Raw genomic sequence first — 54762 nt, 5'->3', positions numbered from 1 at the left:
CTTAACAATGTCATACACTTGTGCTTGAAAAATTGGGTAGTGCGGCCTAGTCACGTTGCGACCTGGATGAGTAATGTTCCTTGGAGGCGAGAGGGCTAATGCCTAAAGTAATTGTAACAGGCGGCGTTGGCTTTATCGGCTCAGCAGTTGTCCGGCATCTGGTTGCCGATCTCGGTGCAGATGTCGTCGTGATAGACAAGATGACGTATGCCGCCACACGCGAGAGCATCGCTCCGGTGGAAGGGACGGGCCGAGTCAAACTGATTGTCGAGGATATCTGCAATCAATCAATGATGGCGGAAATCATCGCTCGCGAAAAGCCCCAGCAGATCCTGCACCTTGCGGCTGAAAGCCATGTGGATCGTTCCATTTCAGGGCCTCAGGCCTTTGTTGAGACCAACGTGGTCGGTACCTACAGCATGCTTGAAGCGGCGCGGGCTTATTGGAATGGCCTTTCCGGCGCAGACAAGGACAGCTTCCGCTTCCTGCATGTGTCTACAGACGAGGTGTACGGTTCCCTTGGCGAGGACGGTCTTTTCACCGAAGAGACCCCTTACGACCCGTCCTCTCCCTATTCCGCTTCAAAAGCCGCGTCTGATCATTTGGCCAAAGCCTGGCAGCGCACCTATGGTCTGCCGGTTGTTGTGTCCAACTGTTCCAATAATTACGGGCCCTACCACTTTCCCGAGAAGCTGATTCCGCTGGTCACGCTCAATGCCCTCGAAGGCAAGCCGCTACCGGTTTACGGGAAGGGTGACAACATTCGTGACTGGCTGTTTGTCGAAGACCATGCGCGCGCGCTTGCCCTGATCGCATCAAAGGGACGCCCGGGCGAAACCTATAATGTCGGCGGACGGAACGAGCGGACTAACCTGCAGGTTGTCGAGGCGATTTGCGACGAACTTGACCGCGTGCGCCCTGTTGCTCAGCCTCGCCGCAATTTGATCACTTTTGTTACAGATCGTCCCGGTCATGATCACCGGTATGCCATTGATGCAACGAAGCTGGAGGGCGAACTTGGCTGGCGCGCCCAGGAGAATTTCGATTCCGGGCTTCGCAAGACGATCGCCTGGTATCTGGAAAATGAAGCCTGGTGGGGGCCCCTCCGGAATAATGTCTATTCAGGGCAGCGTCTGGGCCTTGCAGAAAAAGCAAATGCCTGAGCAGGCAACCTATTCTGTTTAAAGAGTTCAAGATGTCCAGATTAAACGTTCTCGTGGCAGGCAGAGGCGGGCAGGTTGCCCGTGCGCTTGCCGCTTCCGCGCCCGTTGATCGTGTCCAGGCCGTCTGCCTTGGCCGTCCGGAACTCGACATAAGAGACGCCGATCAAATCGCGCGTGTAGTAGACGATGTCGCGCCGGATCTGGTGATCAACGCGGCTGCGTACACGGCCGTTGATCAGGCGGAAAGCGAGCCGGACGAAGCCAGGCTCGTCAACGCGGCGGCGGCCGGCGCGCTGGCGCAGGCAGCAGCCGCCCGGGGCGCGCCCATCCTTCATCTCTCCACGGATTACGTGTTCAACGGCGAAAAGCCGGATCCGTATCTTGAAACGGACGCGGTCAATCCGCTTGGAGTGTATGGCCAATCCAAACTTGAAGGCGAACAGCGCGTTGCGGAAAGCAATCCGCAGGCGGTGATCCTGCGGACTGCCTGGGTCTACAGCCCGTGGGGCAAGAATTTTGCCAAGACCATGCTGCGCGTTGCAGATGGCCGTGATGAACTGGCCGTTGTGCATGATCAGCGCGGAAACCCGACGAGTGCGAACGATATTGCCGCCGCCTTGTGGGCCATCGCGCTTCAGTATGCCACAAATCCCAAGGCGATTGTTCCCGGCGTCTTTCATATGACGGGGGCCGGCGAAGCCAGCTGGGCGGAGTTTGCCGAAGAAATATTTGCCGTCAGTTCGGCCGCAGGCGGCCCTTCGGCCCATGTCAAACGGATCACGACTGCCGAGTATCCAACACCAACGCGGCGGCCCTCCAACTCTCGGCTGGATTGCAGCCGTCTGGCGGCGGTCTATGGGGTTGGGCTTTCGGATTGGCGGTCAAGCACCCGCAGCGTGGTCGAAGAACTCGTAAAAACGAAAGGTTGGAGCGCATGAAGGGAATTATTCTCGCCGGTGGTAAGGGCACACGTCTGTACCCAATTACGCGGGGCGTTTCGAAACAGCTTCTGCCTGTGTATGACAAGCCGATGATTTTCCATCCGGTCACCACGTTGATGATGGCTGGAATACGGGACATGCTGATCATTTCCATGCCGGAGGCTCTGCCGGCCTATCAGCGCCTTTTAGGATCAGGTGAAGATTGGGGCATGAATTTCAGCTATGCCGAACAGGCAGAGGCGCGCGGCCTTGCCGAGGCATTTCTGATCGGCGCTGACTTTGTGCGCGGCGGCTCAAGCGCCTTGGCGCTGGGCGACAATATGTTCTACGGAGCGGGCCTGCGCGGAGACCTTCAGGAAGCTGGCCAACTGCAATCGGGCGCTGAAGTTTTTGCGTTTCAGGTGACCAACCCCAGCGAGTTCGGCGTGGTTGAGATCGACCGTCAAGGGAAGGCTCTCTCGATCGAAGAGAAGCCCACAAAACCAAAGAGTAACTGGGCGGTCACCGGCCTCTATTTTTATGATAATCAGGTCGTTGATATCGCGCGTGAGGTGAAACCATCCGCTCGCGGAGAACTTGAAATCACCACAATCAATGAATTTTATCTGCAGAAGGGGCAGCTTGATGTAAAGCGCCTTCCGCGTGGCACGGCCTGGCTTGATGCAGGCACGTTTGATGGGCTGATCCAGGCCTCGCAATTCGTCCAGACACTGGAGAAACGCCAGGGACTGAAGGTTGCGTGTCCCGAAGAGGTTGCCTGGCGCTGCGGCTTCATTGACGACGCGCAGGTGGAAAAGCTCGCGGCCGGGTACAAGAACGAATATGGCGACTATCTGCGTCACCTGCTCTTGAGCGATCACTGATCGGCAGGCTTGCTCGTCAGATCACGGACATGCGCCTTGCGTGTGCTCATGAGCCAGGGGTTCCAGGTCATTCTTGAAAGAAGCCGGCGCGTTTTCAGCGCGCGCCGGGGCAACTTCCAGACGGATGGCCTGTAAATGGCCGGCAGCCCCGCAACGCCATCAGCAAGGCCCCGCAACATGGGCTTGAAGCGCGGCGTGAAAGCGTTTCTGGCAATGATGTAGAGTGTCAATGCGATATGGCCGGGCAGGGTTGCCAGAAGGATCCCCGGCGGCATGTTCTTGAAGTAGGTCCAGATCCTGTTGCGCGTTCCGTGATAGGTGGAGAAAACGCTCGCCCGTCCGGTAATTCCGCTTCCGGCGTGATGAACAACTGCCGTGTTGACGAACAGGCAATCATGCCCGGCCAGCTGCAGGCGAAATCCCAGATCGACATCTTCGCAATAGCAGAAGAAGCGCTCATCGAAGCCGCCGATTTCGCGGAACAGGGCCAGATCATACATGGCTGCGGCGCCGCACGCGCTGAAACACCATCCCATGCCTGGAAGCTCGCTTGCCGGCCTCCCGAACCCGCCCCGCCAGGGAATACCAAAGACAAGATAGGCGTCTCCCGCGCCATCGAGTGTATCGGCCGAGTTCAGATCAAATTGAGCTGAGGCGAAGTTGCGGCAATCAGGATGCGCATCGGCAGCCGCGAGCAGCTTTTCCAGCCAGTCGGGCTCCGCAACAGTGTCAGGATTGAGCAGGGCCAGCCATTTGCCGGTGGCAAGGTCTGCGGCACGGTTGTTCCCGCCGGCAAATCCGATGTTCTCCGGGCTGCGCACCAATCGCCCGGCGGGAACGCCTGAAAGGTCAAGCGTTTCGGCAGATCCGTCCGTTGACGCATTATCAAAGACGATCAGCTCGAAATCCCGGAAGGTCTGCCGGCTGAGGGAATTGACTGCCTGCTGCAGGAATGCGCCGCCATTATAGTTGATGATGATGACGGAAACTGTGGGCGGATTCATCACAGGCAACAGCCTACTCGCCATTCAACGCCTGATGAATGCGTTTCAAGGTCGCGAGAAGCTCGCTGGCGGCGGATAGGGGCAGGCAGCTTGGGCCATCACAAAGCGCCTTGTCCGGATCGGTGTGGAACTCCAGGAACACCCCGTCAGCGCCTGCGGCCACGGCCGATTTGGCGATGATGGAAACGCCGTCCCGGCGGCCACCGGTGGAGGCGCCGGCCGTGCGGGGGTCGGCTCCGGGAAGCTGGACGGCATGGGTCGCGTCGATCGTCACCGGGCAGCCGAGCTTCTTCATCTCCGGAATGGAGAGCATGTCGACGACCAGATTGTTATATCCGAAGCTGACGCCGCGCTCGCACAGGATCACACCGGTTTCCGGTGAGACTTCAGCAATTTTCGTCAGGATGTTCTTTGCGTCCCACGGCGCCATGAACTGAGCCTTCTTGGCCTGGATCAGGGCCTTCTCCTTGGCGGCAGCTTTGGCCACGGCAATCACCAGATCAGTCTGGCGCACAAGGAAGGCGGGCAGCTGGATGATGTCGGCAACTTCTGCCACCGGCTCTGCCTGGAAGGGCTCATGCAGATCGGTCACCACCGGCACGCCCAGCTTAGCCTTGATGCTGGCGAGGATCTTGAGGCCCGCGTCCAGCCCCGGTCCGCGATAGGATTTTATGGAGGAGCGGTTTGCCTTGTCGAAGCTTGCCTTGAACACATAGGGCAGCCCCAGCGCCGCGCAGATGCGCTTCAATTCTGCGCCGACTTCGAGGGCCAGGCCTTCATCTTCAAGGACGTTGAGCCCGGCCATGACGGCCAAAGGGCCATTTCCGCCGATCGTCCAGCCAGAGGGTGTGTGGGTCAAAGCTGTCATGGTCGGGGTACTCCGGAATCCTTGGAACGCGGCTAGTTAGCGCAAATTCACTCTGATCGCGAACCTGTTTCATCATCAGCAGAAACAAAGAAGCCGCCCTGTCGAAGGGCGGCTCCCGTGAGCCCCGTGGGGCCCGTCAGATCGCGGCGCGTTTCAGCGCCGAACCTGTATCTCTAGGCGCGGACTGGAGGCTGCTCCAGCCAGACACCATAGGATACAGACCCAACGGCCTCACCTGGTTTCTCACTCGACATTGGATCACCTCCTTTCAGGCGTGCAACACGCACGTTCTTTTGCCCTGGACCATCCAGCGCAAGGAGAAGCTAATCACGATTTTTGCCAAATGTAAGTTAACATCGCGGTGAATTGCGAAATGCCCGCAAACTGCACAAAATTGGATGCCGAGTTCTTCCCGGATTTCCCGCCGGGCCGTGTCCTGCGCGCGTTCGCCGAAATGATCTTGCCGCCGGACAGGCCCCAGGCGCCTGCCTCAGGTTCTCTCATGTGCTGGATCAGGAGAAGGCGGCCTTGCCCGTCTAGAATGGCGGCGCCGCATCCGGCTTCTGGTTTCTGCATGGCGACATCTTGATGTTAGGGGGTGTGGACCGGCATCCAGTTCAGAGTGGTGTCAGGTGCCTGCTCAACAAATAAGCTTTCGTCCATCGGTCCGGAAACCTTCTGCGTGTGCCCTCCATTATCGAAAAGTTCGAAGGCAATAATGTAGTAGGCGCCATCATCGGTCTTTGCGAAAATCTTGTCTGTGAGCAAGGCGACGTGAGTAAGCTTGTGGCTGTCATTGACGGGAATATCGCGGGCCAATGAGCCGATATCGGGGTTCTTCCAGCCTGTTTGGTAGCGCAGGTTTGTCCCGTGGATCAGCCGTGCTTCGCAGCGTTTGCCTCCTCCAGCGAGAGGGCCTTCCCAAAAATGATTGCAAGACCAGTAGATGCCGTTTTTGATGCCGTCTTTAACGACGAAATGCCGGTCCATCTGTATTCCCAAGTAGATGCCGATGGTCAGGACCGACGGAACGAATATGGCAACTGAAATCATGTCACGCCGATGGGCGTGAAAGTAACTCAGCAGTCTTTTGCGAATTGAGCGCTTGGCTTTGTCTTCCACGGACGGTCCCCGATGGTCCTGAAGTGGCCGGAATTTTCCCGATGTTCGCACGAACAGGAAGCGCTTCGAAACAAAAAAAGCCGCCGCGTGTGTGTCGCGGCGGCTTGGAAGGAAGGCTTGGAGAGGGGAGCCTTATTTCTTGGCGGCGGTGTTGCACTCGGCCAGTTCTTCAGCGGTCAGCTCAGCAGAAGCGTTGCGGAACGCGGTCACGGTGCCAACTTCCTTGGCGATTTTCTTGCAGACGCGCACGGTCGGGGCTTTGCGCTTCAGATCGCCGGTGCAGACGGAGCCATCGCAGGTCCAGACGACGCTTTCAGCGATGACGCGCTTCTGAGAGACAGGTTCAGCGGTTTCAAAGGTGTAGCTGGCGAAAGCCGGAAGGGCGAGACCAGCGAAAGCCAGAGCGGCGATAGCGGAACGGAGCATGGGAGGTTGCCTGTGTTCGGTTGGTTGTTGCTGCGATTTTTTGGGTGGGGCATTGCTGCCTAATTTTCAGGCTAAAGAACGCTGAACATTTCGTCAAGCGTTCAGAGTGCTGAATTCAGGATTTTGGAGAACGGATCGTTCCATTTGCTGCGCTGCAGCACATTCTGCGGGCTTCATTGCCCCGGCGGCACAAATTGTCCAGCGCAGGAGGGGGCGTAAGGTGAGCGCATACTGACGCAGCCCGAGGAAACGCCCATGGATTTCAACATCCCGCAGGACATCGCCGATTATCTGGTGGTGCTCGACAAATTTATCGAAGACGAGATCAAGCCGCTCCAGGCGCAGGACGACAATGAGCGTTTCTTCGACCACCGCCGGGAGTGGGCGCGCACCGATTTCGAGAATGGCGGCCTGCCGCGCCATGAATGGGAGCAGCTGCTGAAGGAAGCCAAGCGCCGCGCCGACAAGGCGGGACACCTGCGCTACGCCCTGCCGAAGGAATTTGGCGGCCAGGACGGCACCAATCTCGGCATGGCCATCATCCGCGAGCATTTCGCCCGCAAGGGCCTGGGCCTGCACAATGACCTGCAGAACGAACATTCCATCGTCGGCAACTTCCCGCAGATCCTGATGCTGCGCGATTTTGCCCGGCCTGATCAGAAACACCTCGCCAATGCCGCGCTGGAAGGCAAGTTCATTGCCTGCTTCGGCCTGACGGAGCCCCATCACGGCTCTGACGCCACCCATATGGAAACCCGCGCTGTCCGCCACAAGAAAGACGGCAAGGATGGCTGGCTGATCAATGGCGAGAAAATGTGGATCACCGGCATGCATGTCGCCACCCACATCATGCTGTTCTGCCGCACCAGCGGAAAGGATGGCGACGCCAAGGGCATCACCTGCCTGCTGATTCCGGCGCGCGATCCCGGCGTGATCATTGAAGAGTATATGTGGACCTTCAACATGCCGACTGACCACCCGCGTCTGACCATCAAGGATGTGTGGGTGCCCGAAGATGCCGTGTTCGGCCCGCCCGAAGGCGGCCTCGCGCTCGCCCAGCATTTCGTGCATGAAAACCGCATCCGCCAGGCGGCCTCCTCCTGCGGCGCGGCGCTCTACTGTATCCAGGAAAGCGTCAAGTATGCGCTGGAGCGCAAGCCCTTCGGCAAGGCGCTGGCGACGAATCAGGCGATCCAGTTCCCGCTGGTGGAGCTTGCCACGCAGGCGGAAATGCTCCGCCTTCTGATCTTCAAGACGGCCTGGGAAATGGACCAGATGTCGAAGCCGGAAGTGGCGATCAAGCTCTCTGACAAGGTGTCGATGTGTAACTATTATGCCAACCGGCTCGTCTGCGAAGCGGCCGACCGGGCGATGCAGGTGCATGGCGGCATCGGCTATTCGCGCCACAAGCCGTTCGAGCATATCTACCGCCACCACCGCCGCTACCGGATCACCGAAGGCTCCGAGGAGATCCAGATCCGCAAGGTGGCCGGCCACATGTTCGGCTTCATGGGCCCCGGCAAGCACGGCCAGCCCAAAGGCGAAACCGACGGCAAAGGCAAGAGCACAGAGCCGACGGATTTCGCAGTGAGATAAACGCGCCCTGCCTTTCAGGCAAAAAAAGCCTTCGCGGGCTTTCCGCGAAGGCTTTTTCTTTGATGCTCAGAGTTCAGTTGAACTCGAAACGCACCGGCAGGCTCTTCAGTCCAGAGACGAAGTTGGCGCGGGTGTTCTTCGGTTCACCGGCGAGTTCAATGGATTTAAGGCGCGGCAGAAGCTCCGCAAACAAAGCCCTGATTTCCATCCGGGCAAGGTGCATGCCGAGACAGAGATGCACGCCGTGCCCGAAGGCCACCTGCTTCTTCACGTCCCGGTCGACCCTAAATTCGAAGGACTGATCAAACACCTCCTCATCCCGGTTTCCCGACCAGTAGAAGAGGGCGAGCCCGTCGCCCTTGCGGAGGGTCTTGCCGCGCAGCTCATAATCCTGCGTGGCCGTGCGCATGAAATGCTTCACCGGGGTCACCCAGCGGATCATCTCTTCCACGGCATTGGGCAGCAATGAGAGATCATTCTTCAGCTTCATCAGCTGATCGGGGTGGCGCATCAGTTGCAGGAGGCCGCCGGATGCGGTCGAACTCGTCGTGTCATGGCCCGCGGTGGCCACGATGATGTAATAGCTCATCGCCTCGCGCTCGCCGATGGGCGCGCCATCAATCTTGCCATTGGCAATGATGCTGGCGAGATCGTCCTTCGGATGGGCGCGGCGGTCGGCTGTAATTGCGCCGAAATAGGCGAAGAGTTCCTGAGCGGTCTGTAGCAGGTCCACGCCCTGATCGCTGGTCATCGAGGCGCCCTCCTCGGAAACATGGCTGCTCTCGGCGGCCACATCGGGGTCGCCGGGGCCGAAGATTTCCTGCGTCATCTTCATGATGAATTTCTCATCCGAGCGCGGAATACCCAGGATCGAATTGATCACCCGCAGCGGGTACCAGAGCGCCACTTCCTTGACGAAATCGCACTCGCTCCCAAGGCTCTGCATGTGATCGACATGCTCCTTGGCAAGGCCCGCAATGCGCTCTTCCAGCTTGCGCAGATTGGGCGGCATGAACCAGCCCTGGGTGAGCGCGCGCAGTTTCATATGGATGGGGTCATCCAGATCGACCAGCGTGCGGAACAGATGCGTGTCGCCGGTCATGGATTTGATCCACTCCTCCCCGGCAATCGGGCTGAGATAGGTCCGCGCGCTGTTGATGAAAATCGGATGCTGGCGCTCGATCTCCAGAATGTCGGCCTGTTTGGTGACAGACCAGAACGGCCGGAAGCCTTCGGGCTGCGTCCAGTGAAGCGGGTCTTCCCGCCTCAGCCGCGTATAGACATCATGGATCTCTTCGCTGGCATAAAGCTCCGGATTGACAATCTCATCATCAATCCGGCCCCGCTTGAATCCTGGAAAGGGCGTCAGTGCGCCATCGTCGGCCATGTCATTTCCTCCCGCCATGTTTACGAACACTGGAAGACTTCCCGCTCAGGCCGTCAAGCCGCAGGAGAGGCAAAAGGTCTGGTTTCTTCCTGTCCCAGCGAACTTCAGTTCGCCAGCGATTCTAGCTTATGCGCTATTATAATCTGTCTTCCTTGGGTAGGGAAATTGCGTTACTTCAAGGCTATGGGATACTTTGTGTCGGTCGTCATTTTCAGAAGCGGTGCCGAGATTGAGGCTCTAAAGGCCGTTTCGGAGTTGCCTCCTTGGCGCCTATTGCTTGATAAGGCTCGCGATATCTTCTTCCTCGATTCTGGTGTCGATCCCTCTTGGGCCGCGACCGAGAGAATTCCAAATTTGACGAACTCGGGCACCGAGTGTTTTGCTCAGCTCAAAGACCGTTCTGCTGAACTTTCTGAAGTCGAGGACTGGATTCACAGAAACGGTGCAGATGAGACATTGTTTTCGGACTACCTTCAATACGCGCCTCAGAACATAGCAGGTTGTTTGAATCTTAGCGAACTAGTCCGTGTGCCGGTATTTTCTGGAGCATCTAATGACGATGATTTGGATATGGCTTGCATCGCTTATCCTGACGGTCGGTTCAAGCTTCGAATGTTGGTTTATGATTCAGACACTGCAGTTGAGAAGGATTTGATTTTTGAGAATAGGCGTGTTCGGGTAAGCAATCTCAAACCGCCTCGATTTCCACCCGGAACGCTGCATCAAATCCTGACAGAAGAGTGCGCAGAATTCCTCGACCAGAAACTTCCTATCTTCGGAGGAGACATTGACGACAATTGGGGTCACTTCGACATTGTGTCGGTTGGCGGAACTCAAAAACCCTCTCGTAGGGAAAAAGCGCCCGCCCCAGTTCACATCCGGACGACAAAAGAAACTCGACGCCCATACGAGATGGAAAAGCCCCGATATCAACCGATAATTCTCATTCCATTTTTTTGGCTTGCGAATTTGATCCGATTGATCATTCAACGCCTGAAATAGCGCTGGTGCTTGGTCGATGATCTGGCTGCAAGCCTAAAGCCGCTCAAACGCCGCCGTGAAATGCCGCATCATCGGTGGCTCTTTTACGATGCGCAGGCCCTTGAGCTTGTCCTTTGCTGAGGCCACTTCTTCCAGAACTTCCACCACATAATCGGCATGGCTCTGTGTATAGACGCGCCGGGGCATGGCGAGGCGGACGAGGTCCATCGCGGCAGGCGCTTCGCTTCCATCGGGCTTGCGGCCGAACATGACGGTGCCGATCTCGCAGGCGCGGATGCCGCCGGTTTCATACATCGCGCAGGTCAGCGCCTGGCCGGGATATTCCAGCGGCGGGATATGCGGCAGGAAGGCGCGCGCGTCGATGAACACGGCATGCCCGCCCGCAGGCTTCACCACCGGCACACCCATCGCGTCCAGCCGCTCGGCGATATAGGCATTCGTCCGTACCCGGTAGCGCAGGTAATCCTCGTCGATGATTTCCGTGAGCCCCTGGGCAATGGCGTCAAGGTCGCGCCCGGCAAGGCCGCCATAGGTGGGGAAGCCCTCGGTCTGGATCAGCAGGGTGCGGGCGCGTTCGGCTAGGCCGTCATCATTGAGGGTCAGCCAGCCGCCGATATTGGCGAAGGCATCCTTCTTGGCGCTCATCGTCATGCCATCGGCCACAGCAAAGCAATCCCGCACGATCTCCTTGATCGAGCGGTCTTTCTGCCCTTCCTCGCGCAGCTTGATGAACCACGCATTCTCCGCAAAGCGGCAGCCATCAATATAGAAGGCCTTGCCATGCGCTTTCGCCAACGCGGCCGCCCCCCGGATATTCTCCAGGCTGACGGGCTGGCCACCCCCGGCATTGTTGGTGATGGTCATCATCACGGCGGGAATGCGGTGGCCTTCCTCAGTGAGCACACGTTCGAGCGCGGCCAGATCCATATTGCCCTTGAACGGATGATCGAGCGACGGCACGCGCCCCTCGGCAATCGGAATATCCAGCGCCTCGGCCCCCATCGCCTCGATATTGCCGCGCGTGGTGTCAAAATGGGTGTTGGAGGGGATAAGGTCGCCTTTCCTGGCGATCAGCGTGAAGAGAAGATGTTCGGCCGCCCGGCCCTGATGGGCGGGAATGATGTGGCGGAAATCCATCAGGTCCTTCACGGCCGCCTCGAACCGGTAGAAGCTCGGCGCCCCGGCATAGCTTTCGTCCCCGGTCATCACCGCGCCCCATTGCGCCGCGCTCATGGCGGAGGTGCCGCTATCGGTCAGAAGGTCGATGATCACATCCTCTGAATGCAGCTTGAAAAGGTTAAAGCCCGCCGCCTTCAGCAGCGTCTCGCGCTCGGCGCGCGTGGTCATGCGGATCGGCTCGACCGATTTGATGCGGAAAGGTTCGATTATGGTCTTCATAGGGCTCACTCCCGGCTGAAACGTTCCTGGGAGTGGGGCCCCTGGTGACAGGTGCCGCGCGCACAGGAACTGGTCGCGCCGCGGTTGCCTCTCCAGTTGCCTGGATGACGGCCGCGCTCAGCGCCTGTTGCGATGGGCGGGATTTATCATGCCGGGCCGCCCCCTGCCAAGCGCAGAAGGTGAAATAAGGTTAACAGCACATTCACCATTTCAAGCCACCAATAGCCTCCTGATTTGCTCTCAGGATGAGACCATGACCCTGCTTGAACGCGTTATCCGTGCGCACCGCTGCCGCTCGACCCACCATTTCATCGCGTTTGATGCGCTCTCCCTGATCGAGGGGCCGGAAGCGGAAGGCTGGAAATCGCTGATGCTGGTGCATCATGAGCAGCTTCTGAAGGGGGCCAAGGCCCCGGACGACACCTTCAGGGACTTCAAGAACCATGTTCTGCATGTCGGCGAGGGCGAATGGGGCGGGGCGCGGGCCAAGGCGGCCGAATGGTATGCGGTGGCCGTTGACCTGCTGCGCCGTAAACGCTGGAGCGACGCGGCCTGGGCGTTCGGCGTACTGAGCCATTACTATGCCGACCCGATCCAGCCCTTCCATACCGGCCAGACCGAGGCAGAAGGCGTCATCCACCGCGCCGTGGAATGGAGCATCGCCAAATCGCGCCCGGAAATCGATGCGCGCATCGCCCAGCAGGGGTATCCTCAAATCAAGGTGCCGGGCGGGCTTGGCTTCGTTTCCGACATGGTGCGCGAAGGCGCCCTGCGCGCGCACGCGCATTATTTCACCTTCATCGACCATTATGACATTGATGCCGGCGTCGCCGATCCGCCCTCCGGCCTCGACGAGACGATGCGCGCCGTCATTGTGGATCTCATCGCCTATGCCACCGCCGGTTTTGCTGCGATCATGACACGGGCGATGGAAGAGGCGGCCGTTTCTCCGCCCAAGGTCAATCTCACCCTGCAGGGATATATCGAAACGCTGGATATCCCGCTGCGCTGGATCACGGCGAAGCTCGAAGACATGGCGGACCGTTCCACGGTCGAGAAGATGTACAAGGAATACCAGAAGACCGGGAAAGTCATCCGTACCCTGCCGGAAGATGACAAGCTGATCCGCGAGCAGCACGCCAAGGAAGTGCGCCGGATTTCGCTGAAGGAACTGAATGCCGAGCCGATCGCCCCGCTGGGCACAAAGCGGGATCCGGAGGTCGTCCAGCCTGAGGAACAGGCTGAAGACCTGCTTGAGGAAACCGCTGAGACCAAAGAAGAAATCCTCGAGGTGATCGAGGAGGAGGCCGAAGAGGCCGATGCGGATGAAGCCTATGTTGACGAGGGCGAAGAGGAAGACCTCCTCGAAGAGGCCGAAGCAGACGCCGAAGAAGACTTTGAGGACGACGCCGAAGACGAAACCGGCCCCGGATACGAGGCAGAGCTGGACGCCTCCGACGATGAGGACGAGGACGTCTATGAGGAAGAGGAAGACCTGGAAGAGGCTTATGAGGCAGACGCCGGTGACGAGATGGAGGAGGAAGACGACCCCGCGCCCCCGGCCATCATTGCCCCGGCTTCTGCCCGCCATCACCGCGCTGCCCTGACCTTCGACTCCCCCGTGGTCGATGCTCCGTCCATTGGCCCCAAAACGGCCGTACACCTTGCCAGAGCCGGGATAGAGACGGTGGGCGACCTGCTGATCTGCGACCCGGATGAGGCGGCCGAGATCATTGGTGTCCGTCACATCACGGTGGACGCTATCGAGACCTGGCAGATGCAGGCGACCCTGATGATCGAAGTGCCGGGCCTCCGGGTGCATGACGCGCAGCTTCTCGTCGGCGCGGGAATTTCCTCACGCGAAGATCTCGCCAATGCGTCTGCCGCCACGATCTTCGAGCTGGCGATGGAATTCCTTCAGACGTCCGCCGGGTCGCGCGTGCTGCGCCCTGGCGAAACACTGGAGGAAGAGGAAGTCGAGGAATGGATCGAGATGGCGCAGGAAACCGCCTGATCACGTCCCGCGCGGCTTCAGGCCGCCCGCTTCATAAATCGCGTCGATCATCGCCATATTGGCAACCGCGTCCGCCCCGCCGGTAAGAGGGGCTGCCCGGCCCGCGATCACATCCAGCACATGGGCAAGCTGGTAGTCATATGTTGTTTCTCCGGCTACGGAGTAACGGGTAACTTCCCTGCCGCGCTGGATCGAGATGGCGTTCCCGCGGCTGGGGTGGATCGGGTTCGTGGCGCGCAGGATGCCTTCGCTGCCTTTTATGGCCAGGAATGCCCTGATCTTCTGATCGGGCTTCATGCTGGTTCTCAGCCGCGCGGGCACATCGCCGGGAAATTCCAGCTCTGCTTCGGTGACAAGGTCGACGCCGGCCGTGCCCTCTTCAATCCGGGCGGACACAAGACGCGGCTCGCTGCCAGCGACTGTCCGCAACCAGTGCAGCGGATAACAGCCAAGGTCCATCAGAGCGCCGCCGCCCAGATCCGGCCGGTGGCGCAACTGTTCGGGTGCATACGGGATCCTGACGGAGAAATCCGCTTTCATCGCGCACAGCCTGCCAATGGCGCCCCCGCGCACCTTTTCCAGAATATCGAGGAACATCGGATGGAATCGGTAGTGAAAGGCTTCGATCAGATGCCTGCCGCTGCGCTCTGCTGCGCTGGCCATCCGCCGGGCCTCTGGTGCGTTGAGGGCGAAGGGCTTTTCACACAGCACATGCTTGCCCGCCTCCAGCGCGGCAATCGACAGGTCCGCGTGCCGGTGCGGGGGCAGGGCGTTGTAAATGAGGTCTATGTCCGGCCGGGCGATCAGGGCTTCATAGCTTTCCACAACTTCCGGAATGCCATGTACGCCAGCAAAGGCGCCAGCCCGCGCGCGATCCCGCGCGGCGATCGCCACCACGCTGCAGTCTGCCCGCTTTTTCACCTGCGGGATCAGGGCTATGGGCGCAATTTTCGCTGCGCCGAGAATGCCGATCCGGACCATGCAGAGCCCCTCCCTTGAGCCATAGGTAAACAAACGCGCGCGGTTTGTTTACCCCGGCCTAACACCGCTTAACCCCTTTCTTGATAAGTGACCCAAAAAGATTCACCCGATTCAGGAATCGGAAACCACACCTCGCGTTTAGTGCGGGCTCCACGGGGCCGTTGGATCTTAGGAGTGCCTTCGCCATGATAAATGATCTCATAGCGCACATCGCTAACACCAACGGTCTCGAGGAGCCCGTCGCCCGCAAGGCACTGGGCATTCTGCTCAATGGCGCCGACCGGCAGGGAGCGCCGCTGGCGGCTGTCACTTTCCGCACCCTTCCGGGGGCCCGCGCGCTTGCCGCCTCGGCCGGCGCTGCGATCGGCGCGCCCACAGGCGAAATTGCCCGTCTGATCGAACTCACCCCCGGCGGCCGCCGCCGGGTTGTCGAGCAGATGTTTGGCGCATTGCGCACTGCCGGCATCGATCACGAAACCATGGGCCGCCTCCTGCCTTCCATTGGCGGCTGGATGCACGAGGTCTGCGGGATTGAAGGGCTCGGCCAGCTCGGCGCCCTGATCACGCACGATGCCGAGACCGCTGCCGCAGCGGCTGCCCGCGCAGCCTGACGCACGGGCGAGGCTTTTCAAGCCTCTCCAAGCCCGCTACAGCCCCTCGTCAGAACTGACCCAAGGACTGACAGGGGCCCGCCATCATGACGACTGAAAGCCTTCACGCGGATGAAGCCATCGCCGTTCGCCTCATGCAGGCGATCCGCGCCGATGCAGAAGCCGCCTGCGCGCCGGACCAGTTGGATCTGGTGTCGGTGACGCTCGATCTTTCCGCGACGGCTGAAGCGCCCGGCACGCTCGTCTACACGCCCCGGATCGACCGCAAGACGCGCACCATTCTCTTCACCAGCGGATCGGCTGCCGGCCCGGCAGGCGCGGTGATGACCGCCACGGTCGTCTACCGCATCCGCCCGGCGGGCTGAGAGGCCAGCTGTCAGCCCGGCTATTCTGCAGCCGGCAGAATTTCCTTGGATGATTTGCCGTCCTCATTGGCGGCGACACTGCCAGATGGCGGTGGCGTGCGATCTCCGCCCTTGCGGGTACGCAGCCAGCTCAGCACCTTGAGCACATAGGGTTTCAGCCAGTTGATAACCTTACGGGCCCGGCGCTTCATCCGGTAGGGCACCAGTAACCAGGTTGGCGTGACCAGCAGGATCATCATGGTGGAGAAGGCAAGGCCAAACACCACGGCGGTTGCCAGCTGGACCCACCATTCAGAGGTCGCGCCGCCGAAATTGATGGCGCCTTCGGAGAACACCACCGTCATCTGCAACACCATGGGCAGCAGGCCGCATACGGTCGTGCCGGTGGTCAGAAGGATGGGGCGGATACGCTGCGCTGCGGTTGCCAGCGCCGCTTCTTCGGGCGGGCGCCCGTCCGATAGCAGGCGGTTGAAGGTATCGATCAGCACAATATTGTTGTTCACCACGATACCTGCCAGCGCCACGATGCCTGTGCCGATCATCAGGATGCTGACATAGGGCAGTACAAGGTTGATACCCACGAGAACCCCGGCCGTGGAAATGATCACGGCAGTCAGGGTCAGGATCACCTGCCAGAAGTTATTGTACTGCCAGAGCAGGATCACCGCCATCATGAAGAGGGCGGCTGCGGCAGCCCCGCTGAAGAAGGCGGCCGCATCTGCCGAATCCTCGTCAGCGCCTTCAAAGCGCACCTCAACGCCGGCCGGCATGTCCTGCGCGTCGATCCATTGCTTGAGTTCAGCCACAATGGCCGCGCCCGCACCCTGTTCGGTTGCGTTCCCGCGCACCGAAATCACACGCTTGCCGTCCCGGCGCTCAATTGTGCTGACGCGCGGGGCAGGCTCACGGTCGACAAACAGCGACAGCGGCACATTCCCCTGCGGCGTTGCGATCCGCAGGGTGTCAAGCGCGGAGGCAGAACGGGCGTCTTCCGGAAACCGTACACGGATGTCGATTTCATCATTGGAATCGTCCGGGCGATAACGGCCCACAAGGATACCGTTGGTCACCAGTTGGACCGCGGCGCCCACCTGGGCGACATCGACCCCGAACTTGCCAGCCTCGGACCGGTCGACGGTGAGTTGATATTCCACGCCAGGCAGGGGCCGGGAATCGTCCACCTCGCGGACGTCCCCGCGCGCTTCCATCCAACCCCGGATCATGTCGGCAGCCTGATAAAGCTCTTCATTGTCAAAGCCGAGCAGGGCGACCTGGATATCCTTGCCGCCAGGCGGGCCTTGTTCGCGCGCGCTGATCTGGAAGCGCAGCGCCGGCACATTGGAGAGGCGCTCGCGAACCCGCTCAAGCGTCACGCGGCCATTATAGGGCCCGTCGGCGGTGGTTTTCAGATCCATCAGGATCTGGCCAATCGTGTCTGCCGGCATGCCGCCGGAGGCGTCCATGTTGACCCCGCTGCTGCCGGATGAACCCGCGCGCGTCGAGAGCGCCGTGATCCCGTCCAGATCAGCGATGGCCGCCTCTGCGCGTTTCACCAGCACGGCCTGTTCGGCGGCCGACAGCGCGCCCTGCGCCTGCACGAACACATAGGCCTGTTCGGGTTCGATATCGAGGAACAGTTCGGATTTGTGCTGCTCCGAGCCAAACCACATGAAGATCAGGACGACGAGCCCGAAAGCTGCGCCCGTGGTCAACAGCGGACGGCGGATCGTTTCGCTGACAACGCGCACATAGGCGCCCAGCCAGCCCTTCGCCTTGCGCGGGTCTGCGTCGGCGGCCAGCGCGGCGAGGTCTTCATCGGTGCCGCCGGGACGCGCCCCGAAAGTGGCGCCCATCACCGGCAGGAAGATCAGCGCGGAAATCAGCGACGCCGTCAGCACAAAGATCAGCGTGATCGGCAGGTAGGCCATGAATTTGCCGGGCATCGAGTTCCAGAAAAGGAAGGGCACGAACGCGGCCAGCGTGGTCAGCGCAGAGCTCACCACCGGCCAGAACATCCGCTTGCCCGCCATCGCATAGGCGTCCTGCTTGTTCAGGCCCTCGGCCATCTTCCGGTCGGCATATTCGGTAACGATGATGCCGCCATCGACCAGCATACCGACCGCAATCACCAGGCCAAACATCACCATCATGTTGATCGTGAAGCCGAACGCGCCCAGCAGCAGGAACGCCATCACGAAGGTCGCGGGGATCGAGATACCCACCAGCGCGGCTGAGCGCAGGCCGAGCGCGGCCACAACGATGATCATCACAAGCAGGATTGCCGTCATGATCGAGCTTTGCAGCTGGCCCAGCTGCGTGCCGATCATCTCGGATGTATCGGAGGTCACGACCGCCTGCACGGTCGGCGGCCAGGATTGCTGCTCGATGGCCACCGCTTCGCGCACGAAATTGGCCGTATCAAGAATGTTTGCGCCGCTGCGTTTCACCACTTCGATGAGGAGGGCATTCTCGCCGTTGAAGGTGGCAAAGCCGGTGGCGTCCTTGAAGGTGCGGCGCACATCGGCAACGTCGCCCAGGGTCACGACGGCATTGTCGGTCTGTTTGACCGGCAGGGAGAGCGCGTCGGCGCCGGTGCGGATAATGCCGGGCACCTTCACGGCAAAGCTGCCCTGGCCGGTCTCGATCGAGCCGGCGGCCACAAGCCGGTTGTTGGCCGAAACGACCGCCATGATCTCCTGATAGGAGATGTTGTAGGTTTCCAGCTTCACCGGATCGACCACGATCTCGAGCAACTCCTCGCGCTTGCCCAGCACGCGGGCTTCCAGGATCGTGCCGTTGCTTTCCAGCCGGTCCTTGAGACTGTCGGCAATCCGGGCGAGGCCGCGCTCGGGCGCGTCGCCGTAAAGGTTGACCACCAGAACAGGGAACTGCGCCGCGTTAAATTCGGTGACAATCGGTTCACGGGCGTCATCGGGGAAATAGCGTTTGGCCATATCCACCTTGTCTTTGACGTCGAGCACGGCCTGATTGATGTCCGCGTCGATCTCGAACTCCAGCACCAGCTGGGCCGCGCCCTCGGTACCGTAGGAGTTGAAGGTCTTCAGGCCCTCAAGCGACTGGATCTCCTGTTCGATCGGCCGCACCAGAAGGCGCTCTGCGTCTTCGGGCGTCACGCCGGCGAGCGGCACGGTGATGGCCACGAAGGGGATCGGAATATCCGGGTCCGCTTCCTTCGGCATGTTGATGTAGGTAGCCGTGCCGGCAATCAGCACGCAGACCAGGATGGTAAGGATCATCCGTGTCCGGCCGATTGCCCAATCGACAACGCCTGTCATTTTCCGGCTCCCTCGGCGGAGACCGGTTTGATCGTCACGCCGTCATTGAGATAGTCCTGGCCCATCGCAATCAGCCGCACGCGGTCAGGCAGGCCCGTCACCCAGGCGCCCTCACTTGTTTCGTCGATGATGCGCACCTGCGCAAACGCCACGGTGTTATTCTCCGTCACATAGCGCGCGCCAAGCTGGCCGCTGTCAGAGAGGGTGAGAAGCGATGGCCTGATGAGGGTTGCGTCCGTCTCCCCGGCGGGGATGGACATGGACGCGGTGATCCCGGCTGCCACCAGCGCGTCACCGGTATCAAGCTCGGCTTCAACCGGGAAGGTGCGGGTCTGTTCGTTGGCGGTGCGTGCTACAAAGCGCAGCTTGGCGGGAAACTTGCGGCCATCGGCCAGCACCACTTCGGCGGCCATACCTACCTGCAGCAGCCCGGCCTGCGCCTCGGTCACTTCAGCAGCCACGATCACCGGATCAAGATCCACCAGAAGGCCGCAGGCGCCGCCCGGAGAAAGATAGTCGCCCGCTTCGGCCATCCGGCGTTCGAAGACGCCATCAAAGGGCGCGCGGATCTGTGTGCGGGACAACTCCACCTTGGCCGAGTTCACGGCCGCTTCAGCCGCATCAAGGCTGGCCTTGGCAGAGGCTTCGCGATTGGCGGGGGTAAGGCCCTTCTCGGCGAGTTTGACGGAGGCCTCGTAATCCACGCGCGCAGAGTCGCGGGCCGCTTCGGCCTCCTTCACTCTTGCGCTGCGGGCTTCGACATCCAGCCCGCATAGCAGGGTTCCGGCTTTGACGAATGTGCCTTCGCGAACCGGCGTTGCCACCACCGTACCGGCGGTTCCTGCTTTCAGCGTCACCGATTTGTCAGGCGCCGTGCGGCCCTTGGCGGCAATCCGGATCGTATGCCGCTGGCTCTGCGCCTCAATCACGAGGGCCTGAGGGACATCAGAACGGGTTGAGGCCTCTGCCGTGGGCTGCTCCGTGCTGATACTTCCGCGCATAACGCTGCGAAGTCCGAAGTAGGCGACAATGGCCACCAGAATGATGGCGGCGATCAGGACGGAACGGTTCACTGTGTGGGTCTTTCCTGGGAGGGCGGACGTAAAATAGGTCATCCTGACGCAAGAGTCAGGGTTTGTGCTAAAAGATTTCTAGCACGCCACCCGTTTCCAGCCTGCAAAAGACTGGAGCAGTTTGGTTAATTGCTTGATCTGCCTGATTAATTCTTGCGAATATTACAGAGATGTTACAGCCGGTCTGCGCTCTGCCCAGGGCCGGGCGGCCTCCAGTTCCAGCGCCAGTTCAAACAACAGCCGGTCGTCCCCCCTCCGTCCGGAGAACATCGCCCCGATAGGCAGGCCCGATGGCGACCAGGAAAGCGGCACACTCATCGAAGCGGCGCCCGCCACATTCATGGGCGAGGTGTAGGCAACGAAGCTCAGCACGCTGTCCATCACCGCGTCGAAGTCTCTGTCCGGAGCCTGTTCCCCAATCGCCACGGCCGGGCTTCCGGTAACCGGGGTAAGCAGAATATCGAGGTCGCTGAAGAAGCTGTGATACTCTTCCTCGAAGGCCAGCAGGTAGCCGACGATGCCCGGCAGGTCGTCCATCCGGTTTGCCGCCATGTTTGCCAGGCCCAGGGTCCAGGGCTCCAGAATGTCCGGGCTGATCGGCTTGCCGGAATAAGCGCTGACCTGCCGCGCAAACTCGCCGGCGCCCGCAGCCCAGTACATGATGAATGCGTCGGTGAACTTCGGCCCGTCCATGGGGAGGGTATAATCGATCACGGTATGGCCAAGGTCGCGGCAAAGCTGGGCAACGTTTTCAATTGCGGCGCGCGTATCGGGATGCAGCGTCGTTCCGCCAATCGGTTCGGGCGCAAAGCCGATCTTCAGCCGCCGGGTCAGGGGCTGGATTTCTCCGAGCGCGGGATACTCTCCGCCGGGCACTTCCGCCGCCCGGAAAAGTTCAATGGAGTCCCGTACACTGATGGTCACGGCGTGGTTCACCGAAATCTGAAGTGGCGGGCCTGCCGCGCCGGGCTCGCTATAAGGCAGCCGGTCGCGCGAGGGCTTCATCCCGAATACCCCGCAGGAAGATGCGGGTATACGGATCGATCCGCCCCCATCGCTGGCATGGGCAAAGGGCACAACGCCGGCGGCCACCAGCGCCGCAGCGCCGCCGGACGATCCCCCCGGTATGCGGGAGACATCCCAGGGATTGCGGGTCGGCCCGTTGGAGAGCGGCTCGGTGGAGGAAATCAGCCCGGCTTCCGGCGTGGCCGATTTGCCCAGAGACACAATCCCGGCCCGCCGCAATCTGGCGGCGAACACGCTGTCGGTGGCCGCCATATGCCCCTCAAGGCCCCGGCAGCCTCTCAGTGTCGGCGCGCCCCGCCAGTCGATCAGATCCTTGATGAAGCTCGGCACGCCTGCAAACGGCCCGGCAAGCACGCCGCTGGCATCGGCGCGGGCAGTCTCGAAGGTTTCGGTAACGATGCCGTTGATCTGATCTTCCACGGCCCGCGCCCGCGCAATCGCCGCTTCCACTTCTGCCAACGCCGTCGTCTCGCCCGAGGCGATGGCCGCTGCGATCGCCACCCCGTCGCGAAAGCCGGGGGGCGCTGGCGCGATGTCCGGCTTCGAGGCAGTGTCTGCCGCCTTTGGCGAGCAGGCAGCGAGGGCGAGCGTGGCGGCGCCTCCGGCGAGGGCGGCGCGGCGTGTCAGTCTTGTCATGAAAGGAAAGCTCCTGGTCCCATGCAATTTCTGCAATTCATCGGCGCCCATCGTGGCGGGCAAGCTCCGCCAGCGCAAGCCCTCTCTGCCCTGACGTTGACACTGGCCCCGCCTGTCCCTTTACGGGTAAGTCTGCCGCGAAAGCCTGGAAAGGACCGCCCTCAGATGACAGAGCCCGTTTCGCCGGAACGAGACCGCGCTGACAGGTTGCTCGTCGCCCTCGGCCATTTTGAAAGCCGGGCTGGCGCGCAGGCCGCCATTGCGGCGGGCCGGGTCAGGGCCGATGGCCAGCTTGTCCGCAAGCCGTCAGAGATGATCGCCCGCAATGCCCGGATCGAGGCTGAAGCGGCCCACCCCTATGTTTCGCGCGGCGGCCTGAAGCTTGCCCATGCGCTCGATACATTCGGCATCGAGGTCGCCGGAAAAACCTGTCTTGATCTTGGCGCCTCCACCGGCGGCTTCACGGACGTGCTGCTTCAGCGCGGCGCGGCCCATGTCACCGCCATCGATGTCGGCCATGGCCAGTTGCATCCGAAGATTGCCGCAGACGCCCGCGTTTCGGCCTTTGAAGGGCTGAATGCCCGCGACCTGACAGCCGGTCATCTGAAAGCCGCGCCGGAAATCATCGTCTGTGATCTGAGCTTTGTGTCGCTTCACAAGGTGCTGCCCGTGCCGCTCATCCTCGCGGCGCCCGGCGCGGTTCTGCTCGCCCTCTTCAAGCCCCAGTTCGAGGTGGGCCCGGAGAATGTCGGCAAGGGCGGCATCGTGACCGATGAGGAAGCGGTGCGCGAGGCGCTCGCCCGGTTTCCGGCCTTCCTGGCGGAAAATGGCTGGCAGGCCGGCGCCCCCATCCCCAGCCCGATAGAGGGCGGAGACGGGAACCGGGAATATCTCTTTCTTGCCCGCAGGCCTCAGATCTAGTCGCGCGCGGCAACCGTCATCGGCAGTTCCACATCTTCCGTGGTGCCGTCTTCAAACTGCACACGGACGGTCACCGTCACGGCGGTGCCAGGCGTCAGGCTATCAGGTTGCACGCCAAAGAACATCAGATGGTCGCCGCCCCGCGTCAGGGAATGGTCGCCATTGGCGGGAACGGTGAAGGCTTCCACCTTGCGCATCGCCATCTTGCCATCAGCGCTCATCTCATGGGTATGCAGTTCCACGGCCTGCGCAAACGGCGCCTCCGCCCCTGTGATCGTCACCGGGCGGGCACCGGCGGCAAAGGTGCCAAAGCCTGCGGTCACATCGCGCCCGGCAGGCGGCACCAGCACGCTGCCTTCGACCAGCGCCAGCGTTCCGGCAATGATGCCCCGGTCAACCGGCGCGTCCGCTTCCATGCCCATATCATCGCCATGCATCCCGGCATGATCATCATGGACAGCCTCGGTTTCCGCAGGCGCCACAGCGGCGTCGCCGGAAGGCTGCTCGTTTGCTGGCGCGCAGGCCGCCAGAAGCAGGGCCGAAAGGCTCGCCGCAGTAATCAGGGACACGCGCATGGGAAAGCTCCGTTCAGATCCGCACAGGCGCGGAGTGAACATCAGCTTCCCCCTGATGGCAATTCCGTTTCTTGCCGCGCGTCAGGCTGTCTCAGTAGCCGTAAAGTTCTTCCTCGCCCCAGCCATCCTGTATCTGCCACTGACGGGTATTGTCATTCCAGCAGGCGGTCACCGGATCGCGCATCACCTGGCCATCCGGCATCTGCGTTTCGCGGTGGATCACCCGGCAGTCCGGGCCGCTGGAGGCTGGCTGGCCGCCGCCATACTGATACCCGCCGGACGGCGGATAGGACGGGGCAGGCGCCGGATAGGAGGAGGGATAGCTCGATGCCGGATAAGGCTGCGGCGCGGGTTGGGGATAGGAATTCGGCGCGCCGCGCATCACCTCTGCCCCGCCATAAAGGCCCTGCGTCGATTGCGGGATAGAGCCATAGGGCACGGAGGAATAGCTGCTCACCGGGGCATAGGCCACCTGGCAGTCAGCCGAGGATTTCTTGGCGATATCGCTGCCCGCCAGCCCGCCGACCAGCGCGCCCAGCGTCGCGCCCACGGCCACCTGCCCGGAATTGGACCGGCTTTCCTTATAGGTGCGCGGCGGCCCCCGGCGGCGATATTCGGTGTAGTAGCGGTCATTGTCGATGTTGTTGCCGATGGCGCCGCCGATCAGCCCGCCGACCACAGCGCCCACCACCGCGCCGGCCGTTCCGTCAGAGGATTTCTGCCGCTCGCACTGCACATTGCGCGCCGGCGCCGGGTAGGGATCATAGCCATACCCGTATTGGGCATGGGCCTCGCCCGGCAGGGAAACGGCCAGAAGGCTGACGCCGCAGGCGACAATCGCCGTCTTCATCATCACCATACTCCTTGTGATCGAAGGCTGAGCGCCTCCAGTGTTGCCTTTATACTGTGGCGGGCAATCTGAACCGGACCTGAAGAACTCGCGCGGGCGCCAGGCTGGCTGGACGGGACGTCTGCCCGGGCACATATTCAGCCCATGGAATGGCGCAGGATAGCCGCAAGAACAGCAGGGCGCGCCCGGTATGCGGCCGGGCAGGGCCTGCGGTCTGCCTGGTACACGGCCCAGATGCAGGCCGCCCGTGCCCGCGCCGAAGGCTTCAACCGCCCCGGCGAGCCTGCCTTCCAGCCAAGCCGCGGCCGGCCCGACATGGCAGAGCTGCGGCGCGCCTATTTCGAGCTTTTCCTGCAGGACCGCGCCAATATCGAGGCCGGCCTCTATCCTGAGCCGCGCGAACTCAGCCTCGCGGGTCTTCCCGGCGCGCTCAAGGCCGCCCGCGCGTTCCAGCAGGATGTGAAGGCGGTGGATGAAAGACGCCTCGCCCGAGACGGCAAGGCGCTTCAGCGCGATATTCAGGCGGGCGGCGATTTCCTCCAGAGGAATGCCAACCGCTATCCCGATTATTACCTGCAGAACTTCCACTACCAGACTGGCGGCTGGTTCACCGATGAAAGCGCCGAGCTTTATGACACGCAGGTCGAAGCTCTCTTCTCCGGCACGGCTGACGCCATGCGCCGCGCGGCGCTGGCGGAAATTTCCAGGGCGCTGCGGGGGCGCGATCAGCGCCGGCAGAGCCTGATTGATGTCGCCTGCGGAAACGGGCGTTTCCTCGAGAAGGTGCTGGAAGTGTGGCCGCGCCTTAATGTGACGGGCCTGGACCTCTCGCCTTCCTACACCGAAGCGGCCCGCGCGCGCCTTGCCCGCTGGCGCCAAGCCGATGTGATCCAGGAAATGGCCGAAGCCATGCCGGTGGAAAACGAAAGCTTCGACATTGCCGTATCGATCTATCTTTTCCACGAGCTTCCGCCGCGTGTGCGCCCGCGCGTTCTGTCAGAGATATTCCGCGTCCTGAAACCGGGCGGGCTGTTCATTCTTGCAGACAGTTTGCAGTTCTCGGATCGTCCGCCTCTGGACGGTTTACTCGAATATTTCCCGCATGGTTTTCATGAGCCCTATTACAAGGACTATCTTGCATGGGATCTGGACGGCGCATTGACGCAGGCCGGTTTCGTTAAAGAGTGTGGCACATTTGCGTTCCTCACAAAGGTAACGGCCTGGCGCAAAACACATCTCTGACAACTACATTAAGTCTCTGCAATTAATCGTGTTTTTTGGGACACAGTGGTCCGGCAAAGCCGGAAAATGACTGTATGGAAAGATGGAACACGGAGGATTCGTGGCTACGTCTCTGCCTGTGCCCGGCCAGAAAGCCAGGCGCTGAAATAAGGAGAAAGTAGATCATGAAACTTGCACTTGCTTCCCTCGCAGTCGTTCTCGCTGCAACCCCCACCGCCTTTGCGCAAGGGGATGTTGAAATCAGCGGCGGCTATTCGAACTTTGATGTGGGCCCCGCAGAAGTCGGCGCGCTTACAGGCCGGGGCACCTACTTCTTCAACCAGAATTTCGGTGTTGAAGGCGAGGCCTCTGTCGGCGTGAAAGACGATGATTTCGGCATTGGCACGGTTGAGCTTGATCATTCGCTCGGGGCCTATGGCGTCATGCAGGCGCCGGTGTCCGAGCGCGTCAGCCTCTTCGGCCGTCTCGGCTATTCGTCAACCGAACTCAGCGCCAACGACCCTGCGCTTAGCGCCGCAGCGGCCGATATCAAGGGCGTTTCTTACGGCGTCGGCGCGAAATTCAATGCCAGCGAACGTTTCGGCATTCGCGGTGAATTCACCAAACACGAAGGCGACCGGAATGATGCCGACGTTGTTTCCATCGGCGGCGTGATGCGCTTCTGATGTAATTCCACAGCCAATTTCCTCCCAAACATTTTCCCGGCGCCTTGTGCGCCGGGATTTCTTTGTCTGTAGGCAGAGTGTTGCCCGAAGGTAAACATGAAGAGCCCGTAATTAATCGTGCTTTTTCTGACACAGGGGTTAGGGATTTCTGTCACATTGCTGCGAAGAAAGGTGGCACACGGATTTTTCATTGCTATTTCCGCCCTGCGCTCAGCGCAGTTATTTGGAGAAAGCGTATAATGAAAATCGCACTTGCTTCCCTCGCCATTGCCCTTACGGCTGCACCTGCAGCTTTCGCTCAGGGCGATGTCGAATTGAGCGCCGGCTATTCGAACGTTGATATCGGTTCTGCCGATCTCGGTGCTCTGACGGGCCGCGGCTCTTACTTCTTCACCCGCCATCTGGGTGTTGAAGGTGAGGCATCCATTGGCGTGAAAGACGATGATGTTGGTCTGGGCAAGGTCGAACTCGACCACTCCATCGGCGCTTTCGGCGTCGTGCGTGCTCCGGTCTCTGAACGTTTCCACCTGTTCGGCCGGGTTGGCTACGCCACCTCCGAACTGAGCGCCAGCGTTCCGGGCGTCGGCTCGGCTTCGGATGATTTTGACGGCGTTGCCTACGGCGTCGGCGCGAAATTCTTCGCCACCGAACGCTTCGGCATCCGCGGCGACTTCACAAAATATGAAGGCGACGACAATGATGCCGACGTGTTCTCGATCGGCGCAGTGATGCGCTTCTAAGCCTTCCCTGCATGCCTGAAAAGAAACCCCGGCACAGAACGTGCCGGGGTTTTCTTGTTCTGCAGGCGGAATAAGTGAACTACCGCCCCGTCTGTCCCCGGTGGCGCAGCTTTGCATCGGCCAGCACGCAGGCCATCATGGCTTCGGCCACCGGCACCGCGCGAATACCCACACAGGGATCATGCCGGCCAATCGTGCGCACATCCACTTCCTCTCCATCCCGGGTGATGGACTTCACCTCATTGAGGATGGAAGACGTCGGTTTGATCGCGATACGGACGATCACGTCCTGCCCGGTGGAAATGCCCCCGGCCACGCCGCCATTATTGTTGGCCAGGAAGCGCGGCGCGCCATTGCCTGCGCGCATCTCGTCAGCGTTTTCTTCCCCGCTCATCGCGGCGGCCGCAAATCCCGCGCCGATCTCGACGCCCTTGACCGCATTGATGCTCATCATCGCGCCGGCGAGTTCTGCGTCGAGCTTGCCATAGACCGGCGCGCCCCATCCGGCCGGAACGCCGGAGGCATGCACCTCCACAATCGCCCCGGTCGAACTGCCCGCCTTGCGCACGCTGTCGAGATAGTCTTCCCACTGCGCGGCCATCGCCGCATCCGGGCCCCAGAAGGGGTTCTCCTGCGTCTCTGCCCAGTCCCAGTTCTCCGGGTCGATCATGTGCGGGCCAATCTGCACGACGGCCCCGCGAATGAGGACGCCCTCGCCAAGAACGCGCCGCGCCACCGCGCCAGCGGCCACGCGCGCGGCAGTCTCCCGCGCCGAGGAGCGCCCGCCGCCGCGATAGTCGCGCACGCCGTATTTCTGGTCATAGGCATAATCGGCATGGCCGGGGCGGTAGCGGTCGCGGATTTCGCGGTAATCTTTCGAGCGCTGGTCGGTATTCTCGATCATCAGCGAGATCGGCGTGCCGGTGGTGACAGGGCCGCCGGTGCGGTCGTCCTCGAACACGCCGGAGAGGATCTTCACCTCATCGGCCTCCTGGCGCTGCGTCACGAAGCGGGAGGTGCCGGGGCGGCGCTTGTCTAGGAATTGCTGGATGAACGGCGCGTCCAGCGGCAATCCGGGCGGGCAGCCATCCACGACACAGCCAAGCGCCGGCCCATGGCTTTCGCCCCAGGTGGTGACGCGGAACAGGTGGCCAAATGTATTGTGCGACATTTCTATTCTAGATCCTGAGGGCGGACGCGAAAGACGCCCTTGATACAGTCAGGATTTCGGATCGCAATCTGGATATGGGTTTTATGCATGAATCCGGAATTTGGATAAACTTCTGTGCCTTCAACAAATACGCCTCGCACGGAATCGAAAACGGATAGGCCATTTTCCTCTGTGGATTGAGCGAGATAGTTTACCTCGGCGCAATCTAAATTCCGGCGTAACAAGTCTTTGGAGTTCGCTGGCAGAACTTCATTGGCCGTATCAACGATAGTTTTATAATCGGCATAAGCCTGCCCCACGGCGTCAAGTCCTGCTTTGGTTGTCAGGTCAAGGCAAAGACCCAAGCTGATAACCGCTCCAACGACATCCGGGGTGCTGACCTTGCCGCGCTTCTTTTGTTCTTCTGCGAACTCCAGGGCGCGTTTCGGATTGGCTTCCCAGAAATAAACACCGCTGCCCAGCCAGTCGAAGTCATTTTCACTTGGCCTGAAGAGGGTACCGCTTACTACCTTGTCAGCGACAGATGCATCGCAGCCATGATAGCCAAGCAGAAGAGCTGTTGTGAGCTGATGCAAGGAGTATCAACCCTTGTATTTGGAGCTCAGTCCGCCGGATTTATTGTGTGTTCCAAGCTTTATCAGATAGGCTTTAGCCGCTTTGGGCGATTGGGTCGCTGACTTCACAGTTTTTTCAGAACCTTTTCGGAAACCGTCAGTATTCGCAGAATTCCAGGTTCCGGTAGATACAGCCTTAGTTTTGGCGTTGGGCATTTTAGGTCCATTACGTGACTGCGACGGAATGCAGGATGTAAAGATAACATCGTTCGTGGCATTTCATAGACAACATGCAAGAAAAACCCGTAATTCCGCCCAGCCCCAGCGCGGCTGACTATGCTGCCGAGGGCGACCGTCCGCTGGTGCCGGAGACGGACAACCCCATCGGCCTCTTCCAGGACTGGATGGCGCAGGCCCGCGCCAGCGAGCCCAACGATTCCAACGCCATGTCGCTGGCCACCGTCGATGCCGAGGGCCGGCCGGATGTGCGCATCGTGCTGCTGAAGGGCGTGGATGAGGCCGGTTTCACCTTCTTCACCAATCTTGAGAGCACAAAGGGCGTGCAACTGGCCGCCCATCCGGTGGCGGCGCTTTGTTTCCATTGGAAAAGCCAGCGCCGCCAGGTGCGGGTGCGCGGCGGGATAACCCCGGTCAGCGCGGCCGAAGCCGACACCTATTTCGCCAGCCGCGCGGCGCAAAGCCGGATCAGCGCAATTGCGTCCGACCAGTCCCGCCCCCTGGCCGACCGGGCAGTGTTCGAGCAGCGCGTGGCCGAAATCTCGTCCATCTATGGCGACGATAAGGACATTCCCCGCCCGCCGCATTGGGGCGGCTTCCGCCTCGCACCAACCGAGATCGAGTTCTGGCAGGACCAGGCCTTCCGGATGCACGACCGGCTGCGCTTCTACCGCAAGGAAAGCGGCGGCTGGGCAACGGTGCGGCTTTACCCGTAAACCGCCGCCCTGGCCGTCAGACGATCTCGGTGCCGGTCCGCTCCACGATCATGTGGGGCGCTCCATCGCTGGTGCGGGCCTGGGAGACACCGGCGGCTGAGACGGTGATCGTCACGCGGGTGCGCAGGTTCGAGAAGCTGTCGAACTCCACCACATCGACCGCCTCATCAAAGTGGATCGTCACTTCAAACGCGGCCCCATCATAGAGTTCCTTCACGCCGAGCACGCGGCCCGTGAAAGGCTGTTTGAGATAACGCCCAGAGACAAGATCGCCGACCTGCAGGGGCATTTCCGGTTGGTTCGACAGCCGGGCCGAGGCGGTGTTCCAGTCCCGGTAGCCCAGTTCGCGGGCGACCAGTTCGAGCGCCTGGGAATGGGAGACAGGATTGCCGGCGCGGGCGCGCTCGGCGCGGAGTTCGCGGGCGCGGGCTTTCGCCTGCTCGCGATTGGAGATGGGGGAAGACATCAAGAGGTTCCTTCTGCCGCCAGTCTCAATGAAGCAGGGCTCGCATTGCTGCAGGACTGGCAGGGAGAGGAGGTCTCATCTGCTGTCATGATCCCGCGCCAGAGCGTGGGGGGATCTTCACCGTGAGGCGATAAGCCTTGCGAGCGGCGGGCGTCCCGAACCTTGGCGCGCGCAATACGCCGGACGCGGCGAAACGTCAAGAATTGCCAAGCCGCGCGGAGTGGGAGAGAAGATGGCATCAGATATGACAAAACATGCCTTTTTTTGGGGGACCCGCCATGAAACTCGCCTTGCAGATCATCCTGGGACTATTCTCGCTGATCCCGCTGGCCTTTGCCGTGATGGGGCTGATGAACGGCGCCGCCTGGCTTTCGCCGCATGCGCCGGTGGCGGCGGCGGTGGACAATCAGTTCCGCTATTATTCGGGCATGTATCTGGTGGTGACGCTGCTGCTCTGGAACATCATCCCCGAAATCCAGAAACACTTCCGCACGCTGGCGATCATCTGCGCCGCGCTGTTCATCGGCGGCATTGGCCGCTTCATCTCCTGGCGCAGCGGCGGCCTCGGCGCAGAATTCCAGCTCTCCGGCATGTTCATCGAACTCGGCGCGCCGCTGGTGCTGATCCTCGCCTGGCTGGTAGCCCGCCGCGCGAAGGGGTGAGGGCAGCGGGTTTGGGGGGTGTTGGATAAGCGCGCTGCGCGCGGCCCTCACCTCCCACCGCCTTTGGCGGCGGGCCCCTCCTCTCCCTGAGGGAGAGGGGTAAGAGGCGTCGCGCTACCTAACCCCTCTCCCCCTGGGAGGTGAGGGCAGCGGCGTTGGGGACATCGCGTGTCAGCGCGTGGACAAATCCGGACAGATCCGGTCACGGGGTGGCGCAGGTGGTCCAGCCTTCGTCATCGGCGGTCAGCCATTCGGCGACCTTGTAGGGCTCGTCCGTGGCGATGAGAACGACGCCGTCATCGACGAGGCGCTGATACTCGCTGCCATCGTCATCGGCCCAGTATTGATCGTCGAGGCGTTCGCCGGGGCGGCCGAGGGTGCCGAACGCGGGCTCGACGCTTTCGGCCAGGAGGCGGGCATAGGCGGCGGGGTCAGGTTCGCGGGTGCCGGTCCAGGCGATGACGCGGCTGCGGTCAACGCCGAGGCCTTCAAGGCGTTCGATGTCGCGCCCACCGAAGGCGGAGGCGGTCATCATGGCGCCGGGGGCGACGCGGGCGATTTCGGCGGCTTCCTCATCCGAATAGGAAATCAGGATGGCGTTGCCCTCGGCGCCGGCGGCGACAACGGCGGCCCATATATTGGCGAAGGAGGTGGTCTTCTTCCGGTCAAGCTCGACAATGGCGCCCGTATTGCGGGCCCAGATCAGCGCGTCGGTCAGCTTGGGCGGGTGGAAGCTCGTCACCTCGCCATCGATGTCCTTCAGGCGGTAGCCGGCGATGGTGGCCCAGTCGGTGTCGGAATTATAGCCGGTCGCGTCCACCGTGCGGCCGAACTGGTCGTCATGGTGGAGGAAAAGGACGCCGTCGCGGCTTTCGGCCACGTCGATCTCGAAGACGCGGATGCCGCGCTCGAAGCCGTATTGCATCGTTTCAATGGCGTTCTCGGGATAGCCGATGGCCGGGCCGCCGCGATGGGCGGCGACGACAACGCCGTTGTTTTCGCGCAGGCAGTTGAAGAAATCGGGCAGCGGCGCGGTCAGCGCCGTGCTCATCGCCGGCGGCGCGCTGCCGGGATCGGCGATCTCGATGGGGGTGTCTACCGGATCGGCGACCGGGGGCTCACTGCAGGCAGCCAGGAGGAGGGCCGACAGCCCCGCGATCAGAAGCCGTGACATCAGCGTTGTCCTTTCCTTGCGTCAGCGCGTCTGCCCGAATAGACAGGGCTTTGATAAATCACAAGACACGACCCTGCGCAGAGACAGCGAAGACAAAACCTATTCCGGAGGAAGAGTTACATGAAAGGCATTATGCAGGACTGGCCGCTGACGGTGGACAAGATCCTCGAACATGCGCGTCTGCAGCACGGCAACCGCGAGATCATCACGCGCCGCGTGGAAGGCAATATCGCGCGCATCACCTATTCCGATCTCTATGACATGTCGAAACAGGTCTCCACGGCGCTGAAAGATGAAGGCATTGGCCTGGGCGACCGGGTGGCGACGCTGGGCTGGAACTCCGAGCGGCATATGGCGAGCTGGTATGGCACGATGGGCATTGGCGCCGTGCTGCACACGATCAACCCGCGCCTGCACCCTGAGCAGATCGCCTGGATCGCCAACCATGCCGAAGACAAGGTGCTGATCTTCGACAAGACCTTCCTGCCGATCGTCGAGGCGATCAAGGACAAGCTGGAAACGGTGAAGACCTTCGTGATCTATGCCGGCGCCGACACGATGCCGGAAAACACGCTCGGCGCGATTGCGTTCGACATCTGGATTGACGGGCGCAGCAAGAGCGTGCGCTGGGGCGATTTCCCGGAAGATACCGCCTGCGGTCTCTGCTACACTTCCGGCACGACGGGCAATCCCAAGGGCGTGCTGTATTCCCACCGCTCCAATGTGCTGCACACGCTGGTGACGATGGGCAAGGATGCGATGGGCATGGGGGCTTCGGACTCGGTGATGCCGGTGGTGCCGATGTTCCATGCCAATGCCTGGGGCCTTGCGATGTCCTGCCCCGCGACGGGGGCAAACATGGTGATGCCCGGCGCGCAGATGGACGGCGCCTCGATCTATGAACTTCTGGATACGGAGAAAGTGTCGATCACGGCGGCGGTGCCGACCGTGTGGCTGATGCTGCTGACGCATCTCCAGCAGAATGACCTGAAACTGCCTTACCTGAAGAAGGTGCTGATCGGGGGCTCTGCCATTCCGGAGAAGATCCTGCGGGCGTTCGAGGAAGAGTATGAGGTGGATGTGGTGCATGCCTGGGGCATGACCGAGACTTCGCCGCTGGGAACGCTCGGCGCGCTGCCGCCGCATCTGGAGAATGCGCCGGTGGAAGAGCGCATGAAGCAGAAGCTGAAACAGGGCCGCCCGCCTTTCGGTGTGGAGCTGCGCCTTGTGGACGATGACGGCGAGGAACTGCCGCGCGATGGCAAGACGTCTGGCCGCCTCTTGGTGCGCGGGGCGGCAATCGCGGCGGGCTATTTCAAGGGCGCCGGCGGGCATGTTCTGGATGCGGAGGGCTGGTTTGACACCGGCGACGTGGCCACCATCGACGAGATCGGCACGATGACCATCACCGACCGGGCGAAAGATGTGATCAAGTCCGGCGGGGAATGGATTTCCTCCATCGACATCGAGAACATCGCCGTGGGCCATCCCAAGGTGGCGAATGCGGCGGCCATCGGCATCTACCATCCCAAATGGGACGAGCGCCCGCTGCTGATCGTGCAGCCGGCGGCCGGGGAAAATCCGACCAAGGAAGAAATCCTCAAAAGCCTCGAAGGCAAGATCGCCAAATGGTGGACGCCGGATGATGTGCAGTTCGTGGATAACATTCCGCTAGGCGCCACCGGCAAGATCAACAAGCTGGCGCTGCGCGAGAAGTTCAAGGACTACAAGCTGCCGACGGCGTAAGAGGCCATGCAAAAAGATATCCTGTTCCTGCTGAAGCCGGGCTTTCGGAATCCGGCATTCCCGGAACAGGATTTCTATTGCTGGCACTGCGCGCTGATGGAGGGGGTGCTGGCTTCGTTTCCGGAGCACCGCCCTGCGCTGGATGTGCGCCGGATTGCGTTTCCAAGGCCGCGCGGCGATGTCGCCGCGCTGATCGGAGAGGCCAACCAGTCGCTGCCGGTTCTGGTGCTGGCAGAGGGGGCGCCCGAGCTTCTCTCAGCGGCATCGTTTGAAGGGCGCCAGTTCGTGAATGAGCCGATGGCGATCCTCGATCTGCTGCACACACGCCATGGTTATCCGCGCGCCCATCCCTGACACCGCGCCTCATTGCGGGGCGGGGCAAAATCGCTAGGGTCGCGCGCGAAGCATGAGGACGGCCATGAGCGACACTCCCCACACAGGCAATGAACCGGCAGGCTGGCGCGGAAAACTCGCCGGGGCCGCGCTGCTGGCGGCGATTGGCGCGGTGGTGTGGTTTGGCGTGGCGGCGCTGGGCACGCGGGCGGGCCTCTGGAGCTGGCAGACGGGGCTGGAGACGCTGACGCTGAAGATCGGGCCGCCGATGGTCTGGGCGGTGATCGGCCTATCGCTTGCGGCGGGCATTGCCGCCCTGGCGAAGGCGCCGCGCAAGCGGCCGTTCATGATGGCGATGGCGGCGCTGCTGGTTTCCGGCCTCACCATGGGGCGGCTGGCCGCGCATGAAGGCCAGATGGACCGCCTGCCGCCGCTGCACGATATCCAGACCGACTGGAGCGACCCCATCACCCCCAGCGATGCGCTGGTGACCGAGCGGGAAGCGGCCGGCGCGCTGAACGCGATTGAAGACGACCCGCTGATTTCGGCGGAGGCTGAGGCGCGCTGGCCGGGGCTTTCCGGGCGGCGTGTGGCCGAGGTGCAGGAAGAGGCGGAATTTGTGCCGGGCGAGCAGAAATCGCCGCGCGCCACGCCCTATCCCAAGCTCGCCCCGCTGATTGCGCCGGGCACGCCGGAAGAAGGCTATGCCGCCGCGCTGGCTGCTGTGGAGGCGCGCGGCTGGACGATCGTGCTGGCCGAGCCGGAAGCGGGCCGTATCGAGGCGACCGAGACCAGTTTCTGGTATGGCTTCAAGGATGACATTCTCATCCGTATACGCCCTGATGGCACGGGCGTGCGCATTGATGTGCGCTCGGTGAGCCGGGTGGGATTGTCCGACCTCGGCGTGAACGCCAAGCGCGTGCGCAACCTGCTGGACGAGCTGGAAGTGCGCCTCAACAAGGCTGCGTCCGCGCCGGGCTGAGGCTTACTCTCCGGCGAAGGGATCGGCCCAGGTCTGCATCGTGTCCTCGGTGATGAGGCTGCGGTTGGGCTCGGCGCCCCAGCACATCTGGGAGCAGGAGCCGGCATGGTAGCGCCCGTCCTCATCCTGCGAGACGGCCACGGCGTTTAGGCCCTCGAAACTGAACGTTACTCCGCAGGCGGCGGAGTTGGATGCGCTGCGCACCATGACGTATTTGGGCATGTCGCCCTTGAGGCTGCGGGTGACCTTGAAGAGGTAGACCAGCTCCGGCGGGTATTCGAAACCGCCCTCGGTCTCGGCGGGAAAGTTCCCGGTCGCGGGCTTGCGCACCGACAGCAGCTCGCCGACGAACGCGCCGGCGGTGTAGTCGCTTTCCAGCAGCGGGGGCTGGCTGTCACAGGGCAGGCAGCTGCAGGCGAGCGCGGCAGGTGCGGATACGGCAGCCAGAGCGGCCAAGGCGGCGAGGGGCTTCAGCATGGGGCGGTTCATTGCGGTTTCCCTTTCAGATTTACTTTGGGAAGGAGTCTAGTGGTCCATATTGCGGATGCGATCAGGGAAGTCAGTTTGATGGGTGCGCTCAGTCACAAGTGATCTGACATCCTCATTACTCCAGCAAAGTTGAGTACAACCGTCTGCATAGTATTCCTTAGAACCAAACGAATCCTCGCCGAGTTCAATGGCCGATACCGCATTCAAGCCTTCAAATGGAAAGCGTGTGAGGCATGTTGAATAGGTATCTACCTGGATGTGGACATATTCAGGAAGGTCTCCTTTGAGGGAGCGCAGCACCCTGAATACATGAAGAGGATAAGGCTGAGCCGGGGTAGCATCGTCTGAGTCATCCCCACCTAACTCCCGTATTGAGACTAACTCGCCAACAAATGCGATGCCTTTCTCGTTTTCGAAAATACCCAGTTCTTCACAAGGTATGCATGAACAAGCCAACGCAGCCTGAGCCGATATTGCGGCAAGCGCTGCCAAGGCGGCGAGGGGCTTGAGCATGGAGGGTCTCCTTTAAGGCGCAGACTGCCAGACTCTGCTGGCAGACGCCATATGAACTCAGGACTACCGTTTGAGGTTCAACTCTTCCATCGTGCGGATGGCTTTGGCGGCGGAGACGCGGACGAGGTGGCGGCCTTTTTCGTCGCGCCAATCGGCCTCGACGAAGCCGGAGGTCTTGCCGCGCGAGATGAGGCGGCCTTCGATCCTGATGAGGCCATTGGGCACCGGGCGGAAGATGCGGGTCTGCAGCTCTGTGGTGGTGAACCACTCGCCCTCTTCCAGCGCGCTTGCCATCGTCATCGAGACGATGTGGTCGGAGAGGCCAGCCACCCAGCCGCCGAACACGCGGTCCGGGCCGATGTCGCGGCTGCCATCATTGGGCCATTCATAATAGACGCGGCCATAGGAGACTTCCTTCAGCCAGTCCTGCGGGCGGATGCCGAGATTGCGGATGCCGGGGGGCAGTTCCCATTCGCCAGAGCGCAGGCGCTTGAAGAAGGCGTCCTGCTGGGCGGACATTTGCGTGCGCTGGGTCATGCGAGGCGGGCCCCGTTGGGAACGGGCTGGTCGGGCGAGAAGAGGACGATCTCTCCGGCGCTGTCGGCAAAGCCGAGGGTGAGGACTTCTGACATGAACTTTCCGATCTGGCGCGGCGGGAAATTCACCACCGCAGCCACCTGACGGCCGATCAGCGCGTCAGGCTCATAATGGGCTGTGATCTGGGCGGAGCTTTTCTTTCGGCCCACGCCCGGCCCGAAATCGATGACAAGGCGGAGGGCGGGCTTGCGCGCGCCTTCCAGCGGGGCGGCCTCAAGGATCGTCCCGATACGGATGTCTACCTTCAGGAAATCATCGAAGGTGATTTCGGGCGCAGGGCTCGCGTCCGGCGAAGCGGTGTAGTGCATCAGGTAACCGTGGCGCCCCCGTCAACGACGAGCATCTGGCCGGTCATGTAGCTGCCGGCCTTGGAGGCGAGATAGACCGCCGCGCCGGCGATCTCTTCGGGCTCGCCGATGCGCTTCAGCGGGGTGCCGGTCAGCGAGCGCTTGAGCGTTTCGGGGTTTTCCCAGAGGGCTTTGGCGAAATCTGTCTTGATCAGGCCCGGCGCGATGCAGTTGACGCGGATATTGTCGGCGCCGAACTCGGTGGCGAGGTTGCGGGCGAGCTGGAAGTCTGCGGCTTTCGAGATGTTGTAGGCGCCGATGATCGGGGTGCCGCGCAGGCCGCCGATGGAGGAGACGATGATGATGGCGCCGTCCTTGCGGGCCTGCATCTGCGGGGCGACCATCTGCACCAGCCAGTGATTGGAGATGATGTTGTTCTGCAGGATCTTGGTGAACTGATCATCCGAGATGCCGGCCATCGGGCCATAATAGGGGTTGGAGGCGGCGTTGCAGACGAGGATGTCGACCTTGCCGAAGGTTTTGGTGGTCTCATCGACCAGGGCCTGCAGTTCTTCCTTGGAAGAGATGTTCGCAGGGATGGCGATGGCGGTGCCGTCCCCATGCTTCTTGTTGATCTCGGCGGCGACTTCCTCGCACGGGCCGGGCTTGCGCGAGGAGATGACGACGCGGGCGCCCTGATCGGCCATGGCCTCGGCAATGGCGCGGCCGATGCCGCGCGAAGATCCGGTGATGATGGCGGTTTTGCCGGTAAGGTCGAACAGGCTCATGGGGCGCTCCTCTTTCGTGTCGTGTTCAGGCTTTTTGCTGGGCGCACGCTAGGGCGTACCTGTCAGAACCGCTAGGGGTTCCGTAAGGGAATTTCCGGGCGCCGGGGTATCTGCGGCGATTACGCAACTTTGCGTACGGGGCGGCCATGCTAGACCGCGCGGCAATGTCGCGCTCCCTCACCGCCTCTCTGGCCCGCCTGCTGGCGGTTGCCGCGCTGCTGATCCAGGCAGTGATGCCCTGGGCCATGGCCGCAGCGGCAGAGCGTTCGCCGGATCTGGTGGCCCATTACTGTTCGACACCGGGAGAGACCGCCAGCGCGATGACCATCGGCGCGGAGCTCTCCAAGCTGCTGGCCGAAAAGGAAGGCAAGAAGACGCAAGGCGACCCGCCGCATGATTGCGGGGACTGTGTGCTGGGCCAGCCGGTTCCGGTGCCGGACGCGGTGACCTTCAAAGCGCCGGTGATGCAGCCGGTGTCTGCCGATGTTGCGCTGTTCGAGGTGCGCTTTGTCCAGGTGGCCCGCGGGCCGCCTCTGGGCGCGCGGGCGCCGCCCGCCCTGACAGATACGATCTGAGCGCTGCCCGGCTGACGGGTGGCAAAGCCGGGTGTGCCCGGACCTTATCTGTCTGAAGATCCAATCACATGAAACTTACATTCAAACCGGGCTCCGCCGTGAGCCTGACCGCCCTGTCGCTTGCTTTCGGGGCCGTGCTGCCCGCCGCCGCGCAGGAAGCCACCGAAGACGCCCCGAAGATCGAAGAGACGATCCTCGTGACCTCCACTGCCCGCGCCGCCGCCGCGATGGAGCAGGCCGCCAAGACACCAGGCGGCACAGACGTGATCACCTATGAGGAGTTTGCCGACCGCTTCCTCGTGTCGATGCGGGATACGCTTGGCTTCTCGCCGGGTGTCTACACCCAGCCGCGCTATGGCCAGGAAGTGCGGATCTCCATTCGCGGCTCGGGCATCAGCCGGGGCTATCACATGCGCGGCATCACGCTGTTGCAGGATGGGGCGCCGATCAACCTTTCCGACGACAATGGCGACTTCCAGGAACTGGAGCCGATCTTCTTCGATCACCTGGAAGTCTATCGCGGGGCGAACGCGCTGCGCTTTGGCTCAGGCTCGCTGGGCGGGGCGGTCAATGGCGTGACGCCGACGGGCGAGACTGCGCCGGGCGTTTATGTGCGCGCCGACGCTGGCAGCTTCGAGACCTATCGCGGGCTTGTTTCGGCCGGCGCAGTCAAAGGCAAGCTGGACGCCTGGGGCGCGGTAAGCGCCGATACCTCGCATGGCGACCGGGACCATGTGCGCCGCGATTCGGTGCGCTTCCAGGGCAATGTGGGCTATGAGGTGACAGACGCGGTGAACACCCGCTTCTATCTCAGCCTCAACGACATTGACCAGGAACTGCCCGGCGCGCTGACGTTGAGCGACGCCCTCAACAATCCCACGAAAGGCAATTTCGTGGGCGATCAGGCGCGCGACATAAAATCGATCCGTGTGCAGAACCAGACGCGGATTGCGCTGGGCGAGGGGGAACTGGCCGTTGGCGTGTGGGTGAACGACAAGGATCTCTTCCACCCGATCTTCCAGGTGATCGATTATAGCTATCTCGATAAGGGCATCTGGGCGCGGTATGATTGGGAGAATGGCCCTTTTGCGCTGACCGTGGGCGTTGATGCGCGCGATGGCGAGGTGGATGCCAAACGCTTCGTCAATAACAACGGCAAGTCCGGCGCGCTGATGTGGGCCGCCGATCAGGAAGCCTGGACGGCGAATACCTATGCCGAGGGCCGTTATAGCGTAAGTGATCAGCTGACCCTGATTGCCGGCGCGGTCTATGCAAAGAGTGAACGCCAGCAGCGCACCACCTACAATAGCGCGCCGGTGGATGTTCTGGGCAAGGCAGACTTTGAAGAGTTCTCGCCGAAATTCGGCGCGCTCTATGCGCTGTCTCCGGATGTGCAACTTTATGCCAATTACAGCCGGTCAGCCGAGATGCCGGGCTTCACCGAATTGGCCCAGATTGCAGCCTTCGTGCCGGTGGACGCGCAGACGGCCTGGACGGCAGAGATCGGCACGCGCGGGCGCGCCGGGATCGCCAGCTGGGACGTGTCGCTCTATTCGGCTGATATTGATGGCGAGATGCTGCAATTCACGGTCAACCCGGATATTCCAGCCTCCACCTTCAACGCCGACAAGACCACTCACCGGGGCATTGAAGCGGGCCTTGACCTGGCGTTCACCGATTGGCTGACCCTGCGCCAGGTTTATCAGTATTCGGACTTCAAGTTTGATGGCGATGCCGAATTTGGGGACAACACGCTGCCGGTGGTGCCCGAGCATGTCTACCGGGCGGAGCTGCGCTTCAGCCATGACCGGTTCACGGTTGCGCCCAATCTTGAATGGGTGCCCGAGGGCGCCTGGGCGGACTATAACAATACGACCCGCACGGACGGCTATACCCTGCTGGGCCTGACCGGCAGCTATCAGGCGACCGGGAATATCGACCTCTTCCTCGACGCGCGAAACCTCGCCGGGGAGAAAGCCGCCGGGGACATTTCGGCGGTGATCACGGCAACGCCGGCTTCGGCGATCTACTATCCGGTGGAGCGGCGGGCCGTGTTCGGCGGCATCCGCGCACGCTTCTGATCCGGCTGGCTGCGGGCTTCCCCTTCGCGGGCGGCCCGCAGCTCTGCTTGCCAGACCCACCCTTGAAGGCGCAGACTGCGCGTCTCATGGATGGGAGGGTTCGATGTTTCATGCTCTGCGATTTCTGGCGTTGGCGGCCTTGCTGACGCTGCCGGTTGCCTGTGCAAGTGCCGGGGAAGCGCCTGCAGCCACGACCCCGCCACCTGCCTATGATGCGGCGCTGGCCGAAAGGCTGGGGGCGGACGATCTGGGGATGCGGTCCTATGTGCTGGCAATCCTGAAGACCGGGCCGCAGGACGCCGCGATCACGGACAAGGATCAGCGGGCGGAGCTGTTTGCCGGGCATTTCTCGAATATGGGCCGGCTGGCCGAAGACGGAAAACTGGTGCTGGCCGGGCCGCTGGGCGGGGAAGACGGGCGGCGCGGCCTGTTCATTCTCAACACATCCGACATTGCCACCGCGCAGGAATGGGTGGCGAGCGACCCCACGATTGAGGCAGGCATCTTCACGGTGGATTACAGCAAGTATTACGGCTCAGCTGCGCTGATGCAGGTGAACGAGGTTCACGCAACGATCCAGAAGAAAGGGATTAGGGAGTAGGGCGGCTCAGCCCGCCAGGCCCCAGGCCTGCATCAGGATGTCGGCGAGCTTTTCCGTCCGGCGGCGGACGACATCGGAGGTCCAGGCATCCTGTTCCATCAGGTCGCGGGTGAGCGCAAATTCCTGGCCGCCGCCGCCATTGAAGTAGATTTCCTTCTTGGCGCGGTAGTCCAGCCGGTCTGCCTGCTGGTTTACCTTGTTCGTGAGCAGAACGAAATTTCCGAGCGTGTCGCACTGCTCGCGCCGTTTCACCGGGTCGGGCCAGGTGATCATCCAGTGGCTGTCTTCGGGCGGGTTGCGCGGGAGAACGTGTTCCACGGTGGCGTCAGATTCCGGCGGGATGGTGCGCCCGCCCGCGATGGCGGCGCAGAGGCGCAGGGCAATGGCGCGGCGCTGGCCATAGGTGCCAAAGCGCGTCGTCAGCCGGTCGCGCAGCTTGCGGGCTTCGTCGCGGCTGATGGACAGGGGGCCAGATTTGGCAAACAGTACACGGTCGTTGCGCACGGCCTCCGTGATGCGGGCGAGGCGCTTGTTGCGGGTTTCGCGCTCCTGCACCATGACCTGAGACATGTAGGAGAGGCGTTCGAGACCGGCGAAGAAATCCGGCGCCATCGGGTCTTTCAGGCCGCGCTCGACGATGAACTGGATGGCCGGCGCGCGCCAGGTCTTGTGTTCAAGGGCGCGCAGCTGGTTGATGCTGTCGAGCACGCCCTGGGGCGCGCCCATGTCCAGCGTGTCCTGCCCGGTTTCGACCACGCGGAAGGCGGCGACATAGCTTGGCAGCATGTCGTCAAGGAAGGTGCGCGGATCGATCTTGTTGAGCACCGCCTTCTGGAAGCCGGCGAAGAGATCGCCCTTGGGCGAGCGGTCATGGATGGCGCGGATCTGGCGGAGAAGATCGTCAAAGGCGCCGCCGCCGAGAAGCGCCTCATGCTCGGCCCAGCGCTCGGCATAGGCGTTGGCTTCGTCGGCGGTGAACTTCGCGCGCTGGAACAGCTCGGTCTTGATGATGTCGTGGGCGCCCGGCTCCTTGCCGCGCGTGTTCAGCACGCGGAACACCTTGAAGCCCTGATCCTTGTTGTCGACCACCACGCGCACCAGGGCGCAGCCACCGGTGACGACATCAGCAAGCGCGCGCCGGCGCTCGGGCGTCATCTCGCGCAGTTCACGGTGGAAGGCGGCGGCATTGGCGATGATCTTCTGCTGGCTTTCGCTGTCGCCGGGCTCATTGTCGAGTTTCAGCGTGGCGCCCGGCGTCTGGATGGAATCGCGGAAGAAGGCGCCGACATCATAGTTGAGGGCGATGCGCCAGTTGGCGCCTTCGCCGAGTAGCGGGCGGTCCTCGTCGGCGATCAGCTTGTGCAGTTCCTTGGAGAGGGCGGGGTCTGTTTCCAGATCGCGCAGCACGCAGAGCAGGATGGTCAGGGTGGTCAGGCGCTGCTGGCCGTCAACGATTTCCAGATGGCCGGGTTCCTCGCCATTCACGAAGACGAGCGCGCCGATGAAGTGGGCGATGGAGGCGTCCATTGCATCGACCAGATCGCCCAGAAGATCGAGCGCTTCACGGTCGCCCCAGGAATAGCTGCGCTGATAATGAGGCATACGCAGCCGCTCGCCGGGCGCGAACACCTCGCTCAGAGAACTTTCCTGCGCGCGGACTCCAAGTTGCATCAGTCTACCCTTCTACTCGCGCCCTCCCTAGCTCTTGCCAAAGGGGCCGACAACGCGAGATGAACACCCCGCAAGGTTCTTTGGGCATTAGTGTGACAGGAGAGTAACGATATGCGCCTCGTGAGATTCGTGGCCGAAGGTCAGGTCAGGTTTGGCCATCTGGAAGGCGATTCTGTCGTGCCGGTTGCAGGCGACAGCTTTGTCGAGGCGCTGGAAGGCAAAGAGAAAGGCGCGCCTCTGGCGCTCAGCGTGGTGCATCTTCTGGCACCGGTGCCCCGGCCCGGAAAAATCCTGGGGATAGGTGTCAATTATGCTGCCCATGCCGCCGAGAGCGTCAGCTTCATTTCCACCGCCAAGCCGGAGGTGCAGAAATGGTTCAACAAGCAGGCCACGGCGGTCAACGGGCCCTATGATCCGGTCCACCTGCCCAAGGTGTCCGGACAGCTCGACTATGAGGGGGAACTGGTGGCCGTGATCGGCAGGCATGGCCGGCATGTGCCCCGCGCGCGGGCGATGGAAATCGTCGCAGGCTTTTGTATCGGTTGTGATTATTCGGTGCGCGACTGGCAGAAGGCGAGCCAGACGATGATCATGGGCAAGGGCTTTGACACCCATGCCCCCTTCGGCCCGGCGCTGGTGACGCCCGATGAAATCGAAGACCTGCCGGGGCTGGAAGTGCGCTCTTACGTGAACGGCGAGCAGCGCCAGTCGGGCCATGTCCGCGACATGATCCATGATATTGCGGCGCAGATTGAACATCTCACGGCGGCCTTTACGCTGGAGCCTGGGGATGTGATCTTTACCGGAACGCCGGCAGGGGTCGGCGCGGGTTTCGATCCGCCGAAATGGCTGAAGGCAGGTGACCGTGTACGCATCGAGATCGACGGGCTGGGCCATATCGAGAACGAGATCGTTCCCGAGCCGGACACGCTGCGAATCGGGTGAACCGGGGCGCCTTCCGGCGGGAACGACGGGGCCTCGCCTTGCGGGCAAGGCCCCCGTCTCCCCCGAGATCGCCCCCGCTCCGGCCAGCGCTGGCCGCGGACCGGGGGCGTTCACAACCGGGAACAGCCTTTGGTTAACCTTTGATAATCCCCGTGTCCACGCGCCTTCTGTAGCCAGAACATCAGGAAACGGCCCGTTGTGGCTGATTTGCAACGGATTGCGGCGAGCTTGCCGGACGGGGCAAATCAGGACAATTCCCAGCAATTCGTTAACTAATTTCGCCTTATTTTTAAGATTGATGGGCTGTTTGCGGGTGCTGACCTGATGACTTTTTTCTTGATCCTCCTCTATCTCGCCGCAGGCGCGGGGACCGGCTACGGCCTCTTCACGCTGACCACGGCGGGCTTGCCGCTGTCGATTGCGGGCGGGGCGGGGCTGGCGGCGGTCCTCATCCAGATCCACGTACTGGTGCGCACCTCCCTGACCGCGAAGGCGGCCAGACAGGCCCATGAGCGCGTTGACGGGTTCGAGCGCGAGCTGACCGATGCCGCCCGCCGGATGAATGTGGTGGAGGCCCGGACCGATGCGATCGAGGAAACCGTCAAGATCGAACTGAGCGAACGCCGAGACGCGCTCGTCAATGAGATGCGCCAGCTGGAAGGGCTGATCGACAAGCTGACCCGCAGCTTCGAGACGCGCCTGACCGACAGCACGGCGCTGGCCCGGGTTCAGCCGGTGGAAGACGCCGCCCTGCGGGATGTGCGCGACGCGCTGAAGGATGGCCGCGTGGACCTGCATCTGCAGCCGATCATGTCGCTGCCCCAGCGCCGGGTGACCTTCTATGAGGGGTTCACCCGTCTGCGCCGCCCCGATGGCAGCCATATCACCCCGGCAGACTTTCTGGACGCGGCCCGCCGCGCCAGCCTGATGGGCATCATCGACAATTTCATGCTGTTCCGCTGCGTGCAGATCGTCCGCCGCCTGGCCGAGCGGGACCGGCGCGTCGGCGTGTTCTGCAACATCTCCTCGATCTCGCTGGAAGACCCGACCTTCTTCCCGATGTTCCTGGAATTCATGATGGAAAACCGCGACCTTTCCGGCTCGGTGATCTTCGAGATCCGGGCCGACCGGTTCGAGCAGCGCTCGCCCGCGATGCGCGCCAATATGGACAAGCTGACAGCGCTCGGCTTCCGTTTCTCCATCGACCATGTGACCGGCCTCGATCTTGACCTGCCGCGCCTGCAGGCGGCGGGCGTTCGGTTTGTGAAGGTCAATGGCAGCCAGCTGATCGACCAGCTGCGCGACCCGCAGGGCCCGCGCCCGCTGACCGCGCTCAACCGCAAGCTGGCAGCCAATGAAGTGGGCGCCGCCTTCTCGCGCTATGGCATCATGCTGATCGCCGAGAAGATCGAGGACGAAGCCAGCGTGGTAGAGATCCTCGAATATGAGATCCCCTTCGGTCAGGGCCATGTGTTCAGCGCCCCGCGCCCGATCAAATCCTCCCTGATGGAAGACACCGCGCCGCCGCGCGAGCTGATCGAGCGCCTGTCGAACTATCACTGAGGTTTCACGCGGTTTGATTTCAAACGGCCCGGCAGCCAGATGGCGGCCGGGCCGTTTCGTTTTGGGCGCAGAGCGCGGCACATGGGATCGCGCCCTCGCCGGGGGGCCGGGAGGTTTTGGGGAGATCGATTGTGGCTTGGGCGCGGCGCGTCAGGAAGTGTTGGCGGCGAAGTAGCTGAGGGCCATGTCTGTCAGGTTGCGGAGGGTTTCTTTTTCGGGGCCGGGGAGGGCGCTGCGCAGGCCGGGGATGCGGTGGGGCGAGAGGGGGCAGGGCTTTGGCGCGGCGCCGGCGAAATGGCGGCGCAGCCAGCGGGCGGCGACGGCATGGGGATTGTTCAGGGCGCCGTGCAGCGCGGCGAGGCGGCGGGCGAAGGCGGCGGAAAGATCGCGCGGCGGCGCGGCGGGCGCGGGCGGGGCGCTGAGAACATCCTCTGTCAGGGCGCGGATACGGGGCAGCCTTGAGGCGGGGAGATGATCTGTCTCCGGACGGGGCTGGGGCTCGCGCATGTTGAAGACGGGCGCGCGGGGGTTTTGGGGAGAGAAGGTCCCGGATCCCGGCTTTGCCGCGCCTGAGAGGGCGCGGGGCTTGGAGCGCTCAGGGATGGGCTGGTGGGCGGCGAGGATCAGCACGACGCGGCGCAGGGCGGTTTCAGCCGGGACGAGGGCATAGCTCGTCAGCTTGCGGAGGAGCGCGTTGCTGGGCCGGGCGGTGCCGAGGCGCTCGAAGATACTGTCGATGTAATGGACGAAGCGCAGGATGAGCTGGCGCGCCTGTTCGAGCAGGACGTAGACGGGATCATCCGTTGGCTGAGGGGCGGCGTTTTCCATGCGGGGAGAATAACACGGCGCCGGAGGGGGGTGGATAAGGGGAGGGTGGATTTGGGGGAAGGGGTTGAAGGGATTGGGGTTTTTGGGGCTGGGGGTGTGGGATAAGGCGGGCGCTGCTGCCCTCACCTCCCACGCGCTTTGCGCGCGGGTCCCTCCTCTCCCGGAGGGAGAGGGGTTTAGCGTTGCGCCTGGGGCTTCCCCCCTCCGCCCTTCGGGCACCTCCCCCGTAAACGGGGGGGGAGTGGGTGGCCTAAAGAGGGCTCCAGGACGTGTCTGTGTCCTGATCATCGTCTTCGGCGGGGACTGCCCTGGGGGCGTCTTCGTCCTTGAGGCCGAGATGGTGGGCGATGGCGTAGAGGGCTTCCTTGACGCCTTCGCCGGTGACGCCGGAGAGGAGCAGGGGCTTGCCTTTGTACGCTTTCTTGAGCTGTTTCATCTGCTCCTTGACAAGTTCGGGCGTGAGCGCGTCGATCTTGTTGAGGGCGACGATTTCCGGGCGCTGGGCAAGCTCGGGATCGTAGGCTTCCAGCTCTGCACGGATGGTGCGGTAGGCGGCGGCGGGATTGTCCTGCGTTACGTCGATCAGATGCAGCAGCACCTTGCAGCGTTCGACATGGCCAAGGAAGCGGTGGCCGAGGCCTGCGCCGTCGGCGGCCCCTTCGATGAGGCCCGGAATATCAGCCAGCACGAAGCGGGTGGAGGTGCCCAGATCCACGACGCCGAGGCCGGGATGAAGCGTGGTGAACGGATAATCGGCGATCTTCGGCGTGGCGGCGGTGGCGGCGGCCAGGAAGGTGGACTTGCCGGCATTCGGCAGGCCGACGAGGCCGGCGTCCGCGATCAGTTTCAGGCGCAGCCAGAGCCAGCGCTCTTCTCCCTCTTCGCCCGGATTGGAGCGGCGGGGGGCCTGGTTGGTGGAGGATTTGAAGCGCAGATTGCCCCAGCCGCCATTACCGCCAGCGGCCAGCAGCACGCGCTGGCCGACTTCAGTGAGGTCTGCGATCAGGGTTTCCTGGTCTTCTTCATAGACCTGTGTGCCGACGGGCACCTTCAGCACGGCATCTTCGCCGCGCGCGCCGGTGCGCTGCTTGCCCATGCCATGGCCGCCGCGCTTGGCTTTGAAATGCTGCTGGTAGCGGAAGTCGATCAGGGTGTTGAGGCCTTCGACGGCCTCGATCCAGACGTCGCCCCCGCGCCCGCCATCGCCGCCATCGGGGCCGCCATATTCGATGAATTTCTCGCGCCGGAACGAGACGCAGCCTGCGCCGCCGCCGCCGGAGCGGATATATACCTTGGCCTGATCGAGGAACTTCATGGGGTGGTCTTGCCGTAGATTGGAGATTTGGGGAAGGGGCGGGGGTGTGTGCAAGGTGTCCGGAGCGGGGCGCCCCCTCATCCCCAACCCCTTCTCCCCGGGGGGGAGAAGGGGCTTAAGGGGTCAGGCGATCCTTGCCATCATGATGTGGTCGGAGCGTTCGCCCCGGCCTTTGGAGAACATGGGGCCACGCCCGCAGGGCAGGAAGCCGAGCTTGCGGAGAACTTTGCCGGAGGCCGGGTTGTCGGCGAAATAGCCCGAGACGAGGGCGGCGGCCGCGCGGGTGTTTTCCAGCCAGCTGACGAGACCGGCGCCTGCCTCGGTGCAATAGCCCTTGCCCCAGAAGGGCGGCGTCATCCAGTAGCCGATATTGAAGGGATCCTCGGTGCGCTGGCGGTTGGCCGAGATCAGCCCGGCGAGGGCGCCGGTCTCCTTCGAGACGACCGCGAAGATGTGGCCGGTATCGTTCTGGCGCGCGGTATCATGCGTCGCAAACCAGGCGAGGGTTTCGGCCTTGGACTGGGCGGGGGCGACGCTGGCAAGCATGAGATAGATTCGCGGGTCGTTTACGGCCTCGGTCACCGGCCCCGCATCTCTCGGGGAAAGCCGGCGCAGGCCGAGCCGCTGTGTTTCTATTTCGATCTCTGTCTCGCTCATGGCCGCCTCCTATGTGCGGGGCCTGGCGGGGGAGGGCAAATTAAAAAGGGGAGACAGTGGCCTGCCTCCCCCCGGAAACTGGTCGTCTGAAACGCGACCCGGCCACCCCTCTGCGTGCGGCCGGATGCTTTCCAGGCCGTTTATTCGGCTGCGTCCGCCATCGGTACGATGTTCACATAAATGCGGCCACCGGACTTGTGGGCGTACTCAACCTTGCCGCCCTTAAGCGCGAAAAGGGTGTGATCCTTGCCCATGCCGACGCCTTTGCCCGGCCATTTCTGGGTGCCGCGCTGACGCACGATGATGTTGCCCGGAACGACGACTTCGCCGCCGAACTTCTTTACGCCGAGATACTTGGGATTCGAATCGCGGCCGTTGCGGGACGAACCACCTGATTTCTTATGAGCCATCGTCTGCTCCTACTGTCCTTTAGCGGAAGGCCGGGGGTGGCCTTATGCGTCCTTAGCGAGTTCTTTGGCCTGCTCGACCCAGCCGTCCTTGGCGAAACGGCCCGAGAGGCTCAGCTCTTCTTCGAGCTTGGCGATGTCAGCCTCGGTGAGGGCAGCGATCTGAGCGAAGGTGGTGATGCCTGCGCCGTTCAGCTTTTTCTCAAGGGCCGGGCCAACGCCGGTGAGTTTTTTCAGGTTGTCACCGCCGGTGGCCGCGTCTGCTTTGGGAGCCGCTTCAGCCTTCGGGGCGTCTTCCTTCTTGGCAGCGGCTTTCTTGGCCGGCGCCTTGCCATCGGTGTTGATGGAGGTGATCGTGACTTCCATCAGGTCCTGACGGTGGCCGATGGTGCGGCGGTAGGTCTGGCGCTGACGCTTCTTGCGGGTGATCAGCTTCGGGCCGCGCACTTCAGCGGCGACTTCGCCGGTGACCGTGGCACCTGCAACCGTGGGCGCGCCCACGGTGACACCGGCGCCTGCGCCAACCATGAGAACGGAGTCAAACGTGACCGTCTCGCCGGCAGCAGCTGCCAGACGCTCGATGACGATGGTATCGCCTTCGGCAACCTTGTACTGCTTGCCACCTGTTTTAATGACCGCGAACATGGGGCCAATCCTTCCGGCATGGAATAGTGAAAATGTGTGAGGGCGCCGCACCAGAAGGCGCCGCGCCCGAAGGTCGGGGGTAAACACCAAAGCGATGCGCCTGTCAAACCCCAACTTCACGCCGATTGCGGGAAAAGTGGGGGGATCTGCAGCCTGGCCGGACCCTCGGTGCGGCTGCGCCCCGGTCACCGGCCGGGCCAGGGCCAGATCAGTGCCCGATCAGGCCTGAATTGGCGCGAAAACCTGCCTGAAGGATCCCGAAGGCTCAGGATTTGGTCCAGATGAGGTCCAGCTTGCGGGGGACAGCCGGGCGCGTGCCGAACAGGCGTACCTGGTCGCGGCCAGCCTTCTTGGCGTCATAGAGGGCTTCGTCAGCCTGGTTCATCAGGGCGTGCAGATCCGCCCCCGGCCCGGCCGCGCAGACACCGATGCTGACGCTGGGGGCGACCTTGGGCGGCAGCATGCCGCTCCAATAGTCCCACGGGCAGGCCCGCAGGGATTCGGCAAACAGGCGCGCGGCCTGAAGCTCATGCCCCGGCAGCAGCACGGCAAACTCTTCCCCGCCGATCCGCCCGGCCACCATCTCGTCGCTGCACATCGCCGCGACATGGCGCCCGAACAGGCCGATCACGGCGTCGCCCACCGAATGGCCGAACGTGTCGTTGATCTGCTTGAAATGGTCGAGGTCGGCAATGATCAGGCAGGCGGGCAGGCCGCCGCCGGTCTGGCAGCGCTTCAGGGCTGCGGTGGCTGCCGCTTCAAAGCCGCCGCGATTGAGCAGGCCGGAGAGCTTGTCGGTGCGCGCCTCCTGGCGCAGCTGCTCGATCAGGTCGATGGCGATGGCGACCATCAGCGTGAGGGCGAGCGCAATGGAGATCAGCGGCTGGGTGAACTGGACTGTGGTCCAGTAGAGCGAATGCTGGAAACTGGCGCCGGTGCCGAAGCCGCCTACCACCATCAGGATGACCAGCGGGCGCAGCACATAATTGGCCACCGACACGATCGCCACGGCGAAGATCAGCCGGTCGATCATATGTTTCTTGCGGACCGGATAGAGCTTCACCACGATCATCAGCGTGACCACGCCGAGGGCCGTACTCATCGTCAGAATGCGGCCCGGCACGCTGGGTTGGACCAGGAAGAACCAGCCAAGGGCCAGCGCGGCGGCGGCTGTGGTGATCGCGAGAAGCGGATAATGCGGCCGGCGGCCATAGCGCCCGAGGACGGCCGCGGCGAGCAGCCAGCCGGAGAACAGGAACGTCAGGTTTGTCAGGATCCGCTCGCCGCTTTCAGGCAGGGGCGTGACCATATACTGGAAGACGATGTCCTGAATGAAGAAGCCGGCGGCATTTATGCCATAACCGGCCGCGGCATAGAGAATGTAGGTTTTTCCGCGCTGGCTGAGCCACAGGAGGCAGAACGCCCCCGATAGCAGCGCTCCGATGCCGGGGTTCAGCAGCATTATGAAGATTTCGGCGCTCATGGGGGTGGGCAAGCAATCCTTGTTGTCCAGACCCTCCCTTTGACGCAGTTGGGATAAGGCGCGCTTTCGCAGGTCTGGCAAATTTCATCGATTGCTGCGTTTTGGAGGGGCGCAGGAGAAAAGGCCGGGCGGGGGCGTGGCCCGGCCGTTTCTGTAAGGCGGTGGGCGCGCGCTGCGGCAGCCTGCGGCCCGGGCATGGAGAGGGGCCGCAAGGGGCCTGGGGGCGGCGCAAGCCTGCGTCACGCCAGCGGGCAGGCCGGCTGGCCGGGCAGTCTCAGCGGGCCAATTAAGGGGGAGGGGCAGAGGCGCTTTCGGCGTCCCTCTGCCGGGGCGCCGTCTGCCGGGGCGCCGGGGCGCAGGGCGGGGCGGCTGTTAAAAAAGCGGAAGACAGGCGAGGATTTCCCAATCGGGCGCTTGCGCTTTGCGCCGCGCCGCGATAGTTCACCGCCCTTCAAAGACCCCGGCGCGGAGAGGTGGCGGAGTGGTCGATCGCGTCGGTCTCGAAAACCGATATACTCGCAAGGGTATCGAGGGTTCGAATCCCTCCCTCTCCGCCAGCCATTTTCAGATTTTGAGACAGTTCCGTTAGGCGGCTCCAAAACCCCGCAAACAGGCGGGGTTTGGCGCGAGGCTGCGGTCTCCGTTTTCCGTATCAGCGAATTTTTTGGCGCTTTTTGGCGCCCCGTCTCTGTTCGGCTTTTGCAGCAGTTCCCTTATCGCCATTTTCCCTGCTCCAGGCCGATTTACAGGGAATTTCCTCAAAAGATCAGGGAATGCCTCTGATAGGCCCGATAAATCGCCCGTCATTTCAGGGCGATGCGCGCAAATTCCCTAAACGCGAAACAGGGAATTTTCCCGGCCCAAACAGGGACGGCCATTGCAAAAGCAGGGAATGATTTGACGTTATCAGGCGCTGGCTGAAAAGCCGAGTTCTGCCCACTGATCATCCCAGTCGAGCGGAATAGGATGGGTGATCAGCTTGGTGAGCGTCAGGTCGTGAGGCTGGCGACCTGCGAGGATAGCCTCGATGACCTTGGGCGAGAGAAACGCCAGCGGCAAACGCTGACGGATGAAGGCGAGCGTGCAGCTGCGGCGCTCGGCGAGGGTGGTCATAGAAGTGCCGGCGCGAAGCTCTGTTGCCCAGGCATGCGCCAGCGCAATTGCGCGGATCAATGTTTCATCCGTCCGGCGTGCAACGCCGCCGATGATGAGACGGGCTTCGATACCTCGGCGCTTAATCTGAAAGGGCGAGGTGAAGCTCAGCAAGGGAGCAGCCAATTCGGTATCCTTTACCCTCAACTTTTCGGCCAGAGGTTTTGCGGCGATTTCCAGTTCGACTTGCCCCTCTGAAATTTTGCATTGCGCGATGAGCTCCAGGGACTCGAGGTTCGAGATTGACGCCAACTGGGGCATACTTTGTTCAATGAGTGTCGCAGTGGGGCTTTGGAATATCTGAGGACCGGCGGTGATGAGATACTCGCTGACAGCCTGGGCAAGCTGGGTTTCGAGCTGCTTGGCGGGCAGGCGCCAGCCACCGGTGCGCCTGCCTCTGCCTTCGAGAAGGCGAGACGACACATAGTAGCGATAACGCCGAGGGCCTTTGCTGGCATGAGACGGCGTAAGCCGATCGCCGGTTTCATCGACCAGCTTCCCGGTCAGAAATGGGCGATTGCCAGATGCGCTTCGCCGGCCAGGCTTATCCTGCGCGCCGAGCTTTGCCTGAACCCGGTCCCACAGCGCCTCATCGATGAGCGGCTTATGCAAACCGTCGTGGACTTCGCGCTTGTGGCGAATGCGCCCAACATAAATTGGATTGCGCAGCAGGAAATGAATGTGGCCACGCCTGAGCGGTTTGCCGCCGACTTTTCGGTCATTGCTGAAGGTCCGTGATTTGGTTCGGTAGCCTCGGCGCGCCGCTTCCGCCTCGACCAGCCGGACGCAGCCAATCGTATCATAAAGCTGGAACAATTCCCGGACGATTTCCGCTTCAGGAGCATTGATCACCAGGCTGCGGGTCTGAGGATCAGGATGAGGTTCGTAGCCGAGCGGTGGTAGGCCGCCCATCCAGTAGCCCTTTTTCTTGGATGCTGAAATCTTGTCCCGAATCCGCTCGGCAGTCACCTCCCGTTCGAACTGGGCAAAGGAGAGCAGCACGTTGAGGGTCAGCCTTCCCATGCTGGTGGAGGTGTTAAACGCTTGCGTGACCGAAACGAAAGAGCAGCCGGCTGCATCGAATCTATCCACCAGCTTGGCGAAGTCAGCGAGCGAGCGCGTCAGTCGGTCGATCTTGTAGACGACTACAAGGTCAATCTTGCCCGCGTCGATGTCTTCCAGGAGCCGGGTTAGAGCTGGGCGCTCGAGCGTTCCGCCGGAAAGCCCGCCATCATCATAATGCGCGGGGATCAGCTTCCAGCCTTCATGGCGTTGGCTGGAGACATACGCCTCGCAGGCCTCCCTCTGCGCGTCGAGCGAGTTGAAGGCCTGGTCGAGACCTTCCTCGCTGGATTTGCGCGTGTAGATGGCGCAGCGGACAATCCGTCGGCCTGATCCGGCCGCTGTCATCACGATGCACCTTTCAAGCCGAAGAAGCGGGGCCCCGACCAACGGGCTCCCGTGATCTCTCTCGCGATGGCAGACAGGGATCGGTAGACGCGCCCCCGATATCGGTACCCGCCTTTCACAACATCAACTATATGGGTAATGCCGTTCCAATCGCGGACAAGCCTTGAGCCAGATCGAAGGGAAGGCCCTGCCGGAGCGACGGCCAGGTCACTGGCAATCGCCTGCAGCTTGTTCCGGGTCCTGAGAGGCAGGCCGCCATACAGAGCGGATTGTACTTCATATGCAACGATGCGGCAGAGCAGGGGCGTGCTCATCCCTTTTGGCGGAGGCGCGCTGAGCAGCTTCTGATATTGATCGACAAGGCTGGAGCGAGGCATACCTTCAAGTTTTACTGTGGACGTCATTTTTTCGCTCCGGCGATACGGTAGCAGGAATGGCGCGATCCGTCAGTTGGGGTGAGCTTCTCCAGACTGACACCGGCCTGTTTCAGGCGGGTGAGGGCGGCCCGCGTTGTGTGGGTCTGCCAGCCGAGTTTTGCGGAGAGCGCCTCGATTGTCATGCCCTCGGGTTTGCTAAGAAGACTTTTGAGCTGATCCGTTTTCGAGGACTTAGGTTGTGGTTTCTTGTCGGCTCGTGTCGATTTGCGTTTGGTCATGCAGTTCCTTTCGGGTTGAGGAAGCGATCAGCGCTTCCACGACCCAAAGGCCCGACTATCTGGCGGGCTGTCGCGGAGGCTGCCGCGACAGAGATAGCAATGCTTGGAATAGGGCCGTAGTCCAGCCTAATCGCTCTGTAGGCGGATATATTCGAGCATAAAGGCTTCCGCTTCGGCGCATTGCGATTTTGCAGTGTCGATGAGGCGGTTGAGGGCTCGTATTTCCTGGAGTCGCGTTTCGTTTGGCAAATCTGGCAGTTGCGCTTCAGTTGCTTGCTCGCAGGCGTCCTCAAGTGCCTCTAGGGTCTTGATCAAGTTCCCGCGAATTCTATCGAGATTGTCCATACGGAGCACTTGGGCTTAGGTCGAAGCAGAAGTCCACGTTGCTGGCCGAGTGCTTCGATATTTGTTCAAGCTGAATTCCAGAGGTGCGAACCACTAGTCTGAATGCTGCCAAATGGGAGGGGCACCTGAGGTATCTATTGCGTCTGTTGAGGGCGCAGGAGGAGACGTATGGAACCCGGTACATTCGATTAGAGGAGGAGAAGCCCGCGCCTTCTTCGGCAGCAAGGCTTGAGCAGTTCGTCTTCCGGCTTCTCCCATGGCAGGCAAGTTTGCTCTTTTGAAGTACCGAGTTCATCGATTCCGTGTCTGAACGAGTACGGTGAGCACATACTCACTTTGTTGCAGAACCTGCTGTAAGTAACGATTATGGCCAGACGTTAGAATTCCAAATTCTCCAGGCGTCCAATCGTAGAACAAAAAAAGTACAAGCACTACCCCTTGCGCTTGGTTACAGCCATCACCACTTTATCTGGGGTGTCGCGACGGAATGTCTGATGTTGGTCAATTTGGCTGATAATACGATTGATAAACCGGCTTCCGCCGTGCGGAAGGTGCCGCGCAAGAAAATCAATCCCAACACCACCCTCCTATTGTACGTTCGAGCTGGGGGCCACTGCCAGCTGCGAGGGTGCAACCATTATGTGATGGAGCACCGGACCACGAAGAGGACCGGCAACTTTGCCCAACAGGCCCACATAGTTGCATTTCAGGAGAAGGGACCGCGCGGACTGGAACGCGAAAGACCGGCCGACATTGACCCAGCCCCCTGATCCGGGCCGTTTAATTAGAGACTCTGTTCGCCTTTGAACTTGACCCCATTCCTGGACCATCTGACCGGAGAAAATCCCGGCTGATGAACTTGACCCCATTCCTGGACCATCTGACCGGAGAAAATCCCGGCTGATTTGCTCAGGGTGGACTGCCTGATCCTGAGCTCATCATCAATGTT

The 54762-nt window shown here is 62.0% G+C and carries 54 protein-coding genes and 1 tRNA gene; 23 read left to right on the top strand and 32 right to left on the bottom strand.

From position 1 onward, the window contains the following. Nucleotides 1–98: 98 nt before the first annotated feature. From rfbB to rfbA, 3 genes are read left to right on the top strand one after another with little or no spacing between them, the layout of a single operon-like run. Nucleotides 99–1163, top strand: coding sequence for a dTDP-glucose 4,6-dehydratase (gene rfbB, locus ACQKI2_RS15110; protein ID WP_427380464.1), 1065 nt, complete (start codon nucleotides 99–101; stop codon nucleotides 1161–1163). Between the two features lie 32 nt (nucleotides 1164–1195). Continuing rightward, entirely contained in the window at nucleotides 1196–2101 is a 906-nt protein-coding gene (gene rfbD / locus ACQKI2_RS15105) for a dTDP-4-dehydrorhamnose reductase (RefSeq protein ID WP_427380430.1), read from the top strand. Further along, nucleotides 2098–2967: a glucose-1-phosphate thymidylyltransferase RfbA gene (gene rfbA, locus ACQKI2_RS15100; RefSeq protein ID WP_427380463.1), complete on the top strand. Its 870-nt coding sequence runs from the start codon at nucleotides 2098–2100 to the stop codon at nucleotides 2965–2967. The genes rfbD and rfbA overlap by 4 nt, the downstream gene beginning before the upstream one ends. On the opposite strand, the gene ACQKI2_RS15095 is transcribed toward rfbA, so the two are convergent. From ACQKI2_RS15095 to ACQKI2_RS15080, 4 genes are all read right to left on the bottom strand, one after another. Then, nucleotides 2961–3971, bottom strand: a complete 1011-nt coding sequence (locus ACQKI2_RS15095) for a glycosyltransferase family 2 protein (RefSeq protein WP_427380429.1) — start codon at nucleotides 3969–3971, stop codon at nucleotides 2961–2963. The two genes, rfbA and ACQKI2_RS15095, sit on opposite strands and share 7 nt — an antisense overlap. A gap of 13 nt (nucleotides 3972–3984) precedes the next feature. Further along, nucleotides 3985–4839 carry a 3-deoxy-8-phosphooctulonate synthase gene (gene kdsA / locus ACQKI2_RS15090; protein ID WP_427380428.1) on the bottom strand — a complete coding sequence of 285 codons (855 nt, stop codon included), beginning with the start codon at nucleotides 4837–4839 and terminating at the stop codon, nucleotides 3985–3987. A 591-nt stretch (nucleotides 4840–5430) separates the two neighbouring features. Beyond that, the gene (locus ACQKI2_RS15085; protein ID WP_114104992.1) at nucleotides 5431–5961 is read right to left on the bottom strand and encodes a hypothetical protein; all 531 of its coding nucleotides are present in this window, start codon (nucleotides 5959–5961) and stop codon (nucleotides 5431–5433) included. Nucleotides 5962–6093: 132 nt separating this feature from the next. After that, a complete protein-coding gene (locus ACQKI2_RS15080) occupies nucleotides 6094–6387 on the bottom strand; it encodes a CC_3452 family protein (protein ID WP_427380427.1) in 294 nt (97 codons plus the stop codon). Nucleotides 6388–6642: 255 nt separating this feature from the next. Between ACQKI2_RS15080 and ACQKI2_RS15075 the strand changes: the two genes are divergently transcribed. Then, complete coding sequence (locus ACQKI2_RS15075; protein WP_427380426.1) at nucleotides 6643–7983, top strand: acyl-CoA dehydrogenase family protein; 1341 nt, start codon at nucleotides 6643–6645, stop codon at nucleotides 7981–7983. Nucleotides 7984–8056: 73 nt separating this feature from the next. Here the strand turns inward: ACQKI2_RS15075 and ACQKI2_RS15070 are convergent, their stop codons facing one another. Then, nucleotides 8057–9370 (bottom strand): cytochrome P450, encoded by a 1314-nt coding sequence (locus tag ACQKI2_RS15070; protein ID WP_427380425.1) that lies wholly within the window; start codon nucleotides 9368–9370, stop codon nucleotides 8057–8059. Between the two features lie 195 nt (nucleotides 9371–9565). Between ACQKI2_RS15070 and ACQKI2_RS15065 the strand changes: the two genes are divergently transcribed. Beyond that, nucleotides 9566–10372 (top strand): hypothetical protein, encoded by an 807-nt coding sequence (locus ACQKI2_RS15065; RefSeq protein ID WP_427380424.1) that lies wholly within the window; start codon nucleotides 9566–9568, stop codon nucleotides 10370–10372. Between the two features lie 33 nt (nucleotides 10373–10405). Here the strand turns inward: ACQKI2_RS15065 and ACQKI2_RS15060 are convergent, their stop codons facing one another. After that, entirely contained in the window at nucleotides 10406–11770 is a 1365-nt protein-coding gene (locus ACQKI2_RS15060; RefSeq protein WP_427380423.1) for a tryptophanase, read from the bottom strand. A 253-nt stretch (nucleotides 11771–12023) separates the two neighbouring features. Here ACQKI2_RS15060 and ACQKI2_RS15055 point away from each other — a divergent pair, with 253 nt between their 5' ends. Next, nucleotides 12024–13784 carry a DUF4332 domain-containing protein gene (locus tag ACQKI2_RS15055; RefSeq protein ID WP_427380422.1) on the top strand — a complete coding sequence of 587 codons (1761 nt, stop codon included), beginning with the start codon at nucleotides 12024–12026 and terminating at the stop codon, nucleotides 13782–13784. On the opposite strand, the gene ACQKI2_RS15050 is transcribed toward ACQKI2_RS15055, so the two are convergent. Then, nucleotides 13785–14765: a Gfo/Idh/MocA family protein gene (locus ACQKI2_RS15050; RefSeq protein ID WP_427380421.1), complete on the bottom strand. Its 981-nt coding sequence runs from the start codon at nucleotides 14763–14765 to the stop codon at nucleotides 13785–13787. It abuts the gene before it with no gap. Between the two features lie 185 nt (nucleotides 14766–14950). Here ACQKI2_RS15050 and ACQKI2_RS15045 point away from each other — a divergent pair, with 185 nt between their 5' ends. Next, nucleotides 14951–15376, top strand: a complete 426-nt coding sequence (locus tag ACQKI2_RS15045; RefSeq protein WP_427380420.1) for a hypothetical protein — start codon at nucleotides 14951–14953, stop codon at nucleotides 15374–15376. Between the two features lie 86 nt (nucleotides 15377–15462). After that, nucleotides 15463–15741, top strand: coding sequence for a hypothetical protein (locus ACQKI2_RS15040; RefSeq protein ID WP_427380419.1), 279 nt, complete (start codon nucleotides 15463–15465; stop codon nucleotides 15739–15741). Between the two features lie 20 nt (nucleotides 15742–15761). On the opposite strand, the gene ACQKI2_RS15035 is transcribed toward ACQKI2_RS15040, so the two are convergent. From ACQKI2_RS15035 to ACQKI2_RS15025, 3 genes are all read right to left on the bottom strand, one after another. Next, nucleotides 15762–19037, bottom strand: coding sequence for an efflux RND transporter permease subunit (locus ACQKI2_RS15035; RefSeq protein ID WP_427380418.1), 3276 nt, complete (start codon nucleotides 19035–19037; stop codon nucleotides 15762–15764). Next, nucleotides 19034–20110: an efflux RND transporter periplasmic adaptor subunit gene (locus ACQKI2_RS15030; RefSeq protein WP_427380417.1), complete on the bottom strand. Its 1077-nt coding sequence runs from the start codon at nucleotides 20108–20110 to the stop codon at nucleotides 19034–19036. The genes ACQKI2_RS15035 and ACQKI2_RS15030 overlap by 4 nt, the downstream gene beginning before the upstream one ends. A 162-nt stretch (nucleotides 20111–20272) precedes the next feature. Next, nucleotides 20273–21772, bottom strand: a complete 1500-nt coding sequence (locus tag ACQKI2_RS15025) for an amidase (protein ID WP_427380416.1) — start codon at nucleotides 21770–21772, stop codon at nucleotides 20273–20275. Nucleotides 21773–21937: 165 nt separating this feature from the next. On the opposite strand from ACQKI2_RS15025, the gene ACQKI2_RS15020 reads away from it, so the two are divergent. Continuing rightward, on the top strand, nucleotides 21938–22693 hold the full coding sequence (locus tag ACQKI2_RS15020) for a TlyA family RNA methyltransferase (protein WP_427380415.1): 756 nt from the start codon (nucleotides 21938–21940) through the stop codon (nucleotides 22691–22693). Here the strand turns inward: ACQKI2_RS15020 and ACQKI2_RS15015 are convergent. Both ACQKI2_RS15015 and ACQKI2_RS15010 read right to left on the bottom strand, forming a co-directional pair. Then, entirely contained in the window at nucleotides 22690–23268 is a 579-nt protein-coding gene (locus tag ACQKI2_RS15015; protein ID WP_427380414.1) for a copper chaperone PCu(A)C, read from the bottom strand. The genes ACQKI2_RS15020 and ACQKI2_RS15015 overlap by 4 nt on opposite strands. 91 nt (nucleotides 23269–23359) lie before the next feature. Continuing rightward, a complete protein-coding gene (locus ACQKI2_RS15010; protein ID WP_427380413.1) occupies nucleotides 23360–24121 on the bottom strand; it encodes a glycine zipper domain-containing protein in 762 nt (253 codons plus the stop codon). A gap of 141 nt (nucleotides 24122–24262) precedes the next feature. Between ACQKI2_RS15010 and ACQKI2_RS15005 the strand changes: the two genes are divergently transcribed. From ACQKI2_RS15005 to ACQKI2_RS14995, 3 genes are all read left to right on the top strand, one after another. Further along, nucleotides 24263–25360 (top strand): class I SAM-dependent methyltransferase, encoded by a 1098-nt coding sequence (locus tag ACQKI2_RS15005; RefSeq protein WP_427380412.1) that lies wholly within the window; start codon nucleotides 24263–24265, stop codon nucleotides 25358–25360. Nucleotides 25361–25524: 164 nt separating this feature from the next. Next, complete coding sequence (locus ACQKI2_RS15000; RefSeq protein WP_427380411.1) at nucleotides 25525–26025, top strand: porin family protein; 501 nt, start codon at nucleotides 25525–25527, stop codon at nucleotides 26023–26025. A 239-nt stretch (nucleotides 26026–26264) separates the two neighbouring features. Next, nucleotides 26265–26765 carry a porin family protein gene (locus ACQKI2_RS14995; RefSeq protein WP_427380410.1) on the top strand — a complete coding sequence of 167 codons (501 nt, stop codon included), beginning with the start codon at nucleotides 26265–26267 and terminating at the stop codon, nucleotides 26763–26765. Nucleotides 26766–26844: 79 nt separating this feature from the next. Here the strand turns inward: ACQKI2_RS14995 and aroC are convergent, their stop codons facing one another. Together aroC and ACQKI2_RS14985 are read right to left on the bottom strand one after the other, a co-directional pair. Next, nucleotides 26845–27936, bottom strand: coding sequence for a chorismate synthase (aroC, locus tag ACQKI2_RS14990; RefSeq protein WP_427380409.1), 1092 nt, complete (start codon nucleotides 27934–27936; stop codon nucleotides 26845–26847). Nucleotides 27937–27938: 2 nt separating this feature from the next. After that, a complete protein-coding gene (locus ACQKI2_RS14985; RefSeq protein WP_427380408.1) occupies nucleotides 27939–28511 on the bottom strand; it encodes a hypothetical protein in 573 nt (190 codons plus the stop codon). Between the two features lie 269 nt (nucleotides 28512–28780). On the opposite strand from ACQKI2_RS14985, the gene pdxH reads away from it, so the two are divergent. Further along, nucleotides 28781–29443 carry a pyridoxamine 5'-phosphate oxidase gene (gene pdxH, locus ACQKI2_RS14980; protein ID WP_427380407.1) on the top strand — a complete coding sequence of 221 codons (663 nt, stop codon included), beginning with the start codon at nucleotides 28781–28783 and terminating at the stop codon, nucleotides 29441–29443. 16 nt (nucleotides 29444–29459) lie between these two features. On the opposite strand, the gene ACQKI2_RS14975 is transcribed toward pdxH, so the two are convergent. Continuing rightward, complete coding sequence (locus ACQKI2_RS14975; RefSeq protein WP_427380406.1) at nucleotides 29460–29909, bottom strand: glyoxalase superfamily protein; 450 nt, start codon at nucleotides 29907–29909, stop codon at nucleotides 29460–29462. A 278-nt stretch (nucleotides 29910–30187) separates the two neighbouring features. On the opposite strand from ACQKI2_RS14975, the gene ACQKI2_RS14970 reads away from it, so the two are divergent. Beyond that, nucleotides 30188–30571, top strand: coding sequence for a DUF4345 domain-containing protein (locus ACQKI2_RS14970; RefSeq protein ID WP_427380405.1), 384 nt, complete (start codon nucleotides 30188–30190; stop codon nucleotides 30569–30571). A gap of 202 nt (nucleotides 30572–30773) precedes the next feature. Here the strand turns inward: ACQKI2_RS14970 and ACQKI2_RS14965 are convergent, their stop codons facing one another. Beyond that, the gene (locus ACQKI2_RS14965) at nucleotides 30774–31745 is read right to left on the bottom strand and encodes a glycerophosphodiester phosphodiesterase family protein (RefSeq protein ID WP_427380404.1); all 972 of its coding nucleotides are present in this window, start codon (nucleotides 31743–31745) and stop codon (nucleotides 30774–30776) included. A 120-nt stretch (nucleotides 31746–31865) separates the two neighbouring features. Between ACQKI2_RS14965 and ACQKI2_RS14960 the strand changes: the two genes are divergently transcribed. The 3 genes from ACQKI2_RS14960 (at nucleotide 31866) to ACQKI2_RS14950 (ending at nucleotide 34806) form a co-directional block, all read left to right on the top strand. Continuing rightward, nucleotides 31866–33491: a long-chain-fatty-acid--CoA ligase gene (locus tag ACQKI2_RS14960; RefSeq protein WP_427380403.1), complete on the top strand. Its 1626-nt coding sequence runs from the start codon at nucleotides 31866–31868 to the stop codon at nucleotides 33489–33491. Nucleotides 33492–33497: 6 nt separating this feature from the next. Further along, nucleotides 33498–33845, top strand: coding sequence for a DUF3088 domain-containing protein (locus ACQKI2_RS14955; RefSeq protein ID WP_427380402.1), 348 nt, complete (start codon nucleotides 33498–33500; stop codon nucleotides 33843–33845). A gap of 64 nt (nucleotides 33846–33909) precedes the next feature. Then, nucleotides 33910–34806, top strand: a complete 897-nt coding sequence (locus tag ACQKI2_RS14950; protein WP_427380401.1) for a DUF1499 domain-containing protein — start codon at nucleotides 33910–33912, stop codon at nucleotides 34804–34806. 3 nt (nucleotides 34807–34809) lie between these two features. Here ACQKI2_RS14950 and ACQKI2_RS14945 read toward each other — a convergent pair whose 3' ends face one another. The 5 genes from ACQKI2_RS14945 to ACQKI2_RS14925 all read right to left on the bottom strand — a co-directional run bounded on the left by ACQKI2_RS14945 (nucleotide 34810) and on the right by ACQKI2_RS14925 (nucleotide 37480). After that, nucleotides 34810–35295 (bottom strand): hypothetical protein, encoded by a 486-nt coding sequence (locus ACQKI2_RS14945; protein ID WP_427380400.1) that lies wholly within the window; start codon nucleotides 35293–35295, stop codon nucleotides 34810–34812. Between the two features lie 36 nt (nucleotides 35296–35331). After that, nucleotides 35332–35808 carry a hypothetical protein gene (locus tag ACQKI2_RS14940; RefSeq protein WP_427380399.1) on the bottom strand — a complete coding sequence of 159 codons (477 nt, stop codon included), beginning with the start codon at nucleotides 35806–35808 and terminating at the stop codon, nucleotides 35332–35334. Between the two features lie 63 nt (nucleotides 35809–35871). Beyond that, a complete protein-coding gene (locus ACQKI2_RS14935) occupies nucleotides 35872–36345 on the bottom strand; it encodes a PaaI family thioesterase (RefSeq protein ID WP_427380398.1) in 474 nt (157 codons plus the stop codon). Next, a complete protein-coding gene (locus tag ACQKI2_RS14930) occupies nucleotides 36342–36713 on the bottom strand; it encodes a tRNA-binding protein (protein WP_427380397.1) in 372 nt (123 codons plus the stop codon). Before ACQKI2_RS14930 ends, ACQKI2_RS14935 begins: the two co-directional genes overlap by 4 nt. Then, a complete protein-coding gene (locus tag ACQKI2_RS14925) occupies nucleotides 36713–37480 on the bottom strand; it encodes an SDR family oxidoreductase (protein ID WP_427380396.1) in 768 nt (255 codons plus the stop codon). The genes ACQKI2_RS14930 and ACQKI2_RS14925 overlap by 1 nt, the downstream gene beginning before the upstream one ends. A gap of 146 nt (nucleotides 37481–37626) precedes the next feature. On the opposite strand from ACQKI2_RS14925, the gene ACQKI2_RS14920 reads away from it, so the two are divergent. The 3 genes from ACQKI2_RS14920 (at nucleotide 37627) to ACQKI2_RS14910 (ending at nucleotide 40737) form a co-directional block, all read left to right on the top strand. Next, nucleotides 37627–38055 carry a DUF2946 family protein gene (locus ACQKI2_RS14920; RefSeq protein WP_427380395.1) on the top strand — a complete coding sequence of 143 codons (429 nt, stop codon included), beginning with the start codon at nucleotides 37627–37629 and terminating at the stop codon, nucleotides 38053–38055. 68 nt (nucleotides 38056–38123) lie between these two features. Next, entirely contained in the window at nucleotides 38124–40136 is a 2013-nt protein-coding gene (locus ACQKI2_RS14915; RefSeq protein WP_427380394.1) for a TonB-dependent receptor family protein, read from the top strand. Between the two features lie 103 nt (nucleotides 40137–40239). Continuing rightward, nucleotides 40240–40737, top strand: coding sequence for a YciI family protein (locus tag ACQKI2_RS14910; protein ID WP_427380393.1), 498 nt, complete (start codon nucleotides 40240–40242; stop codon nucleotides 40735–40737). A gap of 6 nt (nucleotides 40738–40743) precedes the next feature. Here ACQKI2_RS14910 and ACQKI2_RS14905 read toward each other — a convergent pair whose 3' ends face one another. Next, the gene (locus ACQKI2_RS14905; protein WP_427380392.1) at nucleotides 40744–42408 is read right to left on the bottom strand and encodes a DUF262 domain-containing protein; all 1665 of its coding nucleotides are present in this window, start codon (nucleotides 42406–42408) and stop codon (nucleotides 40744–40746) included. A 111-nt stretch (nucleotides 42409–42519) separates the two neighbouring features. On the opposite strand from ACQKI2_RS14905, the gene ACQKI2_RS14900 reads away from it, so the two are divergent. Next, nucleotides 42520–43353 carry a fumarylacetoacetate hydrolase family protein gene (locus ACQKI2_RS14900; RefSeq protein WP_427380391.1) on the top strand — a complete coding sequence of 278 codons (834 nt, stop codon included), beginning with the start codon at nucleotides 42520–42522 and terminating at the stop codon, nucleotides 43351–43353. A 324-nt stretch (nucleotides 43354–43677) separates the two neighbouring features. Continuing rightward, the gene (locus ACQKI2_RS14895; protein ID WP_427380390.1) at nucleotides 43678–44916 is read left to right on the top strand and encodes an EAL domain-containing protein; all 1239 of its coding nucleotides are present in this window, start codon (nucleotides 43678–43680) and stop codon (nucleotides 44914–44916) included. A 150-nt stretch (nucleotides 44917–45066) separates the two neighbouring features. Here the strand turns inward: ACQKI2_RS14895 and ACQKI2_RS14890 are convergent, their stop codons facing one another. From ACQKI2_RS14890 to ACQKI2_RS14865, 6 genes are all read right to left on the bottom strand, one after another. Continuing rightward, nucleotides 45067–45744 carry a hypothetical protein gene (locus ACQKI2_RS14890; protein ID WP_427380389.1) on the bottom strand — a complete coding sequence of 226 codons (678 nt, stop codon included), beginning with the start codon at nucleotides 45742–45744 and terminating at the stop codon, nucleotides 45067–45069. Between the two features lie 250 nt (nucleotides 45745–45994). Beyond that, nucleotides 45995–47059: a GTPase ObgE gene (gene obgE / locus ACQKI2_RS14885; protein ID WP_427380388.1), complete on the bottom strand. Its 1065-nt coding sequence runs from the start codon at nucleotides 47057–47059 to the stop codon at nucleotides 45995–45997. 123 nt (nucleotides 47060–47182) lie between these two features. After that, nucleotides 47183–47716 (bottom strand): GNAT family N-acetyltransferase, encoded by a 534-nt coding sequence (locus ACQKI2_RS14880; RefSeq protein WP_427380387.1) that lies wholly within the window; start codon nucleotides 47714–47716, stop codon nucleotides 47183–47185. 140 nt (nucleotides 47717–47856) lie between these two features. Further along, nucleotides 47857–48126, bottom strand: a complete 270-nt coding sequence (gene rpmA / locus ACQKI2_RS14875; RefSeq protein WP_290917940.1) for a 50S ribosomal protein L27 — start codon at nucleotides 48124–48126, stop codon at nucleotides 47857–47859. 42 nt (nucleotides 48127–48168) lie between these two features. Beyond that, nucleotides 48169–48768 carry a 50S ribosomal protein L21 gene (locus ACQKI2_RS14870; protein WP_427380386.1) on the bottom strand — a complete coding sequence of 200 codons (600 nt, stop codon included), beginning with the start codon at nucleotides 48766–48768 and terminating at the stop codon, nucleotides 48169–48171. Nucleotides 48769–49033: 265 nt separating this feature from the next. Further along, entirely contained in the window at nucleotides 49034–50251 is a 1218-nt protein-coding gene (locus ACQKI2_RS14865) for a GGDEF domain-containing protein (protein WP_427380385.1), read from the bottom strand. Between the two features lie 467 nt (nucleotides 50252–50718). On the opposite strand from ACQKI2_RS14865, the gene ACQKI2_RS14860 reads away from it, so the two are divergent. Next, a tRNA-Ser gene (locus tag ACQKI2_RS14860) sits at nucleotides 50719–50808 on the top strand. A gap of 349 nt (nucleotides 50809–51157) precedes the next feature. Here the strand turns inward: ACQKI2_RS14860 and ACQKI2_RS14855 are convergent. The 4 genes from ACQKI2_RS14855 to ACQKI2_RS14840 form a co-directional block, all read right to left on the bottom strand. Continuing rightward, a complete protein-coding gene (locus tag ACQKI2_RS14855) occupies nucleotides 51158–52813 on the bottom strand; it encodes a recombinase family protein (protein ID WP_427380384.1) in 1656 nt (551 codons plus the stop codon). Then, nucleotides 52813–53217, bottom strand: a complete 405-nt coding sequence (locus ACQKI2_RS14850; protein ID WP_427380383.1) for a DUF2924 domain-containing protein — start codon at nucleotides 53215–53217, stop codon at nucleotides 52813–52815. Before ACQKI2_RS14850 ends, ACQKI2_RS14855 begins: the two co-directional genes overlap by 1 nt. After that, nucleotides 53214–53468, bottom strand: a complete 255-nt coding sequence (locus ACQKI2_RS14845; protein ID WP_291054865.1) for a DUF3489 domain-containing protein — start codon at nucleotides 53466–53468, stop codon at nucleotides 53214–53216. Before ACQKI2_RS14845 ends, ACQKI2_RS14850 begins: the two co-directional genes overlap by 4 nt. A gap of 126 nt (nucleotides 53469–53594) precedes the next feature. Beyond that, the gene (locus ACQKI2_RS14840) at nucleotides 53595–53813 is read right to left on the bottom strand and encodes a hypothetical protein (RefSeq protein WP_114106180.1); all 219 of its coding nucleotides are present in this window, start codon (nucleotides 53811–53813) and stop codon (nucleotides 53595–53597) included. Between the last annotated feature and the right edge of the window lie 949 nt (nucleotides 53814–54762).

Origin of the sequence: Hyphomonas sp. NPDC076881 (assembly GCF_050269995.1) — a bacterium.
Taxonomy (GTDB): domain Bacteria; phylum Pseudomonadota; class Alphaproteobacteria; order Caulobacterales; family Hyphomonadaceae; genus Hyphomonas.
Note: the sequence above shows the minus strand (reverse complement) of the source record. Positions and strands in the feature narration are given on the sequence as shown.

What these genes read in the sequence shown, in the direction of transcription:
- ACQKI2_RS15070 (WP_427380425.1), bottom strand. Translation starts at nt 9,370, where the DNA reads ATGGCCGACGATGGCGCACTGACGCCCTTTCCAGGATTCAAGCGGGGC.
- ACQKI2_RS15025 (WP_427380416.1), bottom strand. Translation starts at nt 21,772, where the DNA reads ATGACAAGACTGACACGCCGCGCCGCCCTCGCCGGAGGCGCCGCCACG.
- ACQKI2_RS15050 (WP_427380421.1), bottom strand. Translation starts at nt 14,765, where the DNA reads ATGGTCCGGATCGGCATTCTCGGCGCAGCGAAAATTGCGCCCATAGCC.
- ACQKI2_RS14930 (WP_427380397.1), bottom strand. Translation starts at nt 36,713, where the DNA reads ATGCACTACACCGCTTCGCCGGACGCGAGCCCTGCGCCCGAAATCACC.
- ACQKI2_RS14945 (WP_427380400.1), bottom strand. Translation starts at nt 35,295, where the DNA reads ATGAACCGCCCCATGCTGAAGCCCCTCGCCGCCTTGGCCGCTCTGGCT.
- ACQKI2_RS14920 (WP_427380395.1), top strand. Translation starts at nt 37,627, where the DNA reads ATGCTAGACCGCGCGGCAATGTCGCGCTCCCTCACCGCCTCTCTGGCC.
- ACQKI2_RS14865 (WP_427380385.1), bottom strand. Translation starts at nt 50,251, where the DNA reads ATGAGCGCCGAAATCTTCATAATGCTGCTGAACCCCGGCATCGGAGCG.
- ACQKI2_RS14960 (WP_427380403.1), top strand. Translation starts at nt 31,866, where the DNA reads ATGAAAGGCATTATGCAGGACTGGCCGCTGACGGTGGACAAGATCCTC.
- ACQKI2_RS14900 (WP_427380391.1), top strand. Translation starts at nt 42,520, where the DNA reads ATGCGCCTCGTGAGATTCGTGGCCGAAGGTCAGGTCAGGTTTGGCCAT.
- ACQKI2_RS15015 (WP_427380414.1), bottom strand. Translation starts at nt 23,268, where the DNA reads ATGCGCGTGTCCCTGATTACTGCGGCGAGCCTTTCGGCCCTGCTTCTG.
- ACQKI2_RS15055 (WP_427380422.1), top strand. Translation starts at nt 12,024, where the DNA reads ATGACCCTGCTTGAACGCGTTATCCGTGCGCACCGCTGCCGCTCGACC.
- ACQKI2_RS14975 (WP_427380406.1), bottom strand. Translation starts at nt 29,909, where the DNA reads ATGTCTTCCCCCATCTCCAATCGCGAGCAGGCGAAAGCCCGCGCCCGC.
- ACQKI2_RS15010 (WP_427380413.1), bottom strand. Translation starts at nt 24,121, where the DNA reads ATGATGAAGACGGCGATTGTCGCCTGCGGCGTCAGCCTTCTGGCCGTT.
- rpmA (WP_290917940.1), bottom strand. Translation starts at nt 48,126, where the DNA reads ATGGCTCATAAGAAATCAGGTGGTTCGTCCCGCAACGGCCGCGATTCG.
- ACQKI2_RS14905 (WP_427380392.1), bottom strand. Translation starts at nt 42,408, where the DNA reads ATGCAACTTGGAGTCCGCGCGCAGGAAAGTTCTCTGAGCGAGGTGTTC.
- ACQKI2_RS14965 (WP_427380404.1), bottom strand. Translation starts at nt 31,745, where the DNA reads ATGTCACGGCTTCTGATCGCGGGGCTGTCGGCCCTCCTCCTGGCTGCC.
- rfbA (WP_427380463.1), top strand. Translation starts at nt 2,098, where the DNA reads ATGAAGGGAATTATTCTCGCCGGTGGTAAGGGCACACGTCTGTACCCA.
- ACQKI2_RS15035 (WP_427380418.1), bottom strand. Translation starts at nt 19,037, where the DNA reads ATGACAGGCGTTGTCGATTGGGCAATCGGCCGGACACGGATGATCCTT.
- ACQKI2_RS14940 (WP_427380399.1), bottom strand. Translation starts at nt 35,808, where the DNA reads ATGCTCAAGCCCCTCGCCGCCTTGGCAGCGCTTGCCGCAATATCGGCT.
- ACQKI2_RS14855 (WP_427380384.1), bottom strand. Translation starts at nt 52,813, where the DNA reads ATGACAGCGGCCGGATCAGGCCGACGGATTGTCCGCTGCGCCATCTAC.
- ACQKI2_RS15080 (WP_427380427.1), bottom strand. Translation starts at nt 6,387, where the DNA reads ATGCTCCGTTCCGCTATCGCCGCTCTGGCTTTCGCTGGTCTCGCCCTT.
- kdsA (WP_427380428.1), bottom strand. Translation starts at nt 4,839, where the DNA reads ATGACAGCTTTGACCCACACACCCTCTGGCTGGACGATCGGCGGAAAT.
- pdxH (WP_427380407.1), top strand. Translation starts at nt 28,781, where the DNA reads ATGCAAGAAAAACCCGTAATTCCGCCCAGCCCCAGCGCGGCTGACTAT.
- ACQKI2_RS15075 (WP_427380426.1), top strand. Translation starts at nt 6,643, where the DNA reads ATGGATTTCAACATCCCGCAGGACATCGCCGATTATCTGGTGGTGCTC.
- ACQKI2_RS14950 (WP_427380401.1), top strand. Translation starts at nt 33,910, where the DNA reads ATGAGCGACACTCCCCACACAGGCAATGAACCGGCAGGCTGGCGCGGA.
- ACQKI2_RS14910 (WP_427380393.1), top strand. Translation starts at nt 40,240, where the DNA reads ATGTTTCATGCTCTGCGATTTCTGGCGTTGGCGGCCTTGCTGACGCTG.
- ACQKI2_RS14880 (WP_427380387.1), bottom strand. Translation starts at nt 47,716, where the DNA reads ATGAGCGAGACAGAGATCGAAATAGAAACACAGCGGCTCGGCCTGCGC.
- rfbB (WP_427380464.1), top strand. Translation starts at nt 99, where the DNA reads ATGCCTAAAGTAATTGTAACAGGCGGCGTTGGCTTTATCGGCTCAGCA.
- ACQKI2_RS14915 (WP_427380394.1), top strand. Translation starts at nt 38,124, where the DNA reads ATGAAACTTACATTCAAACCGGGCTCCGCCGTGAGCCTGACCGCCCTG.
- ACQKI2_RS14970 (WP_427380405.1), top strand. Translation starts at nt 30,188, where the DNA reads ATGAAACTCGCCTTGCAGATCATCCTGGGACTATTCTCGCTGATCCCG.
- ACQKI2_RS14870 (WP_427380386.1), bottom strand. Translation starts at nt 48,768, where the DNA reads ATGTTCGCGGTCATTAAAACAGGTGGCAAGCAGTACAAGGTTGCCGAA.
- ACQKI2_RS14840 (WP_114106180.1), bottom strand. Translation starts at nt 53,813, where the DNA reads ATGGACAATCTCGATAGAATTCGCGGGAACTTGATCAAGACCCTAGAG.
- rfbD (WP_427380430.1), top strand. Translation starts at nt 1,196, where the DNA reads ATGTCCAGATTAAACGTTCTCGTGGCAGGCAGAGGCGGGCAGGTTGCC.
- ACQKI2_RS15005 (WP_427380412.1), top strand. Translation starts at nt 24,263, where the DNA reads ATGGAATGGCGCAGGATAGCCGCAAGAACAGCAGGGCGCGCCCGGTAT.
- ACQKI2_RS14995 (WP_427380410.1), top strand. Translation starts at nt 26,265, where the DNA reads ATGAAAATCGCACTTGCTTCCCTCGCCATTGCCCTTACGGCTGCACCT.
- ACQKI2_RS14890 (WP_427380389.1), bottom strand. Translation starts at nt 45,744, where the DNA reads ATGGAAAACGCCGCCCCTCAGCCAACGGATGATCCCGTCTACGTCCTG.
- ACQKI2_RS14925 (WP_427380396.1), bottom strand. Translation starts at nt 37,480, where the DNA reads ATGAGCCTGTTCGACCTTACCGGCAAAACCGCCATCATCACCGGATCT.
- ACQKI2_RS15045 (WP_427380420.1), top strand. Translation starts at nt 14,951, where the DNA reads ATGATAAATGATCTCATAGCGCACATCGCTAACACCAACGGTCTCGAG.
- ACQKI2_RS14895 (WP_427380390.1), top strand. Translation starts at nt 43,678, where the DNA reads ATGACTTTTTTCTTGATCCTCCTCTATCTCGCCGCAGGCGCGGGGACC.
- ACQKI2_RS14850 (WP_427380383.1), bottom strand. Translation starts at nt 53,217, where the DNA reads ATGACGTCCACAGTAAAACTTGAAGGTATGCCTCGCTCCAGCCTTGTC.
- obgE (WP_427380388.1), bottom strand. Translation starts at nt 47,059, where the DNA reads ATGAAGTTCCTCGATCAGGCCAAGGTATATATCCGCTCCGGCGGCGGC.
- ACQKI2_RS15040 (WP_427380419.1), top strand. Translation starts at nt 15,463, where the DNA reads ATGACGACTGAAAGCCTTCACGCGGATGAAGCCATCGCCGTTCGCCTC.
- ACQKI2_RS14935 (WP_427380398.1), bottom strand. Translation starts at nt 36,345, where the DNA reads ATGACCCAGCGCACGCAAATGTCCGCCCAGCAGGACGCCTTCTTCAAG.
- ACQKI2_RS14955 (WP_427380402.1), top strand. Translation starts at nt 33,498, where the DNA reads ATGCAAAAAGATATCCTGTTCCTGCTGAAGCCGGGCTTTCGGAATCCG.
- ACQKI2_RS14845 (WP_291054865.1), bottom strand. Translation starts at nt 53,468, where the DNA reads ATGACCAAACGCAAATCGACACGAGCCGACAAGAAACCACAACCTAAG.
- ACQKI2_RS15000 (WP_427380411.1), top strand. Translation starts at nt 25,525, where the DNA reads ATGAAACTTGCACTTGCTTCCCTCGCAGTCGTTCTCGCTGCAACCCCC.
- ACQKI2_RS15095 (WP_427380429.1), bottom strand. Translation starts at nt 3,971, where the DNA reads ATGAATCCGCCCACAGTTTCCGTCATCATCATCAACTATAATGGCGGC.
- aroC (WP_427380409.1), bottom strand. Translation starts at nt 27,936, where the DNA reads ATGTCGCACAATACATTTGGCCACCTGTTCCGCGTCACCACCTGGGGC.
- ACQKI2_RS15020 (WP_427380415.1), top strand. Translation starts at nt 21,938, where the DNA reads ATGACAGAGCCCGTTTCGCCGGAACGAGACCGCGCTGACAGGTTGCTC.
- ACQKI2_RS15060 (WP_427380423.1), bottom strand. Translation starts at nt 11,770, where the DNA reads ATGAAGACCATAATCGAACCTTTCCGCATCAAATCGGTCGAGCCGATC.